At 49.8% G+C, this 57,671-nt stretch carries 52 protein-coding genes and 1 other annotated feature (1 of these 53 running past the window's edge); of the genes, 9 read left to right on the top strand and 43 right to left on the bottom strand.

Features of this window, described 5'->3' with window-relative positions:
* The first annotated feature begins 168 nt into the window (after positions 1 to 168).
* Positions 169 to 1,449 carry an ArsB/NhaD family transporter gene (locus EIZ37_RS20220; RefSeq protein ID WP_134686584.1) on the top strand — a complete coding sequence of 427 codons (1,281 nt, stop codon included), beginning with the start codon at positions 169 to 171 and terminating at the stop codon, positions 1,447 to 1,449.
* Between the two features lie 66 nt (positions 1,450 to 1,515).
* On the opposite strand, the gene EIZ37_RS20225 is transcribed toward EIZ37_RS20220, so the two are convergent.
* From EIZ37_RS20225 to EIZ37_RS20235, 3 genes are all read right to left on the bottom strand, one after another.
* Positions 1,516 to 2,145, bottom strand: a complete 630-nt coding sequence (locus EIZ37_RS20225; RefSeq protein WP_134686585.1) for a fumarylacetoacetate hydrolase family protein — start codon at positions 2,143 to 2,145, stop codon at positions 1,516 to 1,518.
* 27 nt (positions 2,146 to 2,172) lie between these two features.
* Complete coding sequence (locus EIZ37_RS20230; protein ID WP_134686586.1) at positions 2,173 to 2,943, bottom strand: ABC transporter ATP-binding protein; 771 nt, start codon at positions 2,941 to 2,943, stop codon at positions 2,173 to 2,175.
* Positions 2,944 to 3,021: 78 nt separating this feature from the next.
* The gene (locus tag EIZ37_RS20235) at positions 3,022 to 3,648 is read right to left on the bottom strand and encodes a DsbA family oxidoreductase (protein WP_134686587.1); all 627 of its coding nucleotides are present in this window, start codon (positions 3,646 to 3,648) and stop codon (positions 3,022 to 3,024) included.
* 190 nt (positions 3,649 to 3,838) lie between these two features.
* Here EIZ37_RS20235 and EIZ37_RS20240 point away from each other — a divergent pair, with 190 nt between their 5' ends.
* The gene (locus EIZ37_RS20240) at positions 3,839 to 4,873 is read left to right on the top strand and encodes a YeiH family protein (protein WP_134686588.1); all 1,035 of its coding nucleotides are present in this window, start codon (positions 3,839 to 3,841) and stop codon (positions 4,871 to 4,873) included.
* Between the two features lie 52 nt (positions 4,874 to 4,925).
* On the opposite strand, the gene EIZ37_RS20245 is transcribed toward EIZ37_RS20240, so the two are convergent.
* The 17 genes from EIZ37_RS20245 to EIZ37_RS20325 form a co-directional block, all read right to left on the bottom strand.
* A complete protein-coding gene (locus EIZ37_RS20245) occupies positions 4,926 to 5,807 on the bottom strand; it encodes a selenium metabolism-associated LysR family transcriptional regulator (RefSeq protein ID WP_134686589.1) in 882 nt (293 codons plus the stop codon).
* A 55-nt stretch (positions 5,808 to 5,862) separates the two neighbouring features.
* Positions 5,863 to 7,110, bottom strand: coding sequence for a threonine ammonia-lyase IlvA (gene ilvA / locus EIZ37_RS20250; RefSeq protein WP_134686590.1), 1,248 nt, complete (start codon positions 7,108 to 7,110; stop codon positions 5,863 to 5,865).
* A 91-nt stretch (positions 7,111 to 7,201) separates the two neighbouring features.
* Positions 7,202 to 7,444: a binding site (T-box leader), on the bottom strand.
* A gap of 140 nt (positions 7,445 to 7,584) precedes the next feature.
* Positions 7,585 to 7,839, bottom strand: a complete 255-nt coding sequence (locus EIZ37_RS20255; protein WP_134686591.1) for an HPr family phosphocarrier protein — start codon at positions 7,837 to 7,839, stop codon at positions 7,585 to 7,587.
* A gap of 101 nt (positions 7,840 to 7,940) precedes the next feature.
* A complete protein-coding gene (locus EIZ37_RS20260) occupies positions 7,941 to 9,269 on the bottom strand; it encodes a 6-phospho-beta-glucosidase (RefSeq protein ID WP_134686592.1) in 1,329 nt (442 codons plus the stop codon).
* Positions 9,266 to 9,592, bottom strand: coding sequence for a PTS lactose/cellobiose transporter subunit IIA (locus EIZ37_RS20265; RefSeq protein ID WP_134686593.1), 327 nt, complete (start codon positions 9,590 to 9,592; stop codon positions 9,266 to 9,268). The genes EIZ37_RS20260 and EIZ37_RS20265 overlap by 4 nt, the downstream gene beginning before the upstream one ends.
* Positions 9,593 to 9,618: 26 nt before the next feature.
* Positions 9,619 to 10,362 carry a chitin disaccharide deacetylase gene (gene chbG / locus EIZ37_RS20270; protein WP_134686594.1) on the bottom strand — a complete coding sequence of 248 codons (744 nt, stop codon included), beginning with the start codon at positions 10,360 to 10,362 and terminating at the stop codon, positions 9,619 to 9,621.
* 51 nt (positions 10,363 to 10,413) lie between these two features.
* Positions 10,414 to 11,742 carry a PTS cellobiose transporter subunit IIC gene (celB, locus tag EIZ37_RS20275; protein ID WP_134686595.1) on the bottom strand — a complete coding sequence of 443 codons (1,329 nt, stop codon included), beginning with the start codon at positions 11,740 to 11,742 and terminating at the stop codon, positions 10,414 to 10,416.
* A 27-nt stretch (positions 11,743 to 11,769) separates the two neighbouring features.
* On the bottom strand, positions 11,770 to 12,072 hold the full coding sequence (locus EIZ37_RS20280; protein ID WP_134686596.1) for a PTS sugar transporter subunit IIB: 303 nt from the start codon (positions 12,070 to 12,072) through the stop codon (positions 11,770 to 11,772).
* Positions 12,073 to 12,229: 157 nt separating this feature from the next.
* Positions 12,230 to 14,917 carry a sigma 54-interacting transcriptional regulator gene (locus EIZ37_RS20285; protein ID WP_235828130.1) on the bottom strand — a complete coding sequence of 896 codons (2,688 nt, stop codon included), beginning with the start codon at positions 14,915 to 14,917 and terminating at the stop codon, positions 12,230 to 12,232.
* An 80-nt stretch (positions 14,918 to 14,997) separates the two neighbouring features.
* A complete protein-coding gene (locus EIZ37_RS20290) occupies positions 14,998 to 16,611 on the bottom strand; it encodes an acyl-CoA synthetase (RefSeq protein WP_134686597.1) in 1,614 nt (537 codons plus the stop codon).
* A 139-nt stretch (positions 16,612 to 16,750) separates the two neighbouring features.
* Entirely contained in the window at positions 16,751 to 17,134 is a 384-nt protein-coding gene (locus EIZ37_RS20295) for a cupredoxin domain-containing protein (RefSeq protein ID WP_235828132.1), read from the bottom strand.
* A 103-nt stretch (positions 17,135 to 17,237) separates the two neighbouring features.
* Positions 17,238 to 18,335, bottom strand: coding sequence for a hypothetical protein (locus EIZ37_RS20300; protein WP_134686599.1), 1,098 nt, complete (start codon positions 18,333 to 18,335; stop codon positions 17,238 to 17,240).
* Between the two features lie 81 nt (positions 18,336 to 18,416).
* Complete coding sequence (locus EIZ37_RS20305) at positions 18,417 to 19,487, bottom strand: sensor histidine kinase (RefSeq protein WP_134686600.1); 1,071 nt, start codon at positions 19,485 to 19,487, stop codon at positions 18,417 to 18,419.
* A gap of 4 nt (positions 19,488 to 19,491) precedes the next feature.
* On the bottom strand, positions 19,492 to 20,202 hold the full coding sequence (locus EIZ37_RS20310; RefSeq protein WP_134686601.1) for a response regulator transcription factor: 711 nt from the start codon (positions 20,200 to 20,202) through the stop codon (positions 19,492 to 19,494).
* Between the two features lie 25 nt (positions 20,203 to 20,227).
* A complete protein-coding gene (locus tag EIZ37_RS20315; RefSeq protein ID WP_134686602.1) occupies positions 20,228 to 20,839 on the bottom strand; it encodes a DUF3995 domain-containing protein in 612 nt (203 codons plus the stop codon).
* A gap of 34 nt (positions 20,840 to 20,873) precedes the next feature.
* Positions 20,874 to 21,386: a hypothetical protein gene (locus tag EIZ37_RS20320; protein ID WP_134686603.1), complete on the bottom strand. Its 513-nt coding sequence runs from the start codon at positions 21,384 to 21,386 to the stop codon at positions 20,874 to 20,876.
* A gap of 509 nt (positions 21,387 to 21,895) precedes the next feature.
* Positions 21,896 to 23,842, bottom strand: coding sequence for a methyl-accepting chemotaxis protein (locus EIZ37_RS20325; protein ID WP_235828133.1), 1,947 nt, complete (start codon positions 23,840 to 23,842; stop codon positions 21,896 to 21,898).
* A gap of 247 nt (positions 23,843 to 24,089) precedes the next feature.
* Between EIZ37_RS20325 and EIZ37_RS20330 the strand changes: the two genes are divergently transcribed.
* Positions 24,090 to 25,034 (top strand): C40 family peptidase, encoded by a 945-nt coding sequence (locus EIZ37_RS20330; protein ID WP_134686604.1) that lies wholly within the window; start codon positions 24,090 to 24,092, stop codon positions 25,032 to 25,034.
* A gap of 60 nt (positions 25,035 to 25,094) precedes the next feature.
* On the opposite strand, the gene EIZ37_RS20335 is transcribed toward EIZ37_RS20330, so the two are convergent.
* Complete coding sequence (locus EIZ37_RS20335) at positions 25,095 to 25,289, bottom strand: hypothetical protein (protein WP_134686670.1); 195 nt, start codon at positions 25,287 to 25,289, stop codon at positions 25,095 to 25,097.
* 188 nt (positions 25,290 to 25,477) lie between these two features.
* On the opposite strand from EIZ37_RS20335, the gene EIZ37_RS20340 reads away from it, so the two are divergent.
* Entirely contained in the window at positions 25,478 to 26,125 is a 648-nt protein-coding gene (locus tag EIZ37_RS20340) for a glycoside hydrolase domain-containing protein (RefSeq protein ID WP_134686605.1), read from the top strand.
* A gap of 43 nt (positions 26,126 to 26,168) precedes the next feature.
* Here EIZ37_RS20340 and EIZ37_RS20345 read toward each other — a convergent pair whose 3' ends face one another.
* The 9 genes from EIZ37_RS20345 to EIZ37_RS20385 all read right to left on the bottom strand — a co-directional run bounded on the left by EIZ37_RS20345 (position 26,169) and on the right by EIZ37_RS20385 (position 35,459).
* A complete protein-coding gene (locus tag EIZ37_RS20345) occupies positions 26,169 to 27,938 on the bottom strand; it encodes a M3 family oligoendopeptidase (protein ID WP_134686606.1) in 1,770 nt (589 codons plus the stop codon).
* A gap of 128 nt (positions 27,939 to 28,066) precedes the next feature.
* Positions 28,067 to 28,285 carry an LPXTG cell wall anchor domain-containing protein gene (locus tag EIZ37_RS20350; RefSeq protein ID WP_134686607.1) on the bottom strand — a complete coding sequence of 73 codons (219 nt, stop codon included), beginning with the start codon at positions 28,283 to 28,285 and terminating at the stop codon, positions 28,067 to 28,069.
* 72 nt (positions 28,286 to 28,357) lie between these two features.
* Positions 28,358 to 29,029: a GNAT family N-acetyltransferase gene (locus EIZ37_RS20355; RefSeq protein ID WP_134686608.1), complete on the bottom strand. Its 672-nt coding sequence runs from the start codon at positions 29,027 to 29,029 to the stop codon at positions 28,358 to 28,360.
* The gene (locus tag EIZ37_RS20360) at positions 29,030 to 29,716 is read right to left on the bottom strand and encodes a GNAT family N-acetyltransferase (protein WP_407921160.1); all 687 of its coding nucleotides are present in this window, start codon (positions 29,714 to 29,716) and stop codon (positions 29,030 to 29,032) included.
* A gap of 10 nt (positions 29,717 to 29,726) precedes the next feature.
* Entirely contained in the window at positions 29,727 to 30,584 is an 858-nt protein-coding gene (locus EIZ37_RS20365) for a carbon-nitrogen hydrolase family protein (RefSeq protein WP_134686609.1), read from the bottom strand.
* A gap of 61 nt (positions 30,585 to 30,645) precedes the next feature.
* A complete protein-coding gene (locus tag EIZ37_RS20370) occupies positions 30,646 to 31,272 on the bottom strand; it encodes a trimeric intracellular cation channel family protein (RefSeq protein ID WP_134686610.1) in 627 nt (208 codons plus the stop codon).
* Positions 31,273 to 31,583: 311 nt separating this feature from the next.
* Positions 31,584 to 32,117, bottom strand: a complete 534-nt coding sequence (locus tag EIZ37_RS20375) for a dUTP diphosphatase (protein WP_407921161.1) — start codon at positions 32,115 to 32,117, stop codon at positions 31,584 to 31,586.
* Positions 32,118 to 32,153: 36 nt separating this feature from the next.
* Positions 32,154 to 33,185, bottom strand: a complete 1,032-nt coding sequence (locus EIZ37_RS20380; protein WP_205683863.1) for a ribonucleotide-diphosphate reductase subunit beta — start codon at positions 33,183 to 33,185, stop codon at positions 32,154 to 32,156.
* 27 nt (positions 33,186 to 33,212) lie between these two features.
* On the bottom strand, positions 33,213 to 35,459 hold the full coding sequence (locus EIZ37_RS20385; protein WP_134686612.1) for a ribonucleoside-diphosphate reductase subunit alpha: 2,247 nt from the start codon (positions 35,457 to 35,459) through the stop codon (positions 33,213 to 33,215).
* Between the two features lie 383 nt (positions 35,460 to 35,842).
* Between EIZ37_RS20385 and trhO the strand changes: the two genes are divergently transcribed.
* A complete protein-coding gene (trhO, locus tag EIZ37_RS20390) occupies positions 35,843 to 36,778 on the top strand; it encodes an oxygen-dependent tRNA uridine(34) hydroxylase TrhO (protein WP_134686613.1) in 936 nt (311 codons plus the stop codon).
* Between the two features lie 167 nt (positions 36,779 to 36,945).
* A complete protein-coding gene (locus EIZ37_RS20395) occupies positions 36,946 to 38,400 on the top strand; it encodes an amidase family protein (RefSeq protein ID WP_134686614.1) in 1,455 nt (484 codons plus the stop codon).
* Positions 38,401 to 38,472: 72 nt separating this feature from the next.
* Here EIZ37_RS20395 and EIZ37_RS20400 read toward each other — a convergent pair whose 3' ends face one another.
* From EIZ37_RS20400 to EIZ37_RS20420, 5 genes are all read right to left on the bottom strand, one after another.
* Positions 38,473 to 39,951, bottom strand: coding sequence for an Lsa family ABC-F type ribosomal protection protein (locus EIZ37_RS20400; protein WP_134686615.1), 1,479 nt, complete (start codon positions 39,949 to 39,951; stop codon positions 38,473 to 38,475).
* Positions 39,952 to 40,305: 354 nt separating this feature from the next.
* Positions 40,306 to 41,376, bottom strand: coding sequence for a YheC/YheD family endospore coat-associated protein (locus tag EIZ37_RS20405; RefSeq protein ID WP_134686616.1), 1,071 nt, complete (start codon positions 41,374 to 41,376; stop codon positions 40,306 to 40,308).
* Between the two features lie 80 nt (positions 41,377 to 41,456).
* Positions 41,457 to 42,368 (bottom strand): RluA family pseudouridine synthase, encoded by a 912-nt coding sequence (locus EIZ37_RS20410; RefSeq protein ID WP_134686617.1) that lies wholly within the window; start codon positions 42,366 to 42,368, stop codon positions 41,457 to 41,459.
* Positions 42,369 to 42,380: 12 nt separating this feature from the next.
* Entirely contained in the window at positions 42,381 to 42,788 is a 408-nt protein-coding gene (locus EIZ37_RS20415; RefSeq protein ID WP_134686618.1) for a thioredoxin family protein, read from the bottom strand.
* A gap of 16 nt (positions 42,789 to 42,804) precedes the next feature.
* Positions 42,805 to 43,692: a LysR family transcriptional regulator gene (locus tag EIZ37_RS20420; protein ID WP_134686619.1), complete on the bottom strand. Its 888-nt coding sequence runs from the start codon at positions 43,690 to 43,692 to the stop codon at positions 42,805 to 42,807.
* 112 nt (positions 43,693 to 43,804) lie between these two features.
* Between EIZ37_RS20420 and leuC the strand changes: the two genes are divergently transcribed.
* A complete protein-coding gene (gene leuC, locus EIZ37_RS20425; protein ID WP_134686620.1) occupies positions 43,805 to 45,232 on the top strand; it encodes a 3-isopropylmalate dehydratase large subunit in 1,428 nt (475 codons plus the stop codon).
* Positions 45,229 to 45,816 carry a 3-isopropylmalate dehydratase small subunit gene (gene leuD / locus EIZ37_RS20430; RefSeq protein WP_134686621.1) on the top strand — a complete coding sequence of 196 codons (588 nt, stop codon included), beginning with the start codon at positions 45,229 to 45,231 and terminating at the stop codon, positions 45,814 to 45,816. Before leuC ends, leuD begins: the two co-directional genes overlap by 4 nt.
* Positions 45,817 to 45,928: 112 nt before the next feature.
* Here the strand turns inward: leuD and EIZ37_RS20435 are convergent, their stop codons facing one another.
* The 3 genes from EIZ37_RS20435 to EIZ37_RS20445 form a co-directional block, all read right to left on the bottom strand.
* Entirely contained in the window at positions 45,929 to 46,402 is a 474-nt protein-coding gene (locus tag EIZ37_RS20435) for a hypothetical protein (RefSeq protein WP_134686622.1), read from the bottom strand.
* 115 nt (positions 46,403 to 46,517) lie between these two features.
* On the bottom strand, positions 46,518 to 47,009 hold the full coding sequence (locus EIZ37_RS20440) for a YajQ family cyclic di-GMP-binding protein (RefSeq protein WP_134686623.1): 492 nt from the start codon (positions 47,007 to 47,009) through the stop codon (positions 46,518 to 46,520).
* Positions 47,010 to 47,056: 47 nt separating this feature from the next.
* The gene (locus tag EIZ37_RS20445; protein WP_134686624.1) at positions 47,057 to 47,845 is read right to left on the bottom strand and encodes an SDR family oxidoreductase; all 789 of its coding nucleotides are present in this window, start codon (positions 47,843 to 47,845) and stop codon (positions 47,057 to 47,059) included.
* 640 nt (positions 47,846 to 48,485) lie between these two features.
* On the opposite strand from EIZ37_RS20445, the gene EIZ37_RS20450 reads away from it, so the two are divergent.
* Complete coding sequence (locus EIZ37_RS20450; protein ID WP_134686625.1) at positions 48,486 to 48,719, top strand: hypothetical protein; 234 nt, start codon at positions 48,486 to 48,488, stop codon at positions 48,717 to 48,719.
* Positions 48,720 to 48,860: 141 nt separating this feature from the next.
* On the opposite strand, the gene EIZ37_RS20455 is transcribed toward EIZ37_RS20450, so the two are convergent.
* The 5 genes from EIZ37_RS20455 to EIZ37_RS20475 form a co-directional block, all read right to left on the bottom strand.
* The gene (locus EIZ37_RS20455; protein WP_134686626.1) at positions 48,861 to 51,950 is read right to left on the bottom strand and encodes an efflux RND transporter permease subunit; all 3,090 of its coding nucleotides are present in this window, start codon (positions 51,948 to 51,950) and stop codon (positions 48,861 to 48,863) included.
* 6 nt (positions 51,951 to 51,956) lie between these two features.
* Entirely contained in the window at positions 51,957 to 53,177 is a 1,221-nt protein-coding gene (locus EIZ37_RS20460) for an efflux RND transporter periplasmic adaptor subunit (protein WP_134686627.1), read from the bottom strand.
* 125 nt (positions 53,178 to 53,302) lie between these two features.
* The gene (locus EIZ37_RS20465) at positions 53,303 to 54,430 is read right to left on the bottom strand and encodes an FtsW/RodA/SpoVE family cell cycle protein (RefSeq protein WP_167569052.1); all 1,128 of its coding nucleotides are present in this window, start codon (positions 54,428 to 54,430) and stop codon (positions 53,303 to 53,305) included.
* Positions 54,431 to 54,583: 153 nt separating this feature from the next.
* Positions 54,584 to 56,395 (bottom strand): oligoendopeptidase F, encoded by a 1,812-nt coding sequence (pepF, locus tag EIZ37_RS20470; RefSeq protein WP_134686629.1) that lies wholly within the window; start codon positions 56,393 to 56,395, stop codon positions 54,584 to 54,586.
* Positions 56,396 to 56,507: 112 nt separating this feature from the next.
* Positions 56,508 to 57,671, bottom strand: partial view of a UDP-glucose dehydrogenase family protein gene (locus EIZ37_RS20475; RefSeq protein WP_134686630.1) — the 3' portion only. It continues 129 nt past the right edge of the window; the window shows 1,164 of its 1,293 coding nt (coding positions 130-1,293); its start codon lies off the right edge, out of view — the gene reads right to left on this strand; the stop codon is at positions 56,508 to 56,510.

Raw genomic sequence — 57,671 nt, forward strand, 5'->3', positions numbered from 1 at the left:
GAAAAACCCCAGTAAAATATGGGGTTTCTCGTCAGTCTGAGGAGCCTAATCATATAGGCTCCTTTTGTTTTATTCAGCCATTTTTCCATATGTAAGGGGGGATGCTACAAACATCATTCCAGTCAATCTACAGAGATATTTCACCATACTGTTTCTTGGGAGGTAATCATGGAACAACAAGCTTATTATGCCTTAACCATTTTTCTCATCATCTACGCGTTTATCATTTCAGAAAAGCTGCACCGAACCATCGTCGCCATGATCGGCGGGATTCTGATGGTGGTTTTTGGGATCGTTGATCAAGAAATCGCCATCCACCATATCGACTTCAATACGTTAGGACTGCTCATCGGCATGATGCTGATCGTATCGATCACAGCGGAGACCGGCGTTTTCAAATATGTGGCCATCTGGTCTGCCAAAAAGGCACAAGGTGATCCAATCCGCATTCTGATCGCGCTTGCTTTGATTACAGCATTTGCATCTGCATTGCTGGATAATGTAACGACTGTCTTGTTAATGGTACCTGTCACGTTCAGCATTACCCGCCAGCTGCAGGTTTCACCCATGCCTTATTTGATCACGGAAATTCTCGCTGCGAACATCGGTGGGACGGCTACGCTTATCGGTGATCCGCCCAACATCATGATCGGCAGTGCCGTAAAAGAATTGACCTTTATGGCTTTCGTCAATAATTTGGCAGCCATCTCGTTTTTCATTTTGTTTGTCACACTGGCGATCCTCGTTCTGCTTTATCGCAAGCAATTAATCACCACACCGGAACGTAAAGCCAGCATCATGAGCTTGAATGAAAAAGATGAAATCAACGATCACAAACTCCTGAAAAAATGCTTGACCGTACTTGCCCTGACCATACTTGGCTTTTTCACCCATCAGATCTTTCATATGGAATCAGCCACAGTGGCATTGGCCGGCGCCTTCCTGCTGCTCCTGCTGACAGGTGAGCATTATTTGGAAGAAGCGCTTGCCAAGGTGGAATGGACCACGATCTTTTTCTTCATCGGGCTGTTTGTATTGGTGGCTGGCCTGGTCGAAACGGGTGTGATATCCGCGCTCGCTTCGTGGGCCATCGATTTGACAGGCGGTGACTTGACCGCGACAGCGATGCTGATCCTCTGGCTGAGTGCGATCGCCTCCGCTTTCGTCGACAACATTCCTTTTGTGGCGACCATGATCCCGATGATCAAAGAAATGGGCAGCATGGGCATCACCAACCTTGAGCCGCTTTGGTGGAGCCTGGCGCTGGGAGCGTGTCTGGGCGGAAATGGTACCTTGATCGGCGCGAGCGCCAATGTCATCGTGGCTGGACTCGCGGCAAAGGAAGGACATCATATTTCCTTCGTCAAGTTCATGCTTATCGCCTTTCCGTTGATGATTCTCTCCATCGTGATTTCTTCCGTCTATCTCTACCTGCGCTACCTCATGTAGTCTCTAACTGAAACGCAAAAGAGTCCCTGCCAGTGGCAAAAGGGACTCTTTTTTTTAATCAATCATCTAGCTAGACAACGATACGGTGAATTCTCCCCAGACCTCGTCTCCCCAGACCATGCTCAAATGATCGCCATCCGCAACCGCACTCACGCCCGCAGGTGTTCCGGTATAGAGCACATCGCCTGCCGATAATCCAAAATGCTCTACGGAAAAGCGGATGATCGTATCCAAATCAAAAATCACATCGCGAATATTGCCGATTTGCACCTGCTCGCCATTTTTAAGCAGCTGAAAATCGGTCTGCTGTAACGCCGCAACCCCTGGGAAAGGACGAAAAGCGGTATGGACAGCAGAATTCGGGAAACCTTTCGCCAAAAGCCATGGATATCCTTTCGCCTTGAGCTCACTTTGTATATCGCGCAGCGTAAAATCGATACCCAGCGCCATCTTATCGATCAGATCATCGGCTGTCAAACCCGGTTGATAATCTTTGGCGATATGTACGACGATCTCCACTTCATGATGTACTTCCCCGCGATTTCCTGGCAGCTTGATCGCTTGTCCCTTCGCTTCCACCAGACTATGGGTTGGTTTCGAGAACAAAAACGGTGACGTCGGCACAGCATTGCCCAATTCTTGCGCATGAAGACGGTAGTTGCGTCCAACACAAAATACGTTGCGAATGTCCTGCATAGTTGTCCCTCTTCTCTCTACAAAAGATCAACGGATTGTTGCCAGATAACGCCCGTTCCATTGTTGAACATCAACAGGCACACCCAAAAAGTCGCTCAGACTTGAGCTGGTAAGAAGCTCCGAGGTCCACCCTACCTGAAACACTTCACCGTCTTTTAAGAGCAGCGTCTTTGAAAAAGCCGGCAGCACTTCTTCGAGATGGTGCGTGACATAGATCAGGTTCGGTGCATCCGGTTCCTGCGCAAGCTGTCCAATCAGCTGCAGGAGTTGTTCCCTCGCCAACAGATCCAAACCGCTGCAAGGCTCATCCAAAATAAGCAGCTTTGGCGATGCCATCAAAGCTCTAGCAATCAATACGCGCTGCTGCTCCCCTTGTGACAATGTCTGAAATGATCTGCCTCGCAACGTCGTGGCTCTTAACCGCTCCAGTAGCCATGCGGCCCGCTCCTCATCCTCAGATGTTGTCTGCTCGTACAGACCGATAGAGGCATGCTTTCCGCTGATCACGATTTCCTCAACCGACTCATGCCCGTACAGTTTTTGCTGCAGGGACGTGCTGACGAGTCCGATCATTTTGCGCAGGTCCCGCAAATCCACTTCTCCGAAACGTTTGCCCAATACGGTGACTTCACCTTTCGTCGGCCAAATGTACCCGTTCAACAGGTTGAGCAAAGTTGTTTTGCCGGACCCATTCAATCCAAACAAGCACCAATGCTCTCCGGGCTGAATGCGCCAATCGACTTGATTCAGTATCGGCCTACCCGCCCGGTGCCATGACACAGATTTCAGTTCGATCATCAGTTCTGCCTTCCTCTCATTTGCTGGCAAAAGTTGATAATAGCTTATTATCTGAACATTCTGTTGTCAAGGCTACGCTTATTCCTCCTCAGCGGCTTGCTGAAACGCACGGAGGAAATTTTCAACAGGGTGAGCGCCAGAGAGCGCAAGTTTTTGGTCAATGACAAAAAAAGGTACGCCTTTGATTTGCAGATCTCTCGCAAAAGTCAGGTCTTCTTCAATTTCCTGCTTATATGTATCCTGGTCAAGTGCCTGCTGCAGCTGGGCAGCTGTAATGCCAAAATCCTGTGCGATCGAGGCAAGCACCGCTACATCCCCGATATCGAGACCTTCTTCAAAATAAGCCCGATAGACAGCTTCCACCATTTCCTCTTCGCGGTCCTTTGGCGCCATCTTCAGCAAGACATGGGATGCGTATGTATTTGGACGCATTTCCACACGGTCAAAACGGAACGTCACGCCTACGCTTTTCCCCGCTTCTGTCACTTGATTCAGCATGGGCTCGACCAAGCTTGCGTCCCCTCTTATCGCTGCCATGGTTTCACGGAAAGGCAATCCTTCCTTCGGGACATTCGGGTCCAGAAAATATGTGCGGTAGTGAATCAAAATCGGTTCACCTGTCCATGCTTGCACGGCATCCATCAAATTCTTTTTTCCGATTCTGCACCATGGGCAGACCGTATCTTGAAATACTTCGATGATCATGTTGGAAAGCTCCCTTCAGCGTACGTTGCAAGTATTTGCTTGCTTATTATACCAGTTTTATGGCCAGGGATTACACTTTGCCAAAGTATAATGATTCCTTATGCGTTTGATAGTCGATCATTATTTCCCTTTGTGAACGGAGAAGCGTAATGTTTTTGACAGAGAACCAAATTAGAAATGAGGCTACGGTATGCTAGCAAAACGCTCTCTGAAAATCACACGATGCTACTTGAAAATGAACGGCTGGCTCAAAGGAGTCTCGCTCACGTTTCTCCTCGCTCTCATTGCGATGGTATTGGCTCAGCTTCCCGGATTAGATACAATCGGGCCACTTATCATTGCGATTGTCCTGGGAATGGCCGCCAATCACCTGCTGTCGATCCCTCCATCCGCTTCACCGGGTGTGTCCTTTTCCGCCAAACAGTTACTCCGCGCCGGGATTATTCTCTTGGGACTGCGACTCGATTTTCATCTGATCATGCTATCCGGGCTTTCGTTGCTTGTGATTTCCGCAATCAATATCTTGCTTACTTTATGGGTTGTCTACACACTCGGACGAAGAATGCAGCTTGATCATTCGCTTTCTCTTCTGCTGGCATCAGGCACTTCGATCTGCGGCGCTTCCGCCATCGCAGCGATAGGCAGCCAGACCTCAGCAAAACAGGATGCCATATCGCTTTCGGTCGTCACGATCGCATTGGCAGGAACACTCTGTACCATCGCATTGTCCCTGCTTTTTCCATTCTTGGACGTATCAGCTTCTACTATTGGCTTGTTTGCCGGGCTGACACTCCATGAAATCGCTCATGTCATGGCAGCTTCCTCTCCGGGGGGAGAAGCGGCAATCGATGCCGCTTTGCTCGCCAAGCTGTGTCGAGTGGCGCTACTCGTTTTCGTCGCTCTGGGGATCCAGCTATGGTTGCGCCGTTCCAAACATTCAACCCAGTCACCGAGTTCACAAAAAGACGGAGGGATCTTTCCATGGTTTATCATCGGTTTTCTGCTGATGGGCGGGGTACGCTCCCTCGCGATGCTGCCAACGTCTGTGATCCATGTGCTTTTGTTTATCGCTACGTTTCTCTTGACGATGGCGATGGCTGGTATGGGCCTTGTCGTAAAACTGTCCCAGCTGCGCGACTATGGGAGTAAGCCGATCCTCGTCGTAAGCCTGGGAACGACAGTCCTCATGATCCTCGGCTTTCTGGAAACTATCCTGCTTGCCTGACACAAGCGCAGCCAGAGCATCTCTTCAGCAGAAAGAGTGCTCTGGCTGTTATTCATTCCCGTTCTTTTTTTGCCAGCTGCCAAAAGACGGACGTCGCCTTCTTTGGCGCAGCCGACTGCGGCAGTACAAGTGAAAAATGTCGGTAAAACCGCTTATTTTTCAACCGGATTTCCCGAAGGTCACCGGTCTGCAGCTCCTTTCGCACGACCCAGGAAGAAAGCAAGGCAATCCCCAGGCCGTTGGAAACCGCCTCCTTGACGCCCTGACTGCTGCTGAATACATAATGACGCTTCATCCGCAGTCCATGTTCCTCAATAAACTGATCGCTGAATTTACGGGTTCCTGATCCGCTTTCCCGCAAGATCCACGCTTGATCCTGCAATTGTTCAGCAGATACCGTCAGCTCTCCAAGGGGATGGACTGGGGAAGCTACCAGCACCATCTCGTCCCGCATAAACGCTTCAATCTTGAGATCTTTAAAGGAGACTGCCCCCTCCACTAACCCTATTTCAAGTTCTCCGGAACGTACCCCACGTACGATCTCATCCGTGTTGGCTATTTTGACTGCGATCTCCACCTCAGGATAACGGCGGGTGAACCGCGCCAACATCTTCGGCAAAATATATTCCCCGATCGTGTAGCTCGCCCCGATCTGCAGACTTCCCGATACCGTATTTTGCAGCAGATGAATTTCCTGCAGCGCTTCTTCATACAGAGAAAGGATCTCTTTTGCCCGCTCATAGAGCAGTTCTCCTGCTTTCGTCGGTGTCACCGATTTGGATGTTCGATGAAGCAGCGTTGCCCCCAGCTCGTTTTCCAAGCTCTGAATCTGCAAGCTGACGCCAGGCTGAGACAGATGCAGCAGCTCAGCGGCACGGGAAAAATTTTTATGCTCCACCACCGTCACAAACGCTCGAAGTGTATCAAGCGCCACTCTCTTTCCCCCTTTCTTGTCAGCCGATCGCTGTAGTACGGCACCGCGTGCGAAGTTAGATCAATAGATTGAATAGATTCTCGTCTTTGTTGATTTCCGTATACGCGATGCCATGCTTATTTAACCGATCGATCAACCCTTGATAATCTTCCTTATATTTTAACTCAATTCCTACCAGTGCAGGACCGTTGTCTTTATTATTCTTTTTCGTATATTCAAAGCGAGTGATGTCATCGTCTTTCCCTAACACCCGATCGATAAATTCACGCAATGCACCAGCGCGCTGCGGGAAATTAATGATGAAGTAATGCTTCAGTCCTTCATAGATCAAAGAGCGTTCCTTGATTTCCTGCATCCGATCGATATCATTGTTGCCTCCGCTGACGATGCACACGACATTCTTCCCGACAATTTCCTCCCGGTACAGATCGAGAGCGGCAATGGACAATGCCCCGGCTGGCTCCACGACAATCGCATTCGCGTTATACATCTCCAGGATCGTCGTGCACACTTTTCCTTCCGGCACAAGGACAATATCGTCGAGCAGCTTTTGGCAAATCATCAGCGGCAGCTGGCCCACTTGCTTCACGGCCGCCCCATCGACGAATTTATCGATGTGCGGCAAGCTGACGACATCGTTGTGCGCGATGGCCTCACGCATCGATGGCGCACCGCTAGGCTCCACACCGATCATTTTTGTCTCTGGGCTGAGCGCTTTGACGTAAGTACTCACGCCGGAAGCCAATCCCCCCCCGCCGATTGCGGCAAACAAATAATCCACCGGCTGGCTCATTTCCTGCAAAATCTCCGCAGCCACCGTCCCTTGCCCCGCGATGACGCGAGGATCGTCAAATGGATGGACAAAGGTCATTCCATGCTCCGCGCCATAATGTACAGCTTCCTGATAGGCGTCATCAAAGGTATCCCCGGTCAACACGATTTCCACCCATTCGCCGCCAAACAATTGCACTTGCGTCACTTTCTGTCGCGGTGTCGTGCTGGGCATAAAGATTTTTCCTTGAACCTGAAGATGGCTGCATGCAAACGCTACCCCTTGGGCATGATTCCCTGCACTCGCGCAAATCACTCCCTTTTGGCGCTCCTGTTCCGTCAACGTCTGCATCATGTAGTACGCCCCACGCAATTTAAAGGAACGGACAACCTGCAGATCCTCCCGCTTCAGATAAACATTGCAGCGATACCGTTCTGACAGGATCGCGTTGTACTGCAAGGGAGTCTTGATGACCACCTCTTTTAAGGCATGACTAGCTACCGTGATGTCCTCCATACTGACCATGCTCATTGTCCACTCGGCCTCCCACTCTTCTCTTTCTCTTGTATGCAAAAAACGCCCCTGCAAGAGGTATCCCTTCCCATTGGATGAGATTCTCCCTTGCTGAGGCGATTGTGCTCGCGGTACCACTCAGCTTCTTCTGTTTTTTATGAATAAACAGACTTTTCCCGCCAAAAAAATTGGCTTTACGCAGATAACGGTTGCTTCCGGCGCATCTTACTCGTGGTTCGGATGCGCGGCTCAGAGGTGATATTCGAAAAGGGATGAAGACTCTCCTCGCAGCACAAGGGACAGCTCTCTTACATCAGGGCCCTTCTTTACTTCTCCTCATCTTCGCCGGTTCGATTGTGCGAAACTATTATTGAAAATTATAGGGAGGCATGATGGATTCGTCAATATGAAAAGCAGGCGTGGAAGCTTTGTGCGGCAGACAGAAAAAAACCTTACGACGATGAGACCGCCATAAGGTTTTCTTTGCATTTGTTACGGAGTAGCCAACAGCTCCGCAAGTTTATCCAGTGCTTCTTGCTCGTCTGGACCATTTGTAACGAGCTCCACGGTTTCATTGTGTTTGACAGCCAATGCCATTACACCCAGAATGCTTTTACCATCTGCTTTTTTCTCGCCTTTTACAATCTCGATGGAAGAAGCAAATTGTTTGGCTGTATTTACGAACAGCGTAGCTGGCCGTGCATGCAGTCCATGTTCGTGTGCGATGGTTACTTGTTTAGATACCATGTTAATTCCCCTTTCACTATCCACGTAACAGTATGGTTGAACAAATCGTGATACGATCTGGATCAACTGTCTTTGTACCACATTTTGCTCTTTCCTGCAAGTCAGCCATGGATATGTGCGAGTTGAAATTGTGGCAAATATTCCTTATGTGCCTCCAGCATCTCATCGAGGATCTTCTGTGCTACCTCATCTGACGGGACAAGCGGATTAATCGTCATCGCCAGCAAAGCGGTTCCATAGTCACCGGTAACGGCCGCCTCGGCAGCCACACGTTCAAATGATTTGATCTGCTGTACAAGCCCGCGAACAGGGACCGGCAAGTCGCCGATCGCAATCGGCTTGGGTCCGTCCTTCGTGATCACACAGTTGATTTCAATTGCGGAATCTGCCGGAATGCTGGCAATCGCCCCATTGTTGATCGTGTTGACAGGCTGGATGTCACGCTTATCATTATAGATCGAGGTGATCAAACTGCAAGCAGCATCGCTGTAGAATGCCCCTCCGCGTTTTTCCAGCTGCGGTGGTTTCACATTCAACTCGGGATCTTTATACATTTCAAACAGCTCAGCTTCCACCTGCTTGACCACTTCGGCACGTGTTCCTTCTTTTTCGGCAGCTTCGAGCTCATGCTCCAGCATCTTGCTGGTCTGATAATAATAGCGGTGGTACGGGCAAGGCAAGATTTTCAGCGCTTTGATGAATTCCTTGTTCCAGCCCATGTCCACAATGTTTTTCATCGTGATACCGGACTCCGCGCTCGTCAAGCGATCGATAAGCTCCTCTGTGATGACCTTCCCATCCAGATATACATTCAACCCGTATACCATATGGTTCAAGCCCGCAAAATCGATCCAAACGCGTTCCGGTTCGACTTCCAGCATCTTGGCAACGCCCATCCGCATCCCGATTGGCACGTTGCAAAGACCTACCACCTTTTTGATATTGCTGTAGCGCAACACCGCTTCCGTCACCATTCCTGCCGGATTCGTAAAATTAACCAGCCAAGCATTCGGGCAGAGCTCCTCCATCTCCTTGCAAATCTCCAGAATAACAGGGATCGTGCGCAGACCTTTGAACAAGCCGCCCGGACCGTTTGTCTCTTGCCCGATGACGCCGTATTTCAGAGGAATGCGTTCATCCTTCGCTCTCGCGTCCAATTGGCCGACACGAAATTGCGTCGTGACAAAATCTGCATTGGCTAACGCTGCTCGGCGGTCCAGCGTCAGATGGATCTCGATCGGCACGCCTGCTTTTTCTACCATCCGTTTGGCTAAAGCACCTACGATCTTTAATTTTTCTTCGCCTGCCGGGATATCGACCAGCCAGAGCTCTTTGATCGGCAGCTCCTCATACCGTTTGATAAAGCCTTCCACCAATTCCGGTGTGTAGCTGGATCCTCCGCCAATCGTAGCAATTTTCAATCCGCTCATTTCGTTACGCCTCCTTTTTGGTAGATCGTTTCATAAAGCTCGACAAATTCAACAGCCATATCCCGCACCGTGATTGCATTCATCAGGTGATCCTGAGCATGGATCATCAGCAAGGTCGTTTCTGCTTTTTCTCCGGCAGCCTCTCTTTGAATCAGAGTGGTCTGGATCTCATGCGCTTTTTGAAATTCCTGGGCAGCCTGCTCCAACGCACTGTGCGCAGCTTTGAAGTCGCCTTGCTTTGCATAACCGATCGCTTCCATCGAGGAGCTTCTGGCGTTGCCTCCATACAAAATAATTTGAAACACCGTGTCTGCATACTCCATCTCGTTCTTCCCACCTATCCGCTAAGTTACACGATCTCTTTGTACGTAATTAGCTCAATATTCGCCTGCCGAATGATTTCTTTCGCCCGCTCATCCGTCAATACAGCCAGCTCCGTCGACCGGGGAAGCGCGTAGGAGCTTCCCGTCAAGACCGATTGATCGATGAAGGCTGGGTGACACATGAGCTCAACCGTTTCAAAGCCTTCGTATTGCTGCAAGATCTGCGCGAGGGTATCGACCGTGAGATGCTCGCCATAAAAGCTGCCATCAAAAGCATGTGTGGTCTTGATGCTTTGGAACTCCGCTTCATGGCTTGGGTTCATCGAGATGCGTCTGAGCGGGAGCTGATAGCGCTCCGCAAGCCTCCTCACGATGGGAAATACCTTCTCATGAGCATGCACATGATGATGGCTGTCCAAATGGGTAGGACGCAACCCGGTCGCCAAAAACCGCTCGATCTGTGCAACGAACTCCCGCTCAATATCCGCTGGCTCTGCTTGCTCTAGCTGTTCCTGTCTTTTCCGGAATTCACCTCGTTCGTCCACGAGCGAAGGCACATCCGGTGATACAGGCGATCCGCAAGTGAGTACAAGATGGATGCCGACCCCAAGTCCGGGCGCAGCTTTGGCCAGCTCCGCCGCATGTGCCAATCCCGGCATGTTGCACATCATGGTGGCAGACGTGACGATTCCGTTTTTGTGGGCTTCCATGATCCCGAGATTGACCCCCTTGGAATAACCAAAGTCATCGGCATTGACAATCAGCTTCATCCGCATCTCTTCTCCCTTTGTCTATAGATTCTTTTTGTGTTCAGGCAAGTTCTACGCTGAAATGGTGGTTTGTGATGCTTTTTCCTCCGCCAGCTTTTGTTTGTCCCACATGCTGAAGAATGGATAATAAATGGCCATGGCGATCAAGAAATTCACGATTTGCAGCACCATTCCGGAAATTTTTCCGCCCGTCGCTAAATATCCGCCAATGAGAATCGGCGTCGTCCAGGGGACCGCTACTCCGCTTGGCTTCGCTACAAGCCCGGTGGACATTGCTATATAGGAAACGATGACCAGCACCACAGGAGCTATGATGAAAGGAATCATCATGAGCGGATTCATCACGACCGGCATCCCAAAGGTGATCGGTTCGTTAATATTGAAGAGTCCCGGTGCGATCGAGAGTCGACCCAAGCTTTTCATTTGCTCGCTGCGGGCGCGGAACAGCATAAGGACGACCATTGCCAATGTCGCGCCGGAGCCCCCTGCGTAAATCCACAAGTCAAAAAACTGCGAGGTAATGACGTTTGGCAATTCCTGGCCAGCTTGGAAGGCTACCCGGTTTTGGTCCATCAAGGAAAGCCAGATCGGACTCATCACCCCACCGACAATCGCCGCACCATGAATCCCTGCTGTCCATAGCAGGTGCACCAGGATCACCGCGATGATGGCTCCAAACAAACTTCCCCCCAATGCACCCAGTGGAACGGCCAATAGCTGCGAAACAATATTGTGAACGCTTTCAAATGAGGTGTTTTCAATGATCAAGCGGATCAGCCAAACAACCAAGACAACGAAAAATCCGGGGATAAGAGCAACAAACGAACGAGAAACGGCAGGAGGCACCCCATCAGGCAATTTGATCACGATCTTTTTCTGAATGACAAACCGGTAGATTTCCGTGGAAAGGATGGCAACAAGCATCGCTACAAACAAGCCTTGGCTTCCCATCAATGTAACCGGAATCGCTCCCCCGACCTGTACGGCCTGTGTCGCCCCTTCTGGCGTAAAATTCACCTGAAACGGTGTTGCCAACAAAAATGCGGACACTGAAATAGCTCCGGAAGCCAATGCATCTACCTTGTACTTTTCAGCCAAACGGTAAGCAACCCCAAAGGAAGCTATTATCGCCATGACATCAAAGGTGGCATTCACCGGGTACAGCAATTTCGTCCGCCACGCCTCTCCAAAAACACCAGCCATAAATTCGTCATAGCCGGGAACCGGAATGAATCCGAGAATAAGGAACAACGAACCGATAATCAGCAATGGCATCGTAAGAATGATTCCATCCCGAACCGCTTGCAAGTGCTTTTGTTCAGCGACTCTGCCTGCGATGGGCATAAACCTGTTTTCCAAAAAGGAAATGAACGCCTGCATCGTAATCCCCCCAATTCTTTGCCCACATTATTTTTTCATGCTCAATGCCTGGTCCAGCACTTTGGCGCCATTGACCATCCCATAATCGATCGGATTGATCATATCGCATGGAATGCCTGCCGCTTCCGCTTCCTTCTTGAAATGTGCCAGCTTGTAACGCACCTGTGGACCCAAGAGCAGGACATCGGCTTCTGCCAAATGCTTGTTGACCTCATCGACGGATACGGCCCATATTTTACCGGAGAGGCCTTTTTCCTTCGCTGCCTGTTCCATCTTGGTCACCAATAGGCTTGTCGACATGCCCGCTGCGCAACAAAGCAAAATATTCATCCTTACACCCCCCTCCTTTCTCTTTTTATTAGCAAGCATCGTGCCAAAACACTACAATCATGAATGCGCTTACATTTGGGCAGGGGGATTTTGCTACTGTTTTGCATTCATTCATACTGTTTTGACAAAAAATGGGCATGAGCCCGGTTTTTAAACACTAGCAAGACAGTGTTTCGCCTTTTTCCAGAAAGTTCATCAAAAAAGACAGCTCCTCTTCCGTAATGACGATGTCATACTTTTCTTCTAGTGGCCACAAGCAAGCTCTGACTTGATTGACCAGATGGGGATTCTTCATCGACAATTCGTCTGCTTTTACAGTATTCACCGCCGTTTCATTCGCCTGTAAGCGATCCACCATACAGCACATATGCAGACATAATCCAATCAAGGCATCTTCAGGTATTCGCATTGCTAAAGACTGCTGAAGCTGCTCCAATGTATGCCGCACATCCGCGACTAGCTCTTCACCCGACGCGTGCTTGAGATGGCTGTTGAGCACTTCTCCCATCCGATGATAGGTTTCCGCCACATCGATTTTCTTCTGAATCTCATGAATGGCCTTTAAGTTCAAGACATCCTCAATGCTGAAGGTGGGGATATCGTTGTCGAGTGCAAAGCTGCTGATCATACACAGAATGTTCTTTTCCTTTTTCCATCTGTGCAAGCGGTCCTTCATATCCTCTTTTCCGACAATATTGAGCGGGACGATTTCACATAGCTGTTCGTCAAAGCGCAAATGATGCTGCAGCATATTTTTAATCGCCAGGGCACTGCCCTCACCCGTCAAGCAGGCTGTCAGAATGATGGCCTTGTTGGCCAGATGCTTGGCCGGCTTCGTCTGCGGCTCCGTGATATCAAAGGATGCGACATGGCGTACATCCCGATAGATTTCGGCCAGCGAATGTCCCAGCATCGCTTTTCGGGTCGCCTCAATCACATGCAGGGTGCTGACCAGCGGTACGACCTTTACCGGTATGTTCATTTCTTTTTCAATAATCTCGCCAAACGTCAGCAAGGATCCCATATCGGCCAATATCAGCATGCCTGCCTTCCTACTGGCCAGCCTGGCAATCTCCTTCGCTTTTTTCAAAGCTTCCTGCGGCTCTTCCTCCAAAGGCAAATCAATCGCTTGGGCGTAATTGACATCCAGCAGCCGGTTGGTGACTTCCACCATGGACGATGCCGCCCCTTTTCCATGTGTCATGACAAGGACGGTAACCAGCTCGTTTTCCTCATCTGCTTCCAGCTCCGGCAGGATGAAAAACATCGTCAAAAAGCCCGCCTCGTCAATCGGCAGATCAATCTGAAAAGCATCCTCGACCATTTTTACGCATTCCAGCGCGATCCCGAATTCCTGCTTATACTTTGCCCGCACCTGATTCAGCTGCGGATTGACGATTTGCTTGCCGCGCTTGACCCGCTCCAACAATGTCTGGATATGCAAAGCCAGACTATGGTGAACCTTTTGGCTTACCTCCTTATGCAGCTTATTCTGCGCATAGGCAATCATCTGTTCGACCAGCGTGACAATTTCCGGCTGCAGGATTTTGCTCAAATCAATTTTGCGGAATTGCCGGTTCATTCCTTTAATGTATTGGGAAAAGTAATTCTCCAGATCGAGCTCCAGCACTTCATTGCTCACTCCGCGCTCGCGAAGATCCTTCACCATTTTTTCAATGTTTTCGTACAGACTGCTGCTGTCGGGCGCCGGTTCTTTTTCGAACAGCATGATTTCCTGATCCGGATGAAACACAAAAAACGGCTTGTGATTGCCGATCAATTCTTCCAGAGGCTGCCGATATTCTTTTGCCTGCAGCATCCCTTCCTTGATGTATTCAGCCAACTCGCAGCTGTATATCTCGAGCTGCTGCTTTTGGTACGTGATGTAGTCCGCATACGCCTTGGCACACGCCAGCTGAATATCGGTTCGCAATTGACCGATATTATTCGGACACGGATAGATCAGGAGCGCTCGCATGGCATTGGCCGATACATGAATCTCTTTTTTGAGACGAAAGGATTCCTCGCGAAAAAACTGGATAATCAGATTGAACCGTTCCTTCAGCCCGCGTTCACGCAGGGAAGGCAGCTTGATCACCATCGGGATGCGCCGCATGAAGGTTTTGAGTAAAGCGGATTCTGGATTTTCGGTTGTCGCAGAGATCACCTGAACCATGGCTGTGCGCTCTTCCGTCTCGCCCAGTCTGCGATAAATCCCCTTATCCATGAACGTAAAAAACATTTCCTGGCCTTCCGCTGGCAATCTGTGCACTTCGTCAAGAAACAGAATTCCACCGTTTGCTTTTTGGATCAAGCCCTCGCGATCTGCATCCGCGCCGGTGTACGCTCCTTTTTTCACACCGAACAGGTGTCCGAGCAGCAGCTGGGCATTATTCGCATAATCCGCGCAGTTGAAGGTGATGAAGGGAATGTCCCGCTTCCCTTTCCTTGTTTCCACCGCATAGGTATGCATCATCCCGGCAAACGCGGATTTGCCGACGCCGGTTTCTCCCAGAATCAACGTATGCATCCCATTTGGCGGATAAAGAATGGCCGCCTTGGCTTGCTCGATGGAGGTATGCAGGCTTCTGTTTCCGTTCTCCAACTTGTCAAATACCGTTTCGACCGCATCTGACTTGCTGTCTTCCATATTGGAATGAAACCGAACGGGACGTCCATTCGATTTTCTAATTTTCCCTTCCTTCCACAGCTGGTTCAAATCGCTCGACACATTGGCGCGGGATAGACCCAGCATTTCAGACAGTTCTTGAGCGGTAATGCCCTGTTTGGAGGCTAAATGAAGTATCGCTTGGTGGATTTGATCGATTCTTTTCATCCGATTCATCCCGATCCCCCATGAAACGTTTTGTGAGAGACAAGCGGCAGAGCACAATCGGGTACGAAAGTTCTCTGCCACTCGCCACTTTATTCGTATTGTTTTGTTTTTTCACGCATGCGTAATTCCACGCGGCGAATTTTTCCGGATGTTGTTTTTGGCAGTTCGTCGACAAACTCGATTTTACGCGGGTACTTATAGGGAGCCGTCAACCGCTTCACATGCTCTTGCAGTTGTTCGACCAGCGCATCGGATGCTTCGGTCCCTTTTTTGAGTATCACGTAGGCTTTGACAATATGGCCGCGCTCGGGATCCGGGCTCGCTACTACCGCGCATTCGGCAACGGCTGGATGCTTCACCAGTGCATCCTCCACCTCGAACGGTCCGATGGTGTAGCCTCCCGATATGATAATATCGTCGGCACGCCCTTCAAACCAGATATAGCCGTCTTCATCCATCCTGCCCTGATCCCCTGTCACATACCAGTCGCCGCGAAAAGCTCGCTGCGTCCGCTCTGGATCATTCAAATAGCCTTTAAACAAGGCGACCATATTCCGCTCAATCGCGATATCCCCAACTTGACCCTTGGGCAGTACCTGGCCTTGCTCATCGATGATCGCAACATTTACGACGGGGGATGGTTTCCCCATCGAGCCTGGACGCGGCTCGACACCCACAAACGTTCCTACAAGCAATGTATTCTCGGTCTGCCCGTAACCGTCCCTCACTGTGAGGTTGAACGTGCGGCGGAATGTCTCAATGACTTCCCGATTCAACGGCTCCCCTGCCGAGCACGCTGAGCGAAGTTTGGTGATCTGATAGCGATCCAGATCCGATCTTTTCGCCATCAACCGATATTCGGTAGGAGTCGCGCAAAAGACGGTAATGGGATAGGTCTCAAGCAAATGGAGATAGGTTTCCGGGGAAAAACGGCCGGTGTAGACAAAGGCGGTTGCCCCTTTCCCCAATGTGGAAACAAATGGACTCCAGATCCATTTGGCCCAACCTGGTCCTGCCGTCGCCCAGACCATGTCCTCCTCGCGAACATCCAGCCAATGCGTGGCAGCCACCGCCAGATGAGCGTATGGCCATCCGTGGACATGCATGACCCCTTTTGGTCCGCCTGTCGTCCCGGAGGTATAGGATAAAAAGGCAAGCTCGTCAGATCGTGTAGGCGCGCTTTCAAAGTGATCATCCGCTGCACTTGTAAGCCCTTCCAAAGATAGCCAGCCTTCCGCTTCCCCTTCTGTGATCACATAATGCTGCACGGAAGGACATGCGCCGCGAATCGCCTCCACCTCGGAAACAACACCGGCAAAGCCTACGACTGCTTTTGCTCCACTATGATTGACCCGATATTCAATATCTTTGCTGCGCAGCATTTCCGATCCCGGCAGCACCACGGCCCCCAGCTTGATTAACCCCAGGTAAAGCTCATAGGCGATTGCTCCGCGGGGAACCAATACCAATACTTTATCCCCTCTCGTGATGCCAAGCACCGTGAACGCGTTTGCGACTTTGTTCGCTTTTTGAATCAACTCTTGATAAGTCAGCTTCGTTTCCTCGCCGGATTCCTTGCGCACGACGACCGCCAACTTTTCGGGATGGAGCTGGGCAAACTTTTCGACTTCTGCCGCAAAATTATACTGTGCGGGAATGTCCAACGAAAAACCATGGGATGAGTTTTGGTCCGTCTGCTTCATACAGACTCCTCCTTTCATTCCCTAACGTATTTCTGTTTTTGTTGGAATTTTCCTTTTAGATGGACAATTCATTTTTTTCTATGCAAAAAAAAACGCAAACCCGTCACGGACTTGCGCTTTATCGGAATCGGAATATCTGTTATTTCACCACAAGCGTGGCAGTCATATTCCCATGTTCCGTACCGCATGGGATGCTGCACTTGATTTGGTATTCACCAGGTTTGTCAGGAGTAAAGGTCTGGCTTCCCTCCTTGGTGATTTCCACACCCAGTCCGTCAATCACGATGCCATGGTATCCTTCCGCCGATTTCAGATTGACGGTCACAGGTTGACCTGCTTTTACTTCGAAGCGGTCCTGATTGAATTTCCAGTTACTTGCTTCAATGTTGATGACATTCTCTCCAGTCGCAGGCGCAGTTGTCTGCGTTGCTGTCGATTCTGCTGCCGGTTTCGCCTCGTTGGAGCATCCGGTAAAGATCAGCGCAGCTGCGATCACTGACGATAAAAGCATGGTTTTTTTCATCATTCACCCTTCTTTCCTTCGTTGTTCTAGTACCATCTTACAGTGGAAACCTCAAATTTTTGGAAGGAAGCTGTGAACGATCATTGACGGAACATTGACTTTTTTATGAACGATGTTCGCTGCAGTACTCCCGCCTCCGGCCAAAGTAGAAAATCACAGCGCCTCCTAACGCAATCCCCCAAATTGGGAACAGCAGCAAAGGCGTTGTTGCGCCCCAATTTTGAAAATCGCCGCTCAAGAAAATCTCGATTACGAATTGAATTCCCGTTACGGTTAAGAGGATGGAGACAAGTCCCGCAGGAACGACAGCTAAAGCAACTGGGACGCGCTTCCCAGCCCAATATGGAAACCAACGCGGGAAGGTCTCCCCCCATGGCTTTATCAGGCCATGTGTAAGAATGGCCCCAGTAATCGATACCAAGGCAAGTCCTGCTCCAGCCCACACCGCCCCTGAATTCTGAAGGCTTTGAAATAATTCCTCCGTAATCCCTAGTGGTATGCCAAACAGCCAGGCAAGGCGGGTAATATCGTAATAAGCAGGGGCCAGGATCGCAATATAGGTCACCCACCTCCCCCATCGCTGCGCTGAACTCGAAGCCATCCAGAGGCTTCCATCACGGTTACGTCCGCAATAGGAGCAAGCATTGCGGAAATGCCGTTGGAAGGACAACGCTGTCGCAGCCCAAAGCAAACCGCCTGCCAGGCAAATATATTGGTTTACAACCGGCCAAGTGAAGTAATCAAAATAATGGAACGAATGCCCGAAAAGAGCCCCGATCAAGGAAATGGGAGCGTAAGCCACTCCTATGAGAACGCGGGCATCCGGGATCGCGAGGCAGAGGAGCGTCGCGGCACTCCAGGCATAAAGCAGCGTAAACTTTCGAGTCATGCCGCGAGCATTCCGTTTGTTCATGAATAGGACTGCTGCACCAAGAAAGCAGAGAATTGCGATGACAGGACCTGCAGTCGCCGCAGTCGCATGTCTAAAAGCCCAACTTTGCGCATTCGGGTCGTTTAACAAGCCAAACGGAAAGCCTGAACCTCCTAACGACCAATACGCCCCCAGCAAGCCATACACGAGCGTCCAAACGAACGCTGCGTAACGAGTCCATTCCGGCCAGCGCCTCCACCAGCCTAAAATCAATGATATCGATTGAGTAGCTTGTTCATGGGATACTGTACTCTTTTTTGCGAGTTTCATGAAGATCAACCCCCTATACAATGTTAGCTTCAGTATAGGAGGTGTTCGTAAACAGAAAGTAAACGGAAGCTCAACTTCACCCTAACTTTGAGCCGCTTGCAACCTGATTGATATGGACGTCCCCTCATTCGGTTTGCTGGAGATAATGAAATATCCGCCATGGGCTTCCACGAATTTCTTGGCAATGGTTAACCCCAAGCCCGAGCGTTCGGAAGAAGATGTTTTAGCTGAACCGCTATTCACGAACGTCTCGTTGAATCCCACTCCGTTATCTTCGACCTGGATCTCTATGATTCGATCGACAAGCTGCGAGATTCGAACCACAATCTCGGTACCTTCCGGATTATGGACAACGGCATTGACCAGTACATTACGAATCGCTCGCGTCATCAACTTCGGATCACAGAATAACGAGATGCGTTCCGGCTCCGGATCCATCACGAAGAGGTAACCTGTCGCCCAAGGTGCGCTGCTGACATCCGCCACGGTTCTCCGGACAAGCTCAACGATATCCGCTTCCTCGGCTTTTAGCGGGATTTGTCCGTAAATCGTTTCATTCAGATCCTGTACCAGTTCTTGCAGATGAACAGCCTTCTGCTGAATGATAGACAGGAATTGCTTTTGTTCACCCGCACTCCAGCTATACTCCGAATTGATCAGCATGGCGGAATACCCGGATATATAGGTTAACGGCGTTTTTAAGTCATGTGATATTCCTCGAATCCATTCTCGTTTCATTTGTTCCGACTCCCGGAGCTCCTCCTCGTTTCTTCGAAGCGTACTCGCAAGCATCCGCAAATGCTCGAACAATTCCTTATATACCGCATACGGTAACTTCAACGTTCGTTTGCGTGAGTGGATCTCGTGCCCGTGAAGAGGAATATCGTATTGCCCGTTTGCCAGGCATCTGATCCACACCATCATCACATAAACCGGCTTGCCCAAGTACCAGCCAATAAGGAGCAAGGAAAGAAGAAAAAGCAGGGCGCACAAAGCCACCACGAAAATTTCGTAAAAGCCCGAGCTTTCCCCGGACAAGAACATTTGAGGCCAAAACAACCAAGCCGTCACAATCGCAATTGTTTGAATGCAAACAAATAGAATAAAGAAAGCCCCCAAGAGTTGCAGGGCTATGCGGAGTATCACATTCACGTCTTTACTCTCCCGACGGCGGAACGAATTTGTATCCGATTCCTCGCAGCGTAACGATTAGTTTGGGGTGGGACGGATCGGCTTCCAGCTTTTTTCGGAGTCTGGAAATGTGGATAACGACTGTTTTCTCATCCCCTTGGACCATGGTTCCCCACACCTGCTCATATAATTGCTGGGCGGTGAATACCCGATTCGGGTGTTTGCAAAAATGAAGCAGCAGCTCAAGCTCCTTGGCCGGGCAAGGAGTATCCACATCATTGATGATAAGCTGCCCCGTCGTCCGGTTAACCGTAAACGTATCGTACCGATACAAATTTTCCACTGTTCCGACATCAGATGAATACAAAGCGCTCCGTCTCAAATGAGCCTGTATCCGTGCAACGACTTCCATCGGGTTGAACGGCTTGGTTACATAATCGTCTCCGCCCAAGAACAGCCCCTGCAGCTTATCCATGTCACTGGAACGGGCGGTAAGAAACAGGATAGGGGTCGTAATGGTTTTTCGCAACTCCGTGCACAGCGAAAATCCATCCATGTCCGGAAGCATGACATCCAAAATGATGATATCAAACCGTGTCGTTCTCACCGCCAAAAGCGCCTCAGCGGCGGATACGGCTTTTGTAATCCTGGTGTATCCTTCTTTGCGAAAAAGATTTTCAAGCATAACAAGAATGCCTTCCTCGTCATCGACCACTAATATCGATTCATTTCGCAGACCAACTCCCCCTTATTCCTGCTCATTACCCGAGGAAATGAAACAGTATCGTACGTACAAATAACACCGTGACAAGCATAACCACGCATACATACAGGATAGCAGATCGCCGCAGAATGGGGAGTGAAATTTTGGAATTCCTCGCATAATTCCATGCCGCCATGCTCGCCAACATGCCCAAGACGGTAAACCATGGCTCGTAAAACAGCAGATCCCATAAAATTAGTCCGCGGACATCGAGAACGATCCAACCAGGGAAATGGATGGTAATGATCCCTGCCAAATGCAGGATTTTCGTGACGATCCCGCTGACCCCGTGAGCGATCGCGAAGGTACTGCCGATAAGCATGGGGACCAGTAAGAAAAGAGAATGGACACTGCTTCCACCGATCAACGGCATCCACGCCGGAACGGTTTTTCCCCATGGCTTGACGAGACCGAGCAAGAAAAAACCGAAGAGCATGACCACTACCCCAGCGATATAACTTGCCATTTGAAACCCCTCGGGGTTAACAAGTCTGCCCGGCAGCCCGACCGATCCACCCGCAGCTTGATAGAATCGAACAAAAACCGCATACATGATCGCCCAAAGGCAACCGGCATAGCCGATCCCAACCGGAATGTTGAACTTGCTCACGCTTACCTCACCTCCAAACGTGTAGTGAAATCCATTACGCATGCGAACGAACTTTGCGGCTGTTTCGAATCCCGTAAGAAATGGCAGCCAAGATGATCGCGACTCCCCAGACGAAAAATCCACCGTATACGGGGAGCAGAACCCATGGGTCAAACTCCCGCATATCGGATATGCGTATGGAGCCCACAGCCAGTTGGTAGAAGGTTGAGAAGCACATATAGATGAAGAAGGCTCCGGCTGAGTATGCCGGCACGAGAAGTATCCAACACGGGATCACACGCCACGAATCTTTGACCAAAGCCAGAGCTAGCATCGTAGCGATGAGCGCGAGTACGGCGGACACGTCGATGCCCTTGGCGTATAAAAATGCACTGACGGGATCTGCGCTGGTTTTCATGGTGGCATGAAGCCCCTCGATTCCTTTCACGGATGCGAGTATGACCACTCCATTCGCCCATAGCGTCTTGATGACCGTGTATGGAAGCAGGGTCATGGATGCTACATGCCCCCACTTTTTTGATGTCCACCAGGTTCTCTTATATGTCATGCTCAATCACCTCCAGTTCTACGTGATCCCTATTTTATGGGATGCAGGTAAACTGGAGGTAAACAGCAGAACAACTTCCGCTTAACTATGATGTTCAGTCAATTCGTATGGATGGATGGCAAATATCCAGTCTTATAAATAGAAGTATTAGACTTAAGCGGACTAATGGAAACAGTGGCGATTTAAGACTCGAAACGAAAGTCTTTCCTTCCTTTGAACGAATTGGCTGCCAACACTCTCCGCAAAATGACCATATTTTTTCCACTGAACAGCGTTTACGCTCTGCAATCTACTCAACCATTTTCTTTTCCGCACATTTCTCGGGTTCAGCATAAATACACCTCCTCCATTTCAGATTCATCTTATGTCCACTGAATCCACTTAATTCTTAAATGTCCCCTCGTACCGAACAGTACAAATAATCGACAAGGAAATAATGTTAATCAAACAAAAAAGAGACGGTCTCCCGCCTCTTCTTTCTCTGTGCATTCAAAGATTTCGTACCATATTTAAATCCTAAATCTCCCCACAAGCGCCTGCAATTCTTCCGCCATGTTCGAAAGGGCGTTTGCGGAAGACGTAATCTCCTCCATCGAAGCCAATTGCTCCTCAGTGGTCGCTGAGACATTCTGGATTCCAGATACAGCCGATGCTGTCACCTCAGATATCCTATCGATGGACTGGACAACTTGCGCAGAACCTGCAGAGATCTGTTGAGCAGATTGTGACACTTCCTGGATCTGCTTCGTCACTTCACTCACAGACCGTCCGATCTGCTTGAATGATTCACCAGCCGTATTGACAACACCAATCCCCGCTGAGACTTCCTTTGTAGCGGTTTCCATCGACTGGACGGCTCTGCTTGTTTCATTTTGGATAGTCGCGATCAGCTCCGCAATTTGTTGTGCCGAACGAGATGATTGCTCGGCAAGTTTTCGCACCTCGTCTGCCACGACGGCAAATCCTCGTCCGTGCTCTCCAGCCCTTGCTGCTTCGATAGCAGCATTCAAGGCAAGCAGATTGGTCTGTTGAGCCACTGTGGTAATGACATTGACGATTTCGCCGATTGCCTGGGAACGTTCACCCAGCTCTTTGACTACATGCGCTAGTCCATCTACAGTACCGCTGATCGAATGCATTTGCTGGATCGCTGTCTGAATGACTTGACCGCCTTCCACTGAGCTTTCCGATGCTTGTACCGCCGTAGAAGAAACGCTATGCGCGTTGGCCGCTATCAATTGTATGCCTGCAGACATTTCATTAATCGCTTTTGCGCTTTGCTCGACACTGTGCATTTGATGCTCTGTTCCCTGTGCCACTTCCTGTACCGTGTACGTAATGTGTTCCGTGGCTTTGCCAGTCTGTTCGGCACTGGCTGTCAGCTGTTCGGATGAAGCGGCCAACTGATTGGCTGAATGACTCACTTCCGATATTAACAGCCCCAGCGAGTCTGCCATCTTGTTAAAGCTCACGCCAAGCTTGCCAAGTTCATCGTTTGTCTTCAACTCGATTCGTCTGGTGAGATCTCCTTCGCTGATTCTCTCTGCAGCACCAATCAGCATATCCAGCGGCTTGTTAATCGAACGGGTAATCAAGTACACCAGGAACGCGCCGGAAAGCACAGCGATTACCAATACGATCAGCGTATTAGTAAAAATTGGCCCCGCCTCTTTGGCTACCTCATCCGTACTCAGCGTCCCGGATATTTTCCAACCGGTAAGCGGATGTGTATCAAATGCCATCAATCTTTCTGTTCCGTCCGATCCACCGTACGCAAACTCCCCGGTATCAGTGGCAAAGATTTTATCCGCAGTCTCTCCCTTGAACTCAGAGCCTACTTCCGCACTTGGATGAATAATCCATTTGCGGTTTTTGTCCAACACCTGAACATAGCCTTCATTGCCGATTTTTACTTTCTTCACGATTTTATCCAGTTCCGTGAGCGTCAGGCTTGCGGCCACGACTCCTTTTCCATCTGTTGTGGCTTTGGCAAAGGTAATCACTAGATTCTTCGTCATCGCCGAAACATAAGGACTGGTGATAATCACTTGGTCTTTTTTCGCCATGGCATCCTGATACCAAGCCCGTTTTCGCGGATCGTAGTCATCCGCCATTTTGGTCTTCGGGGAATTTAAAAATAATCCTTTGTCCGTACCCACAAACGTGACTTCCAATTCTGGATGAGCGGCTTGATAGCGGTTTAATTTGTCCCACGTCTCCGGTACATCTTCCGCTTTGACTTCCTGCGCAAGGATCGTCATATCTTTCACTTTCGGATCTATAAACTGGTCGATCGTATGCTTCAACAGCTCGACATTCCCACTGGCGGCATTCATCATTTGTTCTTCTACCTTGTTTTTGGCTGTCTGATAGGCGAAACCACCGATTGCCAGGCTCGGGATGAGAAGTACTAATGCAAAGGAAGAAATTAATTTGTTCTTGATCGTAAGCTTCATTAGCTGCCCCTCTCTCATCATACAAGTTCTCGTCTAAAGATTCGTTCATCCTTAAAAACAAGTTCCCGATTTAGAAAGATAATAAACCCCTTTGAAAATTGCCCATTCTCTCTGTGCCTTACGATTCGATGGATTTGTGAAAAAAGAACGATTTTTCTGGTTTGCTTTCATATTTTCATAGATTCCTCGACAAATATCAGGTACAATTTGACATATTGACAACTTATGACTCGATTGTGGTGATAACATGCGAAAAACATTTACTTTTATCTGCTTGTCAACAGTACTGCTGTCCACCCCTCTTCCGGTATGGGCAGACACGTATACTGTCGTAAAAGGGGATACGCTTTCCAAAATTGCCAGACAATATCAAACATCTGCCGACCAGTTGCGCTCTTACAATCAGCTGCCTTCAGATCGTTTGTCGATTGGACAAGTCCTCTCGATTCCGGGTGCGGACACAAATGCTGCACCTGCTGAAGCGTACCCGAATAATGCTCCTGTCTCTGAACCGCCTGCATTTCTTGGCCTGACTCCCGCTTCTGCCATGCAGGAGGTATCGGAGACGAGTACGGTGACAACAGAGACGCTTTACGTGACTGTGCCCAGTCTGAATGTACGCGCCTTCCCTTCCACGGAAAGCGCCATCGTCGGAAAAGTATCCTATGGGATGCAGCTGGATGTCGTGGAAAAGGGAACTGAGTGGCTCACCGTCCAGTATAATGGAACGACTGCCTATGTAGCCGCTGAGTTTGTGGCTGCCGAGCTGCCGAAAGCATCTCCCGCTTCGGTTGACCACGACTTTGTGATGGGAAGTGCCGACGCAAAGGAGCTCATGCCGATCATTGAACCATTGTTGGGCATCCCTTACCGACTCGGCGGGACGACTTTGGATGGATTTGACTGCAGTGGCTTCACATCGTATGTGATGGCAAAACTCGGGGTCAAAATTCCGCGTACGTCTGAAGAGCAGTTTGCTTCCGGCGAAGAAGTTCCTTTCGAAAAAGCTGTGCCTGGAGATCTTCTCTTCTATGATGCATTGCAGCGCGGAACCGTCTCACACGTAGCGCTTTATCTGGGAAATGGTACGATGGTTCATGCCAATGGGGATCAAGTGCGCTTTGAAAAAGTGGAGAATATGAATAAGCTTTATCCATTCTATGGGGTGAAGCGGTATTTGAACTGGAATTAATGTTTTCGTAAAACCGATGAATGAAACCGCCAGTAACTTGCGTGCTGGCGGTTTTTCACGTTACTTTTGCCCCTGCTGTTGACCTTGCTGATGCTCCTGATGCTGATTGTTGCCCACTTGAATATTGCTCAATGCCGATTTAACTTTCTCGATCTGCTGCTGATAATCCCTGACCACTTCTGTGAGAACGCCCACCGATTCTTTAAATTCCGGCTCCGTGCTCACCTTGTCAATTGCTTTATGAAGATGAAGCATCTTGTTTTCTGTTTCCTTCAGAAGGTCTACGAGCTGCAATCCATTCACCTTCACTCACCTCAAATTTTATTCTCCACTTATCTTTTCCTCCCTCTCCTGCAGCTATTCCTTTTCTAGGCGAACAACGTACGCTTTCTGCGCATATACGTATGACAGCGAAGACAGCCAGAGAAAAGCGAGGGAATGCGATGGCAACTGTATGGGGCGTTGATTCTGCCGCACATGTGACGGCAGATCTTTATCAGTGTGTATTGCGTAACTTTGGCAAACCGAGGGTATGGGGGCGTTATTTGACCACTGTCCCCAATGCTTCCGAAGGACTCACCCCGGCGGAGATCAACTTCATCCACCGGCAAGGTATCAAAATACTGCCTATATATAATCAATTTCGTGCGGCTGTTGGTTTCCAGCGCGGGCAAATTGTCGCCAGAAATGCCGTTTTTCATGCACGTCGGCTCCGAGCGCCCAAGGGCATTACTCTCTTTGCCAATGTGGAACGTTTCTTCGACATCGATGAGGCATGGATCCGCGGTTGGGTGGACGCCATGTATCCCAGCGGTTATCGGCCAGGCATCTATTGTGACCCGGTTCGCGGCGATTTTCGCAACGCTTATTGTCAAGCAGTTGCCAAAGATAGGCGGGTTGCCCAGCAAGCCGTATTATGGAGCGCGGAACCCGAGCCCGGCGTCACTCGCGAGGAAAATGCCCCTGCCTTCCAGCCGGTGAAGCCGCCCTGTGCCGCTACGGTGTACGGTTGGCAGTACGGCCGTGACTCGCGTTCCTGTCCGATCGACACCAATCTGTTTGATCAACGATTGCTGGCTTCCCTCTGGTAAACGCGAAAAACGCCCTTCAAGGGGCGTTTTTCTCATCACGTATTTATTTTAAGCTGATCCATTTCTCGATGTCTTCTTCAATCAAACGCAAGGATCCACGCCAAAAGTCAACGCTGCGCACGTCAACGTCCATGATTTTTGCGACATCCGCAATGTTCATTTTTCCTGTCACGGACAGCAGCTGGTCATACTGCTCCACGAATGCTTCCCCGCGCTGCAGGTAAACCGCGTACAAGCCCTTTGCAAACAATAAGCCAAATGCATAAGGGAAATTGTAGAAGTTGTAGTCCGCATAGTAGTAATGCGGTTTACATGTCCACATGTTCGGATGCAGGACATTCGGGTCCAGTCCATCTCCGTATGCTTCCTTCTGGGCCCACAGCATGATTTCTTTCAGTTCTTTGACAGGAACGGAGCCTTCCAGACGGCGTTTAAACAGCTCGGATTCGAACAGATAACGGCTGTAAATGTCGACAATGACTTGACCCGCACCGGAGATATCATTTTCCAGTATCGCAAACAGCTCTTCATCCGTAGCATTTTTCATCGCAGCGTTGGCAATGATGGTTTCACAGAAAATCGAAGCCGTTTCCGCAATCGGCATCGGGTAATCGCTGTTGAGGAATGTTTCATCCACCAGAGCATCTCCGTGGTAACCGTGGCCGAGCTCATGCGCCAACGTGCTTACATCATTATAGCTTCCCGTAAAGTTGGCAAGAATCCGGCTTTCTTTGATCATATGCAAATTGGAACAGAATGCGCCTCCGCGTTTTCCTTCGCGCGGCTCTGCATCGATCCACTGATTGTCAAAAGCGGTAGCGGCATAGTTGGCCAGCTTCTCGCTAAAGCTGCCGAAATGCTTCACGATAAAATCACGAGCTTCTTGATAGGTAAAGGTCATATTGACCTCCCCCATCGGGGCAAACAGATCGTAGAAAGGCAGGCCATTTTGATGCCCCAGCAGCTCTGCTTTTTTCCGGTAATATTTGCGGAATGCAGGCAGGCTTTCGCGCATCGCGGACAGCATCGCTTCCAGGGTCTCCATATCCATGCGGGAATCATCCAGGGTTTTGGCTAACGGCGATTCATAGCCGCGCAGCTTGGCTATGGTGATCACTTCGCCCTTAATCCCATTCAAGCTGGCTGCCGATGATTCTTCAATTTTTTTGTAGGCGCGAAGCTCAGCCTCATACGCGGTTTTGCGCAGATTGGCATCTTTTTCATACGCCATGTTGCGCACGACCGGCAGGGGGAGCTGCTTCTCTTCCCCATCGATCGTGATGTCCACCAGCAATGTGGAGGTCAAGAGCTCCTGCAGCTTCGCCCACGCATTGGAGCCGGTATTTTTCATTTTGGCGAGCAAGATTTCTTCTTTATCACTCAACAGGTGCTTGCTTTTTGCTGCGTTTTCCAGCAAGAAGAAACGATGCTCTTCCAACAGGGCCGAAGAGCTGATAACTTGATCGAGATTGTCTACTCCACCGATCCACTTTTGGAACAAGACAGACGGCTCTACCAAGCCAACGCTTTTTTCTTCCAGCTGCTCGATCACCTGCAGCGCTTTTTCATTCTTCGCATCGGTACTGACGGTCAATTCCGCAAAGCTCATCATCTTGTATTGCAGCTGAAGGCTGCGGGTCAGCTTCGTGATATAGGCTTCCATTTTTGCCGCAGCATCTGTGGTTTCTGTCAGCGAGACTGCTGCCCATTCTTGCAGGGACTTCATTTCGTTTTCGTATGTTTGCCAATCCTGCGCGAACTCAGGGGCATCAAACGATGTATACAGCGCATCCAAATTCCAGCGCAAATTCATGTCTCTACCTCCGCAAAAAAAATTTTTATGCATTGTTTCCACTATATCACAAAAGAATCAGATAAATCATCTGACCAACGGAGAAGAACTTTCAGCAAATTGCGTCAAATGTTGTACAAGCAAGCAGATCATTCATTGGCTGCCTCTTCTATTTTCTCCTTCACTGCAGGCTTTTTTCGCGGCTTCTTGCGTTTTTTTCGCAAGACAAAGAGGACGGCCCCTAGCAGGACAAGCGTGATCAGCTGAAACCATGTTGTTACCTCCGCTGGCAGCCAACCACTGTACCACAAGAGCTGAATCAGGATTGCCAGCTGGACTATCAATTTCGCCGTATTTGCAGCCTTCAAGAATCATTCCTCCCATTCAGGAAAAAAGCGCATGAACGGCAATCTTGAGCCGTAATCATACGCTTTTATGCATCAGATTGGCAACAGTCGAACGCTTTCTTTCGCATCCAGATCATCGACCATCTCGAGCCATGCTTTTGGCTTGTTCGGCAGGACCGCGTAGTAGCGTTTCAGGAACGTGCTGATCAAACTTGCAGGGAGTTGATTGGTATTCTCGTCAAACGGCATGAAGCAGAGATCAAGCTCCGCCACTGCTTCCCCGTCATTTTGCCAGGATGGATGGACATACGGAAAATCAAGTCGTTTGTAGCCCAGATGAGACAAGACCTCCCGTCTGACAAACGGATCCATCGGCTTGATGCCGCCAAAGCTGTGGACGCCCGCACGATATGGATCGTAAATCTCGGCGAACATGCCAAAGATTTCTTTGCCAGCGGTTTTCGCTACCGCGATCAGGTCATCTTGACGTTTACGCGCCAAGAAACGCCCGATGCCAAGACCTTCCCGACCAATAATTGTGAAATCGGTCATCGCTACATTCAGATCCTCGTAGTAGCGGTATTCGGTCGCGCCAACCACTTTCCCCTCATGCACCGCGACAAACACTCGGATGCCCGGATCTTCCAACGGTTCTCTCCACAGCTCAAAATCCAGCACCTCTTCGGCCGGAAACACCGTCTGCATCAACTGGTGCATTTGTGTAAACAATGGATCATCGATATGGGTAATGCGTATGTATTCCATTTATAGCCCCCCAGTATGTTTGTGGCGGAATGGGTTTTTCCATTCCATAAGCACCGCGTAATTGTGTGATTCCTCATCTTCCAGGTAATTTGGGACGACCTGCAGGGGTGTCCGTCCACAGCGAAGCAGAAAACTGATCACTGGATCTTTTCTCGTTCCTTGAAGTACCTCATCCAGATATTGTTCGGGTGTGAGCTGGTCGGCCACTTTTCCATAGCCGGGCATGCGTCCGCCGCCCAGGAGTCTGGTCAATCCCTTCTGGATCACGACATCATACATGGATTGCATGAGCCATTTGCCAAACCCGTAAGCGCGATAGCTCGGCCGGACACAGATATCTACGACGTATAGCGTGTTGCCCTGCGGCTGGTGATTCCGAATATATCCATGGTCCGTGATCTCCTCCCAGGTATGCTCGGCATGCGCTGGATCAAAGTCCACCATCAGCCCGGTCATGGAACCGACCAGCCGTCCCTCTGCTTCCACACATAAGGCTCCCTCGGGAAAGAGCGTGATGTGGTTGGTCAGCTGCTCTTCATTCCACCAGAGCTCGGAGGGAAAGGGAGGCGGAAAGCTTTCCCGCTGGATGTCGATCAGGGCTGAAAAATCCTCTTTTTGATAATTGCGGATCACGGCTTTCACTGGTTTGTCGCCGCCGTACGCATAAAACTCTTTCCGGTACAGCATGGCCTCCCCCCTATTTCCAATCCGGATACAGGTCAATCCGACGATCTCGCCACGTGGTGACCGAACCGCTTTCTCTCACCTGATACAGCAAGCTCAGGTCCAGGTCGCCGGTAATGATCATGTCGTCATTGATTTCTCCTTCCGCCATGATACCGCGCGGTGGAAACGGCACGTCATTGGGCGTAAGGATGGCTCCTTGTCCAAAGTTCCCCCTCATAAAATCGACGGTCGGCAAGGAACCCACTGTCCCTGTGGTCACGACATAGACCTGGTTTTCGATGGTTCGTGCATGACAGGAATAGCGGACGCGGTGGAAACCATGACGGTCATCCGTACAAGATGGACAGAAGATCACATCGGCCCCTCTCGCTTTCGCCATACGCACGATTTCCGGGAACTCGATATCGTAGCAGATCAGGACCGCAATCCGGCCTTTCTCCGTATCAAAGATCTGCAGGGAGTCTCCCGCAGCCATATCCCATTCCTTTACCTCTGTAGGGGTAATGTGCAGCTTTTTCTGTGTGCCAATCCGTCCGTCCGGGTAGAACAGATAAGCGGTATTGTAGAGGCGGTCACCCTCCCTTATGATGTGGGTGCCCCCGATCAAATGCATCTTCGTGCTTTTCGCAAGCTCGGTAAACAAGCGAACATAGTCATCCGTGAAATTGGGAAGCTCCTGAATATCCAAAGCTTTCCGGTCACCATCCCCGATCGACATGAGCTGGGTCGTAAACAATTCCGGAAAGAGGACAAAATCAGATCCGAATTCTTCAGCAGTTCTGACATAATGCTCGACCTGTGCGGCGAATTCGGCAAAGCTTTTGATCGTATGCAGGTGGTACTGTACGGCAGAAACACGCATTTTCATCTTGTTCTCTCTCCCTTCCATTCCATGGCATAGAACCATCATACTACAATCATGCCGTTTCTTACGACACATCCTTTTGCACTGAATGCAGCGAACGACGCGGCAGGCGCCATTGATAAAAAACCGATAGCATCCGGAACAGTACGCCTGCGCCAAAAAGCGTGTAAAGCAGCATCGTATCCGCTTCAGTTACTTTTCCAATTCCAATGACCAATCCGATCAGCATCGCCCAAAAAGCGTATATCTCGTCTCGCAGCACCAGCGGCTTTCTTCCTGCGAGCACATCGCGGACAATCCCGCCTCCGCTTCCCGTCAGAATCGCAGCGACGATCACGGCGCTGATGGAATGATTCATCTGGGTCGCATACAGCGCACCTTGAATCGCAAATGCCGCCAGACCGATGGCATCAAAGAAAGTCACCCATTTATTCAATCGTTGAATCAGCTTGATCGGCAGAAAAAACACAATCAGGCTGGCCAAAAGCGCCGTTTTCAACAGCAATCCTTGCTCCCACAAGGTTGAGACCGGAATCCCGATCAGCAGGTTGCGTACTACTCCCCCGCCAAATGCGGTCACAAGTCCTAAAATAAATACACCCAAAATGTCATATTCCTCTTCCATCGCCACAATCGCTCCGCTAATCGCAAACGCAATCGTGCCCATGATGGTCAATACATCCCACGTCATGTTCATACCCATCCTTTATCATATCCTGATGTCTCGGGGAAATTATAGAGGGACTTGTGAAAAAGAGCAATATGTTTTGTCAGACTGGAAACACTATATTCGCAATGAATCCGCTGTAAAGCGAGGTGAAATACCGTGTCCAAGCAAAATGGAGTCAAAAATGAAATGGGCGGGAAGGAAAATCCATCGCAAACCCGCGCTTCTAACACCGTGAGCAAAGAAACGATGCGTTCGAAACAGCGTGGAGAATCATAATCATAAACAAGAAACACCCGTGATTTTCGCATGAAACGAGAATCACGGGTGTTATTTTATGCCTTCACTCCGCTGCTGCCAAATCCGCCCGTACCGCGTTCGGTTTCATCCAGCTCCGCGACCTCTTCAAACTGGGCGATCGGCACAATGCTGATCACGCCTTGCGCAATGCGATCACCTTTGCGAATCAGATAGGCATGGCGATCTGCAGGAGCATCCAGTTGTACAGGTTGTTCACTAATATCAAAGCATTCGTTGCCTTGTATGCCGCTGGCAATACGAATGTTGTCAATCAGAACCTGCACTTCTCCCCGATAGCCGGCGTCGATCGTTCCCGGCGCGTTGCTGATCCGCAGCTTGGTTTTGGCGCTGATTCCGGAGCGCGGCCTTACCTGAAGCTCATATCCGTCGGGAATCGCGAAGGCAAGACCAGTCCGGATCTTCGCGGTTTCACCAGGCGCCACCAAGGTATCCTCGACTGCAACTAAGTCAAACCCAGCATCCAAGGCTTTTGCGTATTTCGGGATGACCGCCGCTTCATGTAAACGAAGCACGCGCACTGGCACAGTCACTCGTTGACTGTCGTTCATGTCCATTTTCTCTCCTTTTGCATGAGCAAGGGAACCTTACAGATCGCCAAAGTTCAATCCGCTTGATTTCGTGTAGTTGGTCACTTTTTGCTCGAAGAAATCGGTTTTGGTGCTGTTCATATCGGCGAAGGAATCCACCCATTTCATCGGATGCTCGACCTGCTCCGGATACAAGATCTCGATGTCGAGCGCCTTCAAGCGTTGGTTGGACAAATACTTGATGTAACGTTCGATGATATCGTTATTGAGACCCAGGATCTCATTGTTGGTAATGTATTGGCCCCATCCTGTTTCGTGCTGAACCGCTGTGCGCATCATCTCACGCAGCTCATCGATCAAATCAGGGGTGAACATGTCCGGATTTTCCACACGAAGCTCCCGGAACATGTTTTGGAACAATACGACGTGAGTCAGCTCATCGCGCTGGATGTACTTGATCAATGTAGCGGTCCCTGTCATCTTTCCTTGACGCGCCAAGGTGTAGAAGAAGGAGAATCCGGAATAGAAATACAGAGATTCCAGCAAATAGTTGGCCATCACGGTACGCAGGAAGTTGCGGTCATTCGGCTGATCGACAAACTGCTGATACAGATCAGCGATAAACTTGTTGCGCTCCAGCAAGCGTTTATCCGTGCGCCACTCATCATAAATATTGTCACGAGTTGCAGGGGAGCATACCGAATCGAGAATATAGCTGTACGATTGGGCATGGATCTCTTCCTGGAACGTCTGAATGTTCAACAGAGAGGCCACTTCTGGTGCGGTCACGTAGTCCGAGATGTTCGGCAGGTTTTCTGATTGAATGGAGTCCAGGAAGTTCAGAAATGAAATGGTTTTATCAAATGCGCGGCGCTCTGCCGGCGATAGCGTCTCAAATTGCTTGGCATCGCTGGCAAGCGGCACTTCCTCTGGAATCCAGAAGTTGTTTAGCATGGTACGGTACAGCTTGGCCGACCATGGATATTTAATACGGTTCCACTCGCGCAGATTGGTAGTATTTCCCCCGATCAGACGCTGCGTGCCGCGTTGGCCTTCCTCGTTAAACAAGCGTTTTTTTTGCAAATCCATGATTCTTTACACCTCGATTAATTGTTCTTAAGCAGAGCAGCTCACACAATCTTCCACTTCTACGGATTGATTACGCACATAGTAAATGGTCTTCAAGCCGTTTTCCCATGCCTGAATATACAGATCAAGGAACTGTGGCGCCGTAATATCCGGTGTGATGTACAAGTTGAAGGATTGCGCCTGGTCAATGTGACGCTGTCTTGCTCCCGCCGCACGAATCGACCAGATTTGATCGATACGATGCGCTTCCTTGTAGTAGAAGAATGTTTTTTCATTCAGGTTTGGTGCCGTTTGCGGGATGTTTCCGTTCCGCTTTTCTTCGATAAAGAATTTGGCATATACCGGGTCGGTGGAAGCTGTGGAACCAGCGATCAGGCTCGTTGTTCCGGTCGGCGCTACCGCAAACGTCCAAGCATTACGCATGCCGTTCTCCGCCACTTGCTTGCGAAGCTCTTGCCAACGCTCGCTTTCATAGCCTCGCTGCGCAAAGTATTCCCCAGTCTGCCATTCACTGCCCTCAAATACCGGGTAATGCCCTTTTTCTTTGGAAATTTCCATCGATGCTTTGATCGCGTGGTAAGAAATTTCCTCATACAGCTTGTCCGCTACTTCGATATGCTCTTCGCTTTCCCATTTCACGCCGTTTTGCGCCAAGTATTGATGGTAACCGCTTGTCCCCAAACCAACGGCGCGATACTTTTTATTCGTTTGCTGCGCTTGCTTCACCGGATAGAAGTTCAGATCGATTACATTGTCCAGCATCCGCATTTGGATCGGCACGATCCGCGCGATATCCTCAAAGGAATTTACACGTCCCAGATTCAACGATGACAGGTTGCACACGACAAAATCACCTGGCTTTTGGCGCGTTACAATTTCGCCATCTTCTACTTCTTCGCTGATCAGCGTAGTCGGACTCATGTTTTGCATGATTTCCGTGCACAAGTTGGAGGAATAAACCATGCCGGCATGCTTGTTTGGATTCGCACGATTTACCGTATCGCGGAAGAAAACAAATGGTGTTCCCGTTTCAAACGCGCTGGACATGATCCGTTTCATGATCTCGATGGCAGGAATCTCTGTCTTAATGGTGAGGCGAGGCTCCTGTACACACTGTTCATAGCGTTTGTTGAATTCTTCGCCAAAGCTGTCTTCCAGCGAGAAGCCCATCACTTCACGCACTTCATGCGGGTCAAACAAGTACCAGCTGCCACGCTCTTTTACCTTTTCCATAAACAGATCTGGGATACATACACCAGGGAAAATGTCATGAGCCTTCATGCGATCGTCCCCGTTGTTGGTCTTCAAGTTCAAGAAGTCCAAAATGTCCGCATGCCAAATATCCAAATAGATGGCAAACGCTCCTGCTCGGGTACCCAACTGATCCACGCTGATCGCGATCTGGTTGTACAGGCGTGTCCAAGGTACGATACCGCCTGACGCACCCTTGTGTCCACGGATAGAGGAACCGCGGCTGCGCACCTTGCCCAAGTAAATGCCTACGCCCCCGCCAAACTTGGAAACCATGGAGGTCGCATTGGCTGTGTTCATAATGCTCGCAAGCGAATCATCTACCGTGTCAATGAAGCAGGAAGACAGTTGGTGGAAAGGGGTTCCCGCATTCGCCAAAGTCGGTGTAGCCACCGTGATTTCCAGCTTCGAAAGAACATCATAGAAATCTTTGGCATGTTTTACGCGATCCTTTTCTTTGCTTGCCAGATGCATCGCAATGACCATGAATCGCTCTTGAGGCAGTTCCATCACACCGCCGTCGCGGTTTTTGATCATATAGCGATCCGCCAGCAGACGAAGACCGGCATAATTAAACAGCTGGTCACGCTCCGGCTTTATGTATGCCCCGAGTTCGGCAATTTCCTCGTCAGAGTATGTTTCCAACAGATAGGAACCATAGAGCCCTTGCTCCGTGAGCGTATGGATCAATTGGGTAAAGTCACCGTATCCAAAATGTCCGCGATAATTGCGGTTGATTGCCGCATCCTTGTAGAGATCATAAGCAAGCAATCTTGCTGCAACGAATTGCCAATCTGGATTTTCAACGCTTGTCTTCTCTACTGCAACCTGAATGACGGTACGTTGAATTTCTTTGGTAGTCATCCCGTCGCGAAATTGCAGGTGAGAATCTAATTCAAGCTCCAACGGATCACAATTTGGATAATTCGCGCATGCATAGCCGATCACTTTTTTCAGCTTGTCGACACGCAGGTCTTCTCTCTCTCCGTTACGCTTCACGATGCTAATGGTCGCAATGGTCATGCTCAGGACACTCCTTACGGGAATAAACTCTAGTAAAATGAAAAAAACTGTCGAAGTTGATGTACTAGGTATAGTGATTAAGTTAACACAAAGAGAGTGAATCAATCAACATATGGGTATGGTATAAATTTTTCGACAAAGCAAATACTAGATATTGATTTTCATCTGAAATCTGTTAATAACATACTCGACGGAAATTGCAAACAGAAATTTCGACATTTTTTTCTTTACTTTCAGCAAAACAAGTATCTCCAGCCTCTCCCATAGACAAACGGTGGTGTCATCATGTAAAATATTCTTTCTGTAGAGGATCTTTTTTTCAATATCGAGCGTATTCGTTCGTTCCTTATATGAAATAACGCAAAACTAGAGGTGATTAACAGATGGAACAAAAACCATACCGTATCTTGCTGTATTACAAATATGTCCCTATTGAAAATCCAGAAGAATTTGCAGCCGCCCATCTGCAAATGTGTAAAGATATCGGGCTGAAAGGCCGCATTATCGTGGCAGAAGAGGGATTGAACGGTACTGTATCCGGAACGATTGCGCAAACTGACGAATACATCGCTCAACTCCGCAAAGATCCTCGTTTTGCTGATATGCCGATCAAGATCGATGAAGCAGACGGCCATGCTTTCAAAAAAATGTTTGTCCGTCACAAGCCTGAGCTCGTGACCTGGCGCTTGGAAGAAAAAGTCGATCCAAACCGTCTGACCGGCAAACATCTGAAACCGGCTGAGTGGTACGAAATGTTGCAACGCGACGATGTCGTCGTGCTTGATGGCCGCAACGCGTACGAGTATGACATCGGCCATTTCCGCGGTGCCATCCGCCCAGAGGTCGAATCTTCCCGTGAGTTTCCTGAGTGGATTCGCGAAAACTTCAGCAAGTTCAAAGATAAAAAAGTACTTACCTACTGCACAGGCGGTATTCGCTGCGAAGTATTATCCGGCATCCTGCTGCGCGAAGGCTTCGAAGAGGTTTACCAGCTTGATGGCGGGATTGTCACTTACGGAAAAGATCCGGAAGTAAAAGGTCAACTGTTTGATGGAAAATGCTACGTGTTTGATGAGCGCATCTCCGTTCCGATCAACCAAGTAGAAGATGTTGTGGTCGGCACTTGCTACCACTGCGGCAAGAAGGAAGACAGATATGTGAACTGCGCCAATCCGGAGTGCAACCTGCAGCATATCGTCTGCCCTGAGTGCGAAATCGAGCATAAACGTTCCTGCTCCAAAGAATGCGAGGAGCATCCGCGCAACCGATACATCGAAGAGCAAAAATTATTGGAAGAACAAAAGCTGCAGCAAGCGTAATCTCATAACCACCATTAAGGCTCCGTCCCTACTCGACGGAGCCTTTGTTATTACTACAGCAGTAAATCCCCTCCCCTCTCCACACTTTCATAGTTCTTTTCCTCTTTTTTCATGGAATGAATGTGGTATGCTCGTTACAAGATCGATTTGGACAAGGAGAGAGCCGAATGAATGATCAATGGCTGGTGGAAGCAACGATTGCGCAAGTTCAGGAAAAGATGGCGAACGGAGAACTCTCTGCACGTGATTTGGTCCTCTTTTATATGAAACAAGCCGCTGTCTACGATAAAGCTGGCGTCCATTTGAACGCGATCCTCGAATGGAATCCGGATGCCTTCCAAATCGCAGAAGCGCTTGATCAAGAGCGCAAGCTGCGCGGCCCTCGGGGACCTATGCACGGGATTCCCGTCCTGATCAAGGATAATATCGATACGGCAGACAAGATGCATACGAGTGCAGGCTCTCTGGCCTTGGCCCATTCTTATGCGGCAAAGGATGCGTATGTCGTAGAACGGCTTCGCGAGGCAGGGGCCGTTATCCTAGGCAAAACTAATCTGACGGAATTCGCCAATTTCATGACCGATCATATGCCGAATGGATATAGCTCACGCGGAGGTCAGGTTCGAAATTCATATGGCCCGGGGATTTTCGATACTGGGGGCTCTAGCTCGGGTTCGGGGGTGGCTGTAGCGGCAAACCTGGCCATGGTCGCAGTCGGTACGGAAACTTCCGGCTCCATTTTGAGTCCAGCCAGCTCCAATTCGGTGGTAGGAATCAAACCGACAGTCGGGCTCATCAGCCGAAGCGGCATCATTCCGATTTCTTTCAGACAAGACACTGCAGGTCCCATGGCCCGTACCGTCGCAGATGCAGCCATACTGCTCGGCGCCATGACAGGAGTCGATCAAGCTGATCCGGTGACAGCTGCCAGCATCGGCCGAGCGTATACGGACTACACCCCCTTTCTCGACCCTCAGGGGTTAGCAGGTGCTCGTCTGGGAATTGCCCGCCCCGTCTATTATGATGATCTGGATAAGGATCAGCTCGCTTTGATGGAGCTGGCCATTCAGACACTCTCCCAACAGGGGGCAACTGTGATTGATCCGGTCACCATCCCGTCCTCCTCCCGGCTAACTCCGGACATGGCCGTAATGCTTCACGAGTTCAAACCCGCCCTGAACGCTTATTTGCGAGCTCTTCCCGATCATTGGCCGATCCACAGCTTGCAGGATGTCATACGTTTCAATGAGGAGCATGCCGAACAAGCTCTTCGCTATGGGCAGAGCATTCTGGAACAAGCGGAAGCCACAAGCGGGACGCTAACCGAACCGGCCTATCTGGAAAGCAGGGCGCGGGATCTGTACGATTCACAAACGGACGGGATCGACGCAGCGCTTGTCGAGCACGGACTGGATGCTCTGGTCTTTCCAGCCAACTACGGTGCGGGAATCGCTGCAAAAGCGGGATATCCTTCTATAACCGTACCAGCCGGCTATACGCCAGAGGGAAAACCGCTGGGGATCACGTTTACCGGGAAGGCCTACAGTGAGCCTCAGCTGATCCGCATCGCTTATGCATACGAGCAAGCCACTCAGCATCGTGTACCGCCAAAGCTGGTGTAAACACACAAAAAAGGAAGCGCCACTGGGGTGCTTCCTTCTTTTTGCGTACTTTTATGAGACGATCGTTTTTCTCTAGAGTTGTACTACCTTAGTAGCGATGTTTTTGCAGAACTCACTGTCATGCTCCACGAAAAGAATGGTAGGTGTATATTCGAGCAGCAGCTCTTCAATCTGCATCCGCGAAATCACATCGATAAAATTAAGCGGTTCATCCCAAATGTACAAATGAGCATTCTCACAAAGACTTTTCGCAATCAGCACTTTCTTTTTTTGCCCGCCGCTAAAAGCGGACATATCCTTTTCAAATTGTATGCGGGAGAAATCGAGTTTTCTTAGAATCGATTTAAATAGGCTTTCATCGATTCCATGGTCTCTCGCGTAATCCGTCAGGCTCCCTTGCAAATGAGAGGTGTCCTGGGACACATAGGAGATTTTCAGCTGGCTCCCCCTTCTGAAAGTGCCCGTATGCTGGATCTCCTCTCCACATATCAGTTTGATGATGCTTGATTTTCCGGAGCCATTTTTCCCTGCAAGCGCAATTCGCTCCCCTTGCCCGATCGTAAAGCTTACATCTGCACAAACCGGCTTCTCCCCGTAAAAAATCGACACATGCTCAAGCTCTACAAGCTGGTTTTTATGGTAGGTCAGCTGGGAAATCTTTAAGCTGTCCTGGTTTTCAATGTTTTTCAGGAGCTTCGCTTTTTCCTCGATCGCGGAATGCTGTCTTTGCTCGATTGATTTCGAGCGTTTCATCATCTTGGCAGCCTTATGGCCAACATACCCTTTATCAACCTTGGAACCGGAATTTAGGGTGCCATTTTTGGTTTTTTCCACTTCGTGGGACCAGTGGTTTGTGCGCTTTGCAGATTCGGACAAGCGTTTAATGTCCTTCTTCAGCCTTTCATTCTCGGCAAACTCAAACTGATCCTGCCTTTTTTTATTTTCCCACCACTCGGAGAACGTCCCTTTTTGTACCTCGATATTGGTCTTATTAATGGAAAGGATGTGATCGACGCAGTTATCCAGGAATGCTCTGTCATGGGATACCAGAATAAAGCCGCTTTTGGTATCGAGATAATCACTGACAAGCTTTCTTGCATGCATATCCAGGTGATTGGTCGGTTCATCAATGAGCAGAAAGCTGTTTTCCTTCAAAAACAACGCAGCCAGCATCACCTTCGTCTGCTCTCCATTGGACAAAGTAGCAAAAGGCCGATACAGCACATCTTCGGACACCTTCAATAAGGAAAGTTCGCGCATCAGTTCCCAATGATGGTAGTCGGTAAGGATGCCCTCGATGACGTCTAGGGTATTCTGTTCCTTGTTCTCCACCGGAAAAGGAAAGTATTCAAATTGGACATTGGCCGAGATCTTACCGCTGTATTCATAGTTCCCCAGCAACAAATGAAGGAAGGTCGTCTTCCCTCTCCCGTTTCTTCCCGTAAATCCCAATTTCCAATCAGTATCGATCTGGAAGCTTACGTCTTCAAAGATGTTATCAAAACTGCCCTCATAGGCAAATGTCAGGTTGGTCACTTGGATTAATGACATCAAATCATCCCCCTGTATGAAAAATAAAGAGCTGCAAGAAAGTTACTTTCTCGCAGCTCAAATACATACAGCAAATCTAACGCCACACGGTGGAGTTAGATAAGGACATATCCGTCTGAGTGAAAAGTGTAGTAACTTTCTTGCACATAAAGAATAAAACAAGCGAAATAACGATCGCTTTTGTTGTTTTATACCTTCATTAGCAAGAAAAATCCATTACACGTTTCAACTCCATTCATGAAATTACAAGTATTTTACCATACGCGATGATTGAATGCAACCGAAAGACTCACCGGTAAAATGGCTCCGTCCAGTGTCCGGTGAAGCCACTCCCTTTTATCATGCCTGACCTATCTACTCTGTACTCGCCACATGCATGGCGTACTGCAGCGGCTTTCGTATCGCCTGACGATAGAGAGCCAACTGTCCGAGCTCCTTGAAAATTTCTCTGCCTGGCTTCGGATTCACTTCGATTAGCCAGACACGGCCATCCCGATCGACTCCAATATCCAGCCCCAGCTCCAGCATTCGCCCAAAATGATTCTCGATGGTGGCTGCGGTCTGATACCCAAGCTTTTCACACTCAGCGACGATTTCCTTTGCTCTTTCTTCGTTGAATCTTGCAGCCAGAAACCGGGTCGAATCAACCGCTGTCCCGCCTCCGTGGAGATTGGAGGTTGCACTTTGTTGACCACCTACGCGGATCCCGTGACCTGTGATCGACCATACGCCATCTTGATTTTTTTGCAGGAGGAGCCGCATATCCACCGATCTTCCTGGTTTCAAATCAAGCGCAAGACCTTGCTGGATTATATAATAACCGCGATTGACCCAGCGCTCGACCTTTGTGAGTAAGGAAGGCTGGCTGTTCGTTCGAATGGAACGCTTCACGCGGTTATGATCCCGTCCCAGCAGATGATAGCCTTCCTCTGTCCGTTCGATCTTCAATATTCCCCTGCCGCCTGTACCGTTGACTGGTTTCACATACAGCTGTGAGTGCTTCCGCAGCATGCTGCGGAGTGTCGCCTTTTGAAATAATTGCGTATCAGGCAGCCATGGATGCATCCGTTCATCCTTGATCAGAACTTGATGTACCTTCCATTTGTTGGCCAGTCGGTTATTGGTATACGGAAACAGTTTTCTTCTGCGAAAGGCTACATAGCGTTGAAAAGCGGCTGTCGGCGAATACCGGTAGCGATCGATCACTACATCGGGCCAGGTGATTTTGCGTCGGATCCATCCCTTTGCTCCTGCAGGGACATAGCCATAGATGCTGCGGCTGCCGACATCCACATCCTGCGGGGCAAAAAGGAACACCTGACAACCAAGACGCGCACCTTCATGAATCAATTGCCGGAAGTATCGAGGCTCGGAAAATCGGCTTCCCACCCGCGAGGTCAAGATCCCAATCCTTACTTTGTTCATTTCAACACCCTCTTGGCGTTTCTCACTGCAGTCTATTCACGCCGGAGGTGAAATGCGTATCGGGTAGCGGATTTTCTTCGCTACCCTTCCAACTGTCGTTCTAACCGAAGCATTTCTTCGGGAAGCGGGCAATCCACCCGGATGCTTTTCTCGCCAAAGGGATGTACAAGCTGCAGGTTCACTGCATGAAGGGCTTGTCTGGCAATACCCAACGGTTTTCCTCCATACAAGGCATCTCCCAACAATGGATGCCCGAGGTACGATAAATGGACCCGGATTTGATGTGTACGGCCCGTATCGAGGACACATTCGACCTTGGCGGCATCGGCATATTGATTGATTACCTGATAATGCGTAATCGCCGGATCTCCCCCTGGGCTTACTCTGCGCCTCGTTGGGTGATGCCGGTCTTTCCCAATTGGAGCGTTGATGGTGCCGGACTTTTTGGTGAAGCGCCCATGCACAAAAGCGAGATAGGTCCGTTTGATTAGGCTCAATCGCAAGCGCTCATCTAATAAAGCGGAAGATAATGCATGTTTGGCGTATAGGACCGCTCCTGATGTTTCCTGATCGAGCCGGTGCACATGCCGCACCTTTGCTTGGATTCCCTGCTGCAGGAAATATCCGGATACCAGATGGTCAAGCGTCTGGCGATGCGCTTTCTCGGTCGGGTGAAGCAGCAGTCCCGCGGGTTTGTTTACAATGAGCAGATGATCATCCTCATAGAGCACCTCGAGCTTTCCCGTAACCGGTTCTATTCCCAACGGCTCAGGCAGGCATACGCGCATCCTTATCTCTTGCCCCGCTTCTGTCACGGTATGCTGTGCGACGGGTGAACCCTGCAGCAATACCTCTTTTTGTTGAAAGAGCAAATGCACGGTTTTCTTGGGCAATCTCCATTTTTCACGCAAAAGAATGCCGAGCTGCATCCCTGCATCCTCGGCACCCAAAATTCCCGACAACCATTCTCCTGTTTTCACACACGCAATCATCGGCTGTCTTCCTTACTGTTGTTGGAGTGTTTCACTGACCTGGACGACGCGGTCCAAGAATTGTTCGATTTCTTCACGGCTTTTGCCCAATTTGCTGACAAAACGGATCAGTTCATTGCCTTTTTGAAAAGCGATAAAGCTCGGAATGCCAAACACATCGTATTTTTGCCCTAAATCCGGCAGGGTATCACGATTTACCGCGATCATGTCGATCTTATCTTTATAGTTTTCTTCCACTTCTGGCATGAACGGATCGATCCGGTGACAATCCGGACACCAATCGGTGAAAAACTTTACGACAACCGGCTTTTCGGATTGAATCGCTTCTTGAAAATCGCTTTCTGTCTTTACCTCTCTCATAGAAACCATCCTTTCACGATCTTTGTCATAGTGTATCACAAGCAGCCAATCTTGTCGCATGTCCGCAACCTGGCGATTACACTTTGGTCCCGACACGCACCAGCATATCCATAAAGGCTTTCACCGGCTTGGACAAATGTCGGTCGCGCCGATATGCCACCACCAATGTCCGCTCGGGACGGGTCGCCAACCGGACATAGGCCGGTCTCGCGCTGGTACGCCCGGCAGCCGTGATCATGGCTGGCGCGAAGGAAATACCCATGCCAGCTGCCACCAATGATTGTACGGTGTGGATGTTGCTGCTTTCAAACACGATCTTCGGACGAAACCCGGCTTGCTCACACAGCGTCAGGGTAATTTGCCGGAAGCCTTGCCCTTCTTTCAATAAAATAAAGGGCTGATCGGCCAGATCCGACAGTTCAACCTCCTGTGCGCTGGCTAGCGGATGCTCGGGCGGCAGCGCAAGGTAGATTTCCTCCCGTATCGCTGGCTCGACAGCCAGAGACGGCTCGGAAATGGGCATCGTCAGCAGACTCACATCAATGATCCCTCTAGCCAGCAGCTGTTCCAACTGACTTGATCTTTCCTCTACAAGCTGAAGCTCAACCCCCGGATACATCCGTGAAAATTCGGAGATGACCTCGGGCAGCACATATTCACCGGTAATCGGCAGGCTCCCTACAAAAAGTCTCCCGCTCTCCCCTTGTGCGTAAGAACGCATTTCGCGTTCCAGTCCCTCCACCTGATCCATGATCTGACTGGCCACCTGAACAAAGCGGGCTCCTGCATCCGTCAGCTCCACATGCTGCGGCAGACGGTGAAAGAGCTGCACATCAAACATTTTTTCCAGCTTGGCGATTTGCTGGCTTAATGACGGCTGCGCCAGATGCAAGCGCTCGGCCGCGCGGGAAAAGCTGTGTTCCTGAGCGACAGCCAGTACATAGCGAATTTGTCGAAACTCCATCCTGAACCTCCATAACAATATCCTATAGCCTCTATAATTATTATATCTTTGACCTATAGCCTTTGCCATGGTACAACTCTATAAAAGAGAAAGTAATGAGGAGGAATTCTACATGAAGCCCCGCACCTTATTCGAAAAGATTTGGGATCAGCACGTCATTCATGAAGAAGCAGGGAAACCAAGCCTCTTGTATATCGATCTGCATTTGGTTCACGAGGTGACTTCCCCCCAAGCGTTTGAGGGATTGCGCCTTGCCGGCCGACGCGTTCGCCGCCCTGATCTGACCTTTGCTACCATGGATCATAATGTGCCTACCTTTGACCGTTTCAATGTAGCCGATCCGATCTCCCGCCAACAGATGGAGACACTTCAGGCAAACTGCGCGGAATTCGGCATCCCGCTGGCGGATCTGAACAGCCCGGATCAAGGAATCGTGCACGTCATCGGACCGGAGCTTGGACTTACCCATCCGGGAAAAACCATCGTCTGCGGAGACAGCCACACCTCCACACACGGAGCCTTTGGCGCACTCGCCTTCGGTATTGGCACCAGCGAAGTGGAGCATGTGCTGGCGACCCAGTGCTTGCAGCAGCATAAACCAAAAACGATGGAAGTGCGCGTGAACGGAAAGCTTCCATTTGGCGTCACTGCAAAAGACTTAATTTTGGCGATTATCGCAAAATTCGGCACAGACTTTGCCACAGGCTATGTCATCGAATATACCGGCGAGGCAGTCCGCGGACTCTCCATGGAAGAGCGCATGACCGTCTGCAACATGTCGATTGAAGCAGGCGCTCGCGCGGGCCTGATCGCACCGGATGAGACCACCTTTACCTACTTGAAAGGACGCCGCTACGCTCCCCAAGGAGAAGACTTCCTGGCAGCCGTCGAAAAATGGAAGCAGCTCTCCACAGATGAAGGTGCTGTCTATGATCGAGTCGTCGAGATCGAAGCTGCAGACATCGCCCCGCAAGTAACATGGGGAACCAGTCCTGGCATGGGTACAAGTATCACCGGCGCTGTGCCTGATCCCGCTTCCTTCCCCACTGCAAATGAGCAGACAGCGGCACGGGATGCTTTGGCTTACATGGACCTCGCTCCAGGCACGCCTATGAGTGAGATCAAGATCGATCGCGTCTTTATCGGTTCCTGTACAAATGGACGTCTTGAAGACTTGCGCAAGGCCGCATCGGTTGCAAAAGGGCGAAAAGTGGCTGCCCATGTCCATGCGATGGTCGTGCCCGGTTCCCAAGCGGTGAAAGAACGGGCGGAACAGGAAAGATTGCATGAAATCTTTATAGCGGCTGGTTTTGAATGGCGCGAATCCGGCTGCTCGATGTGTCTGGCCATGAATCCTGATATTTTGCAGCCGGGCGAACGCTGTGCCTCTACCTCCAATCGCAACTTTGAAGGTCGACAAGGACGTGGAGGGCGCACCCATCTGGTCAGTCCGGAAATGGCGGCAGCGGCAGCTATCGCTGGCCACTTCGTCGATGTGCGTGAATGGTATACCGAGAAAAAGGAGGAAGTCTACCAATGAATCCATTTGTGACCGTTACCGGAATCGCAGCACCGCTCAATCGGGTGAACGTGGATACCGACGCCATTATCCCGAAGCAATTCTTGAAACGAATCGAACGCTCGGGCTTTGGACAATTCCTTTTTTACGAATGGCGCTTTACCGCAGAAGGTGAGCCTATCGATACGTTTGTGCTCAACCAACCGCGTTATGCCAACTCGACCATTTTATTGGCGCGCAACAACTTTGGCTGCGGTTCATCCCGTGAGCATGCTCCTTGGGCCCTGTTGGACTATGGATTCCGGGCGATCATCGCTCCCTCTTTTGCCGACATCTTCTACAATAATTGCTTTAAAAATGGCATTCTACCGATCAAGCTGTCTGAGGAGCAAGTCGAAGAATTATTCAAGCGAACCGAGCAAAATCCAGATTATGAGCTGACGATCGATTTGCAAGCTCAGACCGTGACAGACGCGCAAGGACTCTCCTACTCCTTTGAAGTGGATGAATACCGCCGCTACTGCCTGTTAAACGGCTTGGATGACATCGGGATCACCTTGCAGCTCGAAGAGAAAATTACCGCCTTTGAAGCAGCTAGAGGATAAGGAATACGGAAGGAACGGCCACTGGCACTTTGCTGCCGAGTGGCCGTTTTTCCGTTTATTCTGGCACAAAAAAAGAAAAGCGCCCTTATAGGCGCGGCTGTGAACAACACGATTATTTGATTTCAATCATTCTTACCTGCTCAACCTTATAAGGCAGATGATTGTGATAGGTAAGCTCTACCCGGAGCTCATGCTCCCCTTTTGGAAGCTGCTTCAAAAGAAACTCTGATTCATCCACTTTCCCTTTCAATTGACCGTCCAAGTATACATGCGCGTGGCCTTGCCCGTGCATCGTAGGATCGGACATTTCGCTGTTCAGCGGCAGAAACTCGAAGTTTTTGGTCAGCATCTTCACGTTCGCGGTCGTGCCTTCCACGGTTACATCCAAAGCCAGCTCCGGCTTTGCGCTGTTGAACTCGTCACCGCTTACCGGCGCCGTGGTAAATACGCTTTCCACATCAGGTCGATACGAGTCGGATACGGAAAGCGGATCGCTTACCAAGAGTACGACACCGCCAATCAAGATGACGAGCAGAACAATAATGCCAACGATCAGTTGTCGCATGTTAATAATCAATACCCTCATCACTCTACTCTCCCTTTCCACAATAACGTTTGTCCCCGTTTTGTACATGCATACGCGAAAAAAGGGAGAGATAGAATCAGAAAGGCAACATTTTCATGATCAGGGATTGAATTTGTTAGCGGAAATTGATGAATTGGACTTCAATCGGGAGGTCTGCTTTTCGAATGGCCGCAATGATCGCTTGCAGTTCATCCTTGCTTTTGCCCACCACACGGATCTGGTCGTCCTGAATTTGTGATTTTACCTTCAAGCCCGTATCTTTGATGATGGTGTTGATCTTTTTCGCGTTGTCTTTGTCAATTCCTTGGACCAGTTTTACCCGTTGACGGACGGTACCGCCAGAAGCAGGCTCAATTTTGCCGTAGTCAAGGTTCTTGATGGACACCTCACGCTTGATTAGCTTGCTCAGGAGAACGTCTTTTACCTGCCCAAGCTTGTACTCATCGTCGGAAACAATGACAATCTCCTCTTTGTCGAGAGAGATATCGCTCTTGCTGCCTTTGAAGTCAAAGCGGTTTTCAATCTCTTTTTTCGCCGTGTTGATGGCATTGGTCACTTCTGACAAATCAACCTTGGAAACGATATCAAATGAACTCTCTTTACTCATGTAACCATTCCTTTCTTCGAAGATAATTGGGGAGGTATACGCTTCGGTTAAATGGCTTTGACCATTCCGCCATCAACCAGGATGGATTGGCCGGTCACATAGCTATTGGCTGGCGATGCCAGGAAGGTGATCACACGGGCAAACTCATCCGGCTCCCCGTATCTGCCGACCGGAATCGCCGCCTCCATTTGCCGGCGGACCTCTTCTACGGTTTGACCGCTTTTGTCAGCCCGTACAGCGTCAAGATAAGCCAAGCGATCGGTCCCGATCCGTCCAGGTCCCACGGTATTGATCAGGATGCCATCCGGCCCAAGCTCGGAGGCCAGTGTTTTTGCCAATCCGACGATCCCTGTCCGGAAAGTGTTGGATAAAATCAGATTATCGATCGGTTGTTTAAATGAGGAAGAAGCAAAATTAACAATCCGTCCAAATTGCTGGTCACGCATATACGGGAGCACCGCACGGATGGAACGTATGACACTGAGCAAATTCAATTCGAAGGCTTGCTGCCAATGTTCATCGGTCATCTGCTCGAATGTGCCTGCCGGTGGACCTCCGGCGTTGGTAATCAGAATATCTACCGTGCCAAACTTCTCTGCCGTCGCTTGCACAAGCCTTTCAATATCCCCTGCTTTTGTCACGTCTGTCATAACGGTCAATGGTTCCCTGCCGATTTCCTGCTTAAATTCCGCAGCAACCGCTTCTAAGGCCGCTTCGTCACGGCCGGAAATCACTACATTGGCCCCTTCTTTTGCCAAGGAAAAGGCAGTCGCTTTCCCTAACCCTTTGGTTGAAGCCAATACGATCGCGGTACGCCCTGTCAGCTGTAAATCCATATGTACTCCTCCCTCTTTGGAAACGATTGCATATTGTCTGTCTGCCCTCCATTCTACCTTACGAAACACCGTTGCGCCAAGTTTTTGGACCCGCCAAATGGCTTTCCTTTTAAGCGATCCCTTATCTTCGGAAACCTCCAGTAGCTTCCATACGTATAACAAACGAAAACAAAGCAAGCAATGCGAGTTGATTGAAACAATCATAGAGGTGGTCTAATGGAATGCCCATGGTGCGATACTATTTTGGAAAAAAACGTTGACTATTGTCACAAATGCGGGAAGGAGCTGGTTGAATTTGATAAAAGCGAACCGATTCCCGCTGAAATGGATGAGGCAGACCATCCATCCCTTCCGCCCATGTGCATCTGCCCAAACTGTAAACTAGAAATGTTATCCCTTGGAGAACAGGAGCTACAGCGGTCTTCGGCAATCAGTAATTTGTTTTTTGGAGAGCTTGGTGACCTGTTTCAAGGAACTCTGCGTCTGCTTATGTTTGTTTGTACGAACTGTGGGAAAGCTGAATTCTCTGTCACGGAAGATACACGATTACGTTTGAGAGAGTATGGACAATTAGACTAAGTTGCGACGACAACTGGGCGATTTCTGGATGCTACATATTTAAAGGAGGGAGCAGCTACTCGTGCCTTCGTTCTTCTCCATTATTTTCTTTGTGCTGTCTTTGGCGTTTTTGTTTTGGATTGTTACGAAACGAGAAGGCCGGATTTCGGCTATTTTGCAGGTATTGCCTTTGATCTTCTTCGCTGTATCGTTAGAAATTGGCACAAAAATGCTATTTTATATGGCAGCAACGGTTTGGGGTATTACAACGGCTTTGCTTTTGATCAATGATAAAAAAAGAAAGAATAACCTTTGAGTGCGGTTGCTGTGTTTTAGAACATCAGTATCCCAAAATTGGTGTGGCTATTTCCAACAGTTTCTTCCGTTCGTGTCGAACATCAATTTCAAACGAAAGAAAGCGTAGACACAGTGTCTACGCTTTCGCTTTTTCCATCGCTTATCCTTCTGTTGAAGCCAGATCCGATTTTACCGCTTTTCTTTGCTGTTTTCGTTGTTGGCGTGCTTCTTTTCGGCGAGAGCGCCAGGAATGGAAGCTCTCGAATAACGAGTACATCACTGGCACCAACACCAAGGTGACAATCGTATGGAAGATCAACCCGGAAATCACACCTGTGGCCAGAGGCGCTTCCAAATCGGAGCCTTCCGCCATCGCCAGACCCATGGGGAGCATCCCCAAAATCGCGGTCACTTTGGTCATGATGACCGGGCGAACACGATCACGGGTGCCTTGGATAATGGCTTCCTGCAAATCCATGCCCCGGGTACGCAGCAGATTGATCCGGTCGATGAGCAATATCGCATTGGAGACGACAATCCCGACCAGCATGATGATCCCGATCATCGCCATTTCACCGAAAATGCGCTGTGTGAGCACAAAACCGATGACGACACCGACAAGAGCCATGGGAATCGTAAACATGATGATCAACGGCTGGGACATACGACCGAATTGCGCCACCATGATGACGTAAATCAATCCGAGCACTCCGAGGAACACAAACAACCCTTGGGTCATATTCGAGCTTTGTTCTTTCAGCTTACCGGCGATCTCGACCTGATATCCGGCGGGAACCGCAAGCTCGGTCAGTTTTTCTTCAATCTGTCGGCCAACCGTCCCCAGATCCGTTCCGAGCATTTCGGCAGATACGGTCACGAGCCGCTCTCCGTCATCGTGGCGCAAAGTGATCGGCGATTTGCTATAGCTCCAGTCCACTAATTCAGACAATGGGACCAGCGCACCTGTTTCTGCCTTGATCATCACTTGGCGCAATTGATCGGGATGCTTCAGCCAATTTTCCGGATAACGGGCGATCACGTCCACCTCTAACCCATCCTGGGTCATCGTCGTAATCTGCTGCTCGCCAATCATGCCGTTGATCTGACGCAGCATGGAGCGATGATCGACTTGCAGTCTTGCCAGCGCATCCTGCTTGGGAACAAGGGTCATCTTCTCACTGCCCCGGTCAAAGTCGTTGCGCACATTGGTGACGCCAGGGATCGTTTTCAACATCGCTTCCACGTCACTCGTGATCTGGCGTGTTGTTTCCAAGTCCTCCCCGATCACATCCAGCTTGATCGGAGCTCCTTCCCCCGCTCCGCCAAATGACATTGTGATTCGTTCGATCCCTTTTATGGAAGTCAAGCGATCATGAATATCTTTTTCCAACGCCTCTTTGTCACGTTCACGCTTCGTTTTTCCTACCAAGGTGACATAGATCTCTGCTTCATCCTTTTCCGCAAAGAAGAACACATCCAACACTTCTGGAACTTCCCGCAAAGATTTTTCGGCCAAGACGCCTGCTTCCTGGGTCGTAGCCAAAGGCGTGCCTTCTGGCAGGAAGATTTGTGCATACACGAGATTTTCGTTTGGGTTCAAGCCTTGCCCCATTTTAATAAATGGCGCAAGAAACATGACGCCGATGAACAACGCAGCCGCTATGGCAATCGTTTTGATCCGATGGCGAAGGGCAACTCGCAAGACTCGATTGAACGTTCTGACGATCGCGTGTTCTTTCACAGGCTGATCGCCTTCCAGCTTGACGTTTTTGTCATTGCGCAGGAAGCGATCCGCAAATACTGGGACAAAAAAGATGGCTGCGATCGTCGAAGCCACGATCGTGGAGGTAACCGTAAAGGCGATCGTATTGAAAATCGGCCGTAACCAATCTTCAAAATCCGCAAATACGAGAGGCAGAAAAACAATGACCAGCGTCAGCTGCGAAGCGATTACCGGGGTCAACACTTCGCGCGTCCCCTTCACAATCGCACTCGTCAACGGTTCTCCTTTTTCCCGCAAATGATAAATGCTTTCCAGCACCACAATGGCTGCATCGACGATCAGACCGACCGATAAACTGAGTGAAATCAATGTCACCAGATCAATGCCATATCCGCCCATTTTCATCGCGATAAAGGTCATCAGTGCGGATAGCGGCAGAGTGGTGGCAATCACCAGCGTAACTCGCCAGTTGCGCAGGAACACGAGCAGGATGATCACGGCCAGGATACCACCGATGGCCACATCGCGGCTCAGATTGGATACCGCATGCTTGATATAGGAGACGGCTTCGAAAATGACCTTCATCTCATATTTTCCGCCGGATTCGCTATTGATCTGTGAAACGACCTCTTCTACCGCCTCTTGGGTCGTGATCAAGTCCGCTCCATCCGCTTTTTTCACACTGATATGCACATACGGTTTTCCGTCCGTCAAGGAAACGGCATCTTTAATGGTCCCCCGCAGGTCTTCAATGGTCGCCAATTGTGACAAGGGAACGCTTCCCTGCCCCGTCTCGATGGACACGTCATTGATTTCCTGCACCGTCTGGAACGTATGATCAATCATGATGACTGTATCGAACCCTGTGTTTTCCAAAGTACCGACCGCTTGCTTCCAATTGCTCACCTGCAGCTGCTCGATGACATCCGTCGGGGTAAGCTGATAGGCTGACAATCGTTCTGGACGCAGCGTAATCGCGATTTTATCTTGAAACGTGCTGTCGTATACTTCCGCTGTTTTGACACCCGGTACAGACTCAAGCCGATCCTTGATCGTTTTCTTGGCAATGCTCAGCATGGCTTGGGGATCTGCACCGACCAAAGCATAATCGATCAGCTCTTCATCACCCAGGTTGCTCTGGGTAATCGTGATATTGTCTACGCCTTCCGGAAAGTCATTGCGCAGACGGTTGACAATGTTCTGCACTTCTTGCTTGACGGTTTCGCCTTCATTTTCATTCGCGTTGATATTGATGCGGGTAAAGCCTGTGCCGGTCGTAGAAGTAAAGTCCTTCACTCCCGCCAGTGACTTAATCTCTTTTTCCACTTCATCGGTTACTTTATCTTCCATCTCCTCAGGAGGCAAAGATCCGCCGGAAATGTTGACATTGATATTGGGAATGTTCGCTTTCGGCACCAGCGCCACATTAAAGCTGAATACCGAGCCAAGCCCCACGATGGCGATCAGAAAGGTGCAGAGAAAAACAATTAATTTTCGTTTCAGCAAAAAGAGAATGATCTTTTCCATGCCGCGTTATTCTCCTTTCGCTACCACTTTTTCTCCGTCAACAAAGTACGTAATACCCGTACGGAGGAGCTGTTCGCCAGGCTTTACGCCTTCCACGACTTCAATGAAATCACCAATGATTTGACCCGTCTTTACTGCTCTTTTCTTGACCAGACCGTTTTCGACAGCCATCACATAGCGCTGGGTCTGGTTGATGCCTACGCTCTCCAGCGGAACGATCACACCTGCTATTTTACGAGGAGCCTCGACAGTAGCGACCATTCCTCCGCGCCAGGATTGATCCGGATTAGGCACAGTGATTTCCACGCGGTATTTTCCTGTTTGCTTATCAATGACCGGGGAAATATACGTGATTTTGCCGCTGGATTTTTTCTGTCCGTCCTTGGACACGTTCACGCTGGCTCCGAGCGCATATTGATCAATTTGATCATTCGTCACATCGATCGTGACCTTGATCTCGGACAAGTCGACCAGATGAATCAGGGATTGGCCAGGTCCTGACAGCTCTCCCGCTTGCTGCGTTACCTCGACTACAGTCCCTGTGAAAGGGGCGATGATCTGCGAGTCTTGCAGCGTTTGTCTGGCACGCTGCACTTCGCTTGTCGCCTGTTTCAAGGAGGCATCTACCGCGATGACGTCTTCGGTGTCTGCGCCCTTCAGTAAATCATCCAGTGCGATCTTTTCATTTTTCGCCGTGATTTCCGCCTGCTGCTTTTCCAGCTTTAATTTGTCAAGCTCGCTTTGCGAGATTGCACCTCCGGCAAAGAGCCGCTCCCCCTGCTGGAAGTCTTGAACCGCCTTTTCATAGCGCTGATTCGCGCTTTCCACTTCCAAGCGCTGCTGCGCGATTTGTTCCGCATCTGCACCTCTGATCGTCTTTCTTTTGCGAGCTGCCGCTTCCTGCACCTGTCCGGCTGCTGCCGTCATCGCACTCTGATAATAGCTGCCGTCCAAAGAGGCAAGCACTTTCCCCTGGGTGACTCTGTCTCCCTTTTTCACTAGCACCTGCGCGATTTTCCCAGATGTTCCAAATGCCAGCTGCGTATCCCGCTTCGCTTCCACCAAACCGGTTGCCGTCATCGACACACCTTGCGCATCCTTGCCCACTGTAAATACTTCGACCACTTTTGCCTTGGCTTCCGGTTTTACCTCAGCCGGTGTGTTTCCGCCACATCCCGATGCTGTCAGCAGTACTGCTGCCATGGCAACCACTACACGTTTTTTCACCGTTATTCCTCCAACTCCATACGAATGATTTCCTTCCTTAGTTTGCCAGTTTTTCCTTTGTGTCTGAACCGTCAGCAGAACGAACTTTCCTCCTCCTTAAGGCGGAGATGAAAAACAAAGTCCCCTTATTCGAGCTGACTCAACTTCCAAGAGGGAGAAGGATGACGCATACTGACGATCATGGCAAAGGCGATAAGGTTGGAGATCAAGGAGCTGCCGCCGTAGCTGATGAACGGCAAAGTGAGTCCCGTAATCGGAGATAGACCGATATTCATCCCAATGTTCACAAACACCTGAAAGGCCCACATTGTCACCATGCCGCTGATGAAAAAAGCCGCGAATAGATCAGGTGTCTTCATCGCCCAGGCAATCAAGCGAAAAAACAGAAAAAAATAGAGCAGCAGCAGGATGCTTCCGCCCAAAAATCCCCAATGCTGCGCAACGACTGCGAAAATAAAATCGGTATGCTGCTCGGGAAGCTTGGAGCTGCTGCTGGTAAGCGCCCATGCATTCGTCATGCCGCCTAATTGGCCGCTTCCGACCAGTTTTCGCGCTTGTATGTATTGATACCCGCTTCCCAATGGATCAGACTCGGGATCCATAAAGGACAGGAGACGATCAAATTGATGCGGTCGGACAACTTGAAAAAATAAGGAGGGAGAATAGCTATACAAGCCATAGAGAAAAACCGCGAAGATGAAAGTTGTCATAATAACACTTATGTAAACAGTTTTAGGGATTCGGCTCATCACAAAAAATGCCCCTAACAAGGCAAGATAGATCAGCGCCATTCCGAGATCCGGCTGCAGCAGTACGAGTCCGGTCGGGACCAGTACGAAAAGCAATGCTTTCCCAATCTCCTCCGTCTTGAGAAAGACCCCCTGATTCCACTCATACAAACGAGCCAACATGATCAATGTCGTGATTCTCGTCAATTCAGAAGGCTGTACATTCAGCGGCCCTAGGTCAATCCAACTGATCGCTCCATTCACCTTTTTCCCGATGACAAAGACGGACAAGAGCAATAGGATACCGGCTCCATAAAAATAATGGGCATGCTGGGCGTAGTACCGATAGTCAACATTGCGGAGCAGCCAGAAACATTCCGCTCCCACTGTGGCCCAGGTCAATTGCTTCCAAACAAGCGTCTGCAGGTGATCCTGTGTGGCCACATAGATGGTCATCAGGCCAGCCAACAAGATGAGAGCCATCGCCAAGAACACTTCCGGGTCATATGTCTTTTGTTCCTCCATACTACTCCTCCATCGATTGGACTTAATGGATAGTCTTCCCAAAATGAACCCGTTCAGCCCTGCAACCGGATGAGCAGCTGATATGACAACCAGCATCTGGCCACGAAAAAAGCTGCCGATTTTCTCGACAGCTTGCAAAAAGTGTTCTCTATTCTATTTCGCACCCGCCAGCTCTTCCAGCTCATCCAGCAGGTCTTTGAATACAGCCAACGCATCCCGGATCGGCTGCGGCGAGGTCATATCAACGCCGGCCTTCTTCAACAGATTCAGCGGGTAATCGGAACCGCCGCTCTTCAGGAACGCGAGATAGCGCTCGACCGCTGGCTGGCCTTCCTCCAGGATTTGCTTGGAGAGTGCCGTTGCCGCGCTGAATCCGGTGGCGTATTTGTAGACGTAAAAATTATTGTAGAAGTGTGGAATGCGCGCCCATTCCAAGTCGATTTGCTCATCGACAATCATCTCATCTCCATGGTATGCGACATTAAGTTCGCGATACCACTCGCTCAAGGAATCGGCAGTCAACGGTACTTCTTTCTCCGAATTGGCATGAATCAATTTTTCATATTCGGCAAACATCGTCTGTCTGAAGAGCGTACCGCGGAATTGCTCCAGATAGTAATTGATCAGGTAGAGGCGCTCTCCTTTATCCGTGGTCTTCTCCAGCATATGATGCATCAACAGTGCCTCATTCAGCGTAGATGCCACCTCAGCCACAAAGATGCGGTAATCGGCATACGTATACGGCTGGTTCTTGTTGGAGTAATAGCTGTGCAAGGCATGCCCCATCTCATGTGCCAGGGTGAACATGTTGTTTACGTTGTCTTGGTAATTCATGAGCACATACGGATGTGTCGTGTATGCCCCCCACGAATAGGCACCGCTCGTTTTGCCTTCGTTTTCATAAACGTCAATCCATCCGGAAGTGAAGCCTTCCTCAAGCACTTTGCCGTAATCATCGCCCAATGGCTTCAGCGCTTCCTTGATCGTCGACACCGCTTGCTCATAGGGGATCTCCATTTCGACTTCCTGCACCATCGGAACATACAAGTCGTACATGTGCAGTTCATCCACACCGAACAGTTTTTTGCGAAGCGAAACATAACGATGCATGAGTGGCAAGTGCTCCCGTACCGTTTCAATGAGATTGTCGTAGACGGACTGGTCGATATTGTCTGCAAACAATGAGGCTTTTAATGCGGACTCGTATTTGCGCGTTCTGGCATAGAATACGTCGCGTTTTACGACCGAAGCCAAGGTTGCCGCAATCGTATTGCGATGCTTCCCGTAGGTAGCGTACAACGCTTCAAACGCTTCTTTGCGGACCCGGCGGTCTTTGCTCTCCATGAACTGCGTATAGCGTCCTTTGGTAAGCTCTACTTCTTCCCCTTTTTCATTCGTGATCATGGGGAATTTGATGTCTGCATTGTTTAACATGCCGAAAATTTTCCCTGGCGCCGAAGCAAGCTCGCTTACTTGTGCCATGATCGCTTCTTCGGAGGCGCTGAGCGTATGCGGCTTGAAGCGGGTAATCTCCTCCAACAGCAGGCGATAATGCTCCAGACCTTCTTCACTTTGCTGCAGCTTTTCCAGCTGTTCGCTGGGGATTGCTAATATCTCTGGCTGTATGTATGACATCGCGCTGGATACTTGTGTAGCCAGGCTGCTTGCTCGATCGGTCAATGCTTGATATGTACTGTTGCTGTTTTCTTCATCACGACGCATTCTCGCGTATACATACACACGATCGAGTATTTTGGTAATTTCATCTTGTAAAAGCAAGGTGTCAAGCAAGTTTTTGCCCGATTCTGCGAGCGTCCCTTGCTTCGCTTTGATTTGCTCGGTCATTTCCTTGATCTTTGCTACGTCCTGCTCCCATGCGGCATCCGTCGCATAAATATCTTCAAGCTTCCATTTCCACTCGTTTGGAACCTCGCTTCTTTTTGGCAGCGTTTTGGTTTTATTCATTCACGACACTCCCTTCAGGTTCTCATGCCTACTTCCTCATCGTAGCGGAAAATCGTTCCAACTTCAAATGCATAAAAAGCCGATCGATCGGGATCGGCTTTATTACGCTTCTCTATGCATGGCGGCCAACACCCAGATAGGTAAAGCCGTTCTCTTTCAAAAATCCGGCTGGCCAAGCATTTCGTCCATCAAACAGCACAGGCTGCGCCATCTGTTGTTTCACCCGCTGCCAATCCAGCTGCACACATTCTTTCCACTCCGTGACGAGGATCGCCGCATCCGCATTTTTCAAGGCATCATAGGGAGAGGAAACATAGGAAAGATTCGGGTAAAGCTGCTTGACATGCAAAGATGCGATCGGGTCAAAGGCGGTCAGGATCGCCCCTTCTTTTTGCAGGCGCTCGATCAATGTGAGTGAAGGAGCTTCGCGGATATCGTCGGTTTCCGGCTTGAAGGAAAGACCGAGAAGCGCAATTCGTTTTTGCCTTACTCCTTGGATGGTTTCCACCATTCGCTCGACAAACCAATCAACTTGACTGCGGTTGACATCCCTGACTGTTTCCAATAGCGATAGGGAGGATTGATGACGGCGAGCCAGCTGGATAAGCGCTTCGGTATCTTTCGGAAAGCATGATCCGCCATAGCCGACTCCCGCTCCTAAAAATTCGGGACCAATACGGCTGTCCAAACCCATCCCCTCTGCCACCACTTCGATATCGGCTCCCAGCGTATGGCACAACCTTGCCAGCTCGTTCATAAAGGAAATGCGGGTCGCCAGGAAAGCATTCGATGCATACTTGATCATTTCTGCGTTGGTCCGCGTCGTGTATACACGAGGCGCTGTAATTTTGGCATACAGCTGATCCATGATCGCAATGGCTTCTTTACGATCCGCACCAATCACGATCCGAGAAGGTTCCAACGAATCCTGCAGTGCTCTTCCTTCTCGCAGAAATTCCGGATTTGTGACAACATGCACATGCTTATCTTCAGCAAAGATGGCAGCGATACGATCGGAAGTACCGACCGGCACCGTGCTTTTGATGACGACAACGTGCTCTCTCTCACTAGCTTGCACAAACGTTCGCAACGTTTCCACCGCTTGTTCCAGATAGCGTAAATCTGCGAAGCCATCGCTGCCGGACGGTGTTCCTACGCATAAATAGATGACATCCGCCTCGCCTACGTGCTCCGCCATACTGGTGGAAAAGGCAAGCGTTTCTTTCGTGAGTGCACGCTGCAGTTCAGGTTCGAGGCCGGGTTCGTATATGGGCGA

The organism is Brevibacillus migulae, assembly GCF_004521915.1.
In the GTDB taxonomy this organism is placed as follows: Bacteria; Bacillota; Bacilli; order Brevibacillales; family Brevibacillaceae; genus Brevibacillus_F; species Brevibacillus_F migulae.

What these genes read in the sequence shown, in the direction of transcription:
- EIZ37_RS20255 (WP_134686591.1), bottom strand. Translation starts at nt 7,839, where the DNA reads ATGGTATCTAAACAAGTAACCATCGCACACGAACATGGACTGCATGCA.
- EIZ37_RS20415 (WP_134686618.1), bottom strand. Translation starts at nt 42,788, where the DNA reads ATGCGACAAGATTGGCTGCTTGTGATACACTATGACAAAGATCGTGAA.
- EIZ37_RS20360 (WP_407921160.1), bottom strand. Translation starts at nt 29,716, where the DNA reads ATGCTGTACCGGAAAGAGTTTTATGCGTACGGCGGCGACAAACCAGTG.
- EIZ37_RS20280 (WP_134686596.1), bottom strand. Translation starts at nt 12,072, where the DNA reads ATGAATATTTTGCTTTGTTGCGCAGCGGGCATGTCGACAAGCCTATTG.
- EIZ37_RS20355 (WP_134686608.1), bottom strand. Translation starts at nt 29,029, where the DNA reads ATGGAATACATACGCATTACCCATATCGATGATCCATTGTTTACACAA.
- EIZ37_RS20265 (WP_134686593.1), bottom strand. Translation starts at nt 9,592, where the DNA reads ATGGAGTATGCAGACACGGTGTTTCAAATTATTTTGTATGGAGGCAAC.
- EIZ37_RS20290 (WP_134686597.1), bottom strand. Translation starts at nt 16,611, where the DNA reads ATGAAGCAGACGGACCAAAACTCATCCCATGGTTTTTCGTTGGACATT.
- EIZ37_RS20410 (WP_134686617.1), bottom strand. Translation starts at nt 42,368, where the DNA reads ATGATTGCGTGTGTGAAAACAGGAGAATGGTTGTCGGGAATTTTGGGT.
- EIZ37_RS20420 (WP_134686619.1), bottom strand. Translation starts at nt 43,692, where the DNA reads ATGGAGTTTCGACAAATTCGCTATGTACTGGCTGTCGCTCAGGAACAC.
- EIZ37_RS20320 (WP_134686603.1), bottom strand. Translation starts at nt 21,386, where the DNA reads ATGACATATAAGAGAACCTGGTGGACATCAAAAAAGTGGGGGCATGTA.
- EIZ37_RS20400 (WP_134686615.1), bottom strand. Translation starts at nt 39,951, where the DNA reads ATGTCATTAATCCAAGTGACCAACCTGACATTTGCCTATGAGGGCAGT.
- EIZ37_RS20465 (WP_167569052.1), bottom strand. Translation starts at nt 54,430, where the DNA reads ATGGAGGAACAAAAGACATATGACCCGGAAGTGTTCTTGGCGATGGCT.
- EIZ37_RS20375 (WP_407921161.1), bottom strand. Translation starts at nt 32,117, where the DNA reads ATGAACGACAGTCAACGAGTGACTGTGCCAGTGCGCGTGCTTCGTTTA.
- trhO (WP_134686613.1), top strand. Translation starts at nt 35,843, where the DNA reads ATGGAACAAAAACCATACCGTATCTTGCTGTATTACAAATATGTCCCT.
- EIZ37_RS20325 (WP_235828133.1), bottom strand. Translation starts at nt 23,842, where the DNA reads ATGAAGCTTACGATCAAGAACAAATTAATTTCTTCCTTTGCATTAGTA.
- EIZ37_RS20220 (WP_134686584.1), top strand. Translation starts at nt 169, where the DNA reads ATGGAACAACAAGCTTATTATGCCTTAACCATTTTTCTCATCATCTAC.
- EIZ37_RS20365 (WP_134686609.1), bottom strand. Translation starts at nt 30,584, where the DNA reads ATGAAAATGCGTGTTTCTGCCGTACAGTACCACCTGCATACGATCAAA.
- EIZ37_RS20440 (WP_134686623.1), bottom strand. Translation starts at nt 47,009, where the DNA reads ATGAGTAAAGAGAGTTCATTTGATATCGTTTCCAAGGTTGATTTGTCA.
- leuD (WP_134686621.1), top strand. Translation starts at nt 45,229, where the DNA reads ATGAATCCATTTGTGACCGTTACCGGAATCGCAGCACCGCTCAATCGG.
- EIZ37_RS20230 (WP_134686586.1), bottom strand. Translation starts at nt 2,943, where the DNA reads ATGATCGAACTGAAATCTGTGTCATGGCACCGGGCGGGTAGGCCGATA.
- EIZ37_RS20225 (WP_134686585.1), bottom strand. Translation starts at nt 2,145, where the DNA reads ATGCAGGACATTCGCAACGTATTTTGTGTTGGACGCAACTACCGTCTT.
- EIZ37_RS20345 (WP_134686606.1), bottom strand. Translation starts at nt 27,938, where the DNA reads ATGAATTTGCGCTGGAATTTGGATGCGCTGTATACATCGTTTGATGCC.
- EIZ37_RS20385 (WP_134686612.1), bottom strand. Translation starts at nt 35,459, where the DNA reads ATGACCATTGCGACCATTAGCATCGTGAAGCGTAACGGAGAGAGAGAA.
- EIZ37_RS20445 (WP_134686624.1), bottom strand. Translation starts at nt 47,845, where the DNA reads ATGGATTTACAGCTGACAGGGCGTACCGCGATCGTATTGGCTTCAACC.
- celB (WP_134686595.1), bottom strand. Translation starts at nt 11,742, where the DNA reads ATGCAGGCGTTCATTTCCTTTTTGGAAAACAGGTTTATGCCCATCGCA.
- EIZ37_RS20395 (WP_134686614.1), top strand. Translation starts at nt 36,946, where the DNA reads ATGAATGATCAATGGCTGGTGGAAGCAACGATTGCGCAAGTTCAGGAA.
- EIZ37_RS20340 (WP_134686605.1), top strand. Translation starts at nt 25,478, where the DNA reads ATGGCAACTGTATGGGGCGTTGATTCTGCCGCACATGTGACGGCAGAT.
- leuC (WP_134686620.1), top strand. Translation starts at nt 43,805, where the DNA reads ATGAAGCCCCGCACCTTATTCGAAAAGATTTGGGATCAGCACGTCATT.
- pepF (WP_134686629.1), bottom strand. Translation starts at nt 56,395, where the DNA reads ATGAATAAAACCAAAACGCTGCCAAAAAGAAGCGAGGTTCCAAACGAG.
- EIZ37_RS20240 (WP_134686588.1), top strand. Translation starts at nt 3,839, where the DNA reads ATGCTAGCAAAACGCTCTCTGAAAATCACACGATGCTACTTGAAAATG.
- EIZ37_RS20455 (WP_134686626.1), bottom strand. Translation starts at nt 51,950, where the DNA reads ATGGAAAAGATCATTCTCTTTTTGCTGAAACGAAAATTAATTGTTTTT.
- EIZ37_RS20295 (WP_235828132.1), bottom strand. Translation starts at nt 17,134, where the DNA reads ATGAAAAAAACCATGCTTTTATCGTCAGTGATCGCAGCTGCGCTGATC.
- EIZ37_RS20285 (WP_235828130.1), bottom strand. Translation starts at nt 14,917, where the DNA reads ATGAATCGGATGAAAAGAATCGATCAAATCCACCAAGCGATACTTCAT.
- EIZ37_RS20330 (WP_134686604.1), top strand. Translation starts at nt 24,090, where the DNA reads ATGCGAAAAACATTTACTTTTATCTGCTTGTCAACAGTACTGCTGTCC.
- ilvA (WP_134686590.1), bottom strand. Translation starts at nt 7,110, where the DNA reads ATGAGCATGGTCAGTATGGAGGACATCACGGTAGCTAGTCATGCCTTA.
- chbG (WP_134686594.1), bottom strand. Translation starts at nt 10,362, where the DNA reads ATGAAGCTGATTGTCAATGCCGATGACTTTGGTTATTCCAAGGGGGTC.
- EIZ37_RS20370 (WP_134686610.1), bottom strand. Translation starts at nt 31,272, where the DNA reads ATGACGTGGGATGTATTGACCATCATGGGCACGATTGCGTTTGCGATT.
- EIZ37_RS20405 (WP_134686616.1), bottom strand. Translation starts at nt 41,376, where the DNA reads ATGAACAAAGTAAGGATTGGGATCTTGACCTCGCGGGTGGGAAGCCGA.
- EIZ37_RS20235 (WP_134686587.1), bottom strand. Translation starts at nt 3,648, where the DNA reads ATGATCATCGAAGTATTTCAAGATACGGTCTGCCCATGGTGCAGAATC.
- EIZ37_RS20335 (WP_134686670.1), bottom strand. Translation starts at nt 25,289, where the DNA reads ATGCTTCATCTTCATAAAGCAATTGACAAGGTGAGCACGGAGCCGGAA.
- EIZ37_RS20260 (WP_134686592.1), bottom strand. Translation starts at nt 9,269, where the DNA reads ATGAGCGGATTGAAAATTGCTACGATTGGCGGAGGATCCAGCTACACA.
- EIZ37_RS20380 (WP_205683863.1), bottom strand. Translation starts at nt 33,185, where the DNA reads ATGGATTTGCAAAAAAAACGCTTGTTTAACGAGGAAGGCCAACGCGGC.
- EIZ37_RS20435 (WP_134686622.1), bottom strand. Translation starts at nt 46,402, where the DNA reads ATGAGGGTATTGATTATTAACATGCGACAACTGATCGTTGGCATTATT.
- EIZ37_RS20300 (WP_134686599.1), bottom strand. Translation starts at nt 18,335, where the DNA reads ATGAAACTCGCAAAAAAGAGTACAGTATCCCATGAACAAGCTACTCAA.